This is a genomic window from Herbaspirillum sp. SJZ106 (assembly GCF_006715495.1).
Lineage (GTDB): Bacteria > Pseudomonadota > Gammaproteobacteria > Burkholderiales > Burkholderiaceae_D > Herbaspirillum.
Genome location: NZ_VFNI01000002.1, coordinates 111878 through 169548, shown reverse-complemented (window position 1 = coordinate 169548; position 57671 = coordinate 111878). Strand labels below are relative to the sequence as shown.

The 57671-nt window shown below is 66.6% G+C and carries 45 protein-coding genes and 4 pseudogenes (2 of these 49 running past the window's edge); 22 read left to right on the top strand and 27 right to left on the bottom strand.

The genetic code is table 11. The features are described 5' to 3' along the window. Positions 1-821, bottom strand: partial view of a CmcJ/NvfI family oxidoreductase gene (locus tag FB598_RS05965; RefSeq protein ID WP_183405692.1) — the 5' portion only. 43 nt of this gene lie to the left of the window's left edge; 821 of the gene's 864 nt are visible here — the first part of the coding sequence; the start codon lies at positions 819-821; its stop codon lies off the left edge, out of view. 384 nt (positions 822-1205) lie between these two features. On the opposite strand from FB598_RS05965, the gene FB598_RS05960 reads away from it, so the two are divergent. The 3 genes from FB598_RS05960 (at position 1206) to FB598_RS05950 (ending at position 3232) form a co-directional block, all read left to right on the top strand. Beyond that, positions 1206-1970 carry a TonB-dependent receptor plug domain-containing protein gene (locus tag FB598_RS05960; RefSeq protein WP_255463846.1) on the top strand — a complete coding sequence of 255 codons (765 nt, stop codon included), beginning with the start codon at positions 1206-1208 and terminating at the stop codon, positions 1968-1970. 183 nt (positions 1971-2153) lie between these two features. Further along, positions 2154-2744 (top strand): biliverdin-producing heme oxygenase, encoded by a 591-nt coding sequence (locus FB598_RS05955; RefSeq protein ID WP_141914038.1) that lies wholly within the window; start codon positions 2154-2156, stop codon positions 2742-2744. Between the two features lie 23 nt (positions 2745-2767). After that, positions 2768-3232, top strand: coding sequence for a YbaN family protein (locus tag FB598_RS05950; protein ID WP_255463845.1), 465 nt, complete (start codon positions 2768-2770; stop codon positions 3230-3232). A 114-nt stretch (positions 3233-3346) separates the two neighbouring features. On the opposite strand, the pseudogene mgrA reads toward FB598_RS05950, so the two are convergent. The 4 genes and pseudogenes from mgrA to FB598_RS05930 all read right to left on the bottom strand — a co-directional run bounded on the left by mgrA (position 3347) and on the right by FB598_RS05930 (position 8099). After that, positions 3347-4341, bottom strand: a pseudogene (mgrA, locus tag FB598_RS05945) (L-glyceraldehyde 3-phosphate reductase). 92 nt (positions 4342-4433) lie between these two features. Further along, entirely contained in the window at positions 4434-5834 is a 1401-nt protein-coding gene (locus FB598_RS05940; RefSeq protein WP_255463876.1) for an ATP-binding protein, read from the bottom strand. 145 nt (positions 5835-5979) lie between these two features. Next, positions 5980-6693, bottom strand: a complete 714-nt coding sequence (locus tag FB598_RS05935) for a response regulator (RefSeq protein ID WP_050467520.1) — start codon at positions 6691-6693, stop codon at positions 5980-5982. A gap of 53 nt (positions 6694-6746) precedes the next feature. Further along, a complete protein-coding gene (locus FB598_RS05930; protein WP_141914039.1) occupies positions 6747-8099 on the bottom strand; it encodes an ABC transporter substrate-binding protein in 1353 nt (450 codons plus the stop codon). 474 nt (positions 8100-8573) lie between these two features. On the opposite strand from FB598_RS05930, the gene FB598_RS05925 reads away from it, so the two are divergent. The 7 genes from FB598_RS05925 (at position 8574) to FB598_RS05895 (ending at position 16055) form a co-directional block, all read left to right on the top strand. Continuing rightward, positions 8574-9821 (top strand): ABC transporter substrate-binding protein, encoded by a 1248-nt coding sequence (locus FB598_RS05925; protein WP_141914231.1) that lies wholly within the window; start codon positions 8574-8576, stop codon positions 9819-9821. 130 nt (positions 9822-9951) lie between these two features. After that, positions 9952-10866, top strand: coding sequence for a carbohydrate ABC transporter permease (locus tag FB598_RS05920; protein WP_141914040.1), 915 nt, complete (start codon positions 9952-9954; stop codon positions 10864-10866). 88 nt (positions 10867-10954) lie between these two features. Beyond that, positions 10955-11791, top strand: a complete 837-nt coding sequence (locus FB598_RS05915) for a carbohydrate ABC transporter permease (RefSeq protein WP_255463874.1) — start codon at positions 10955-10957, stop codon at positions 11789-11791. Positions 11792-11810: 19 nt separating this feature from the next. Continuing rightward, positions 11811-12935 carry an ABC transporter ATP-binding protein gene (locus FB598_RS05910; protein ID WP_141914042.1) on the top strand — a complete coding sequence of 375 codons (1125 nt, stop codon included), beginning with the start codon at positions 11811-11813 and terminating at the stop codon, positions 12933-12935. Between the two features lie 16 nt (positions 12936-12951). Continuing rightward, positions 12952-13902 carry a BadF/BadG/BcrA/BcrD ATPase family protein gene (locus tag FB598_RS05905; RefSeq protein ID WP_141914043.1) on the top strand — a complete coding sequence of 317 codons (951 nt, stop codon included), beginning with the start codon at positions 12952-12954 and terminating at the stop codon, positions 13900-13902. Between the two features lie 4 nt (positions 13903-13906). Beyond that, a complete protein-coding gene (nagA, locus tag FB598_RS05900; protein WP_141914044.1) occupies positions 13907-15034 on the top strand; it encodes an N-acetylglucosamine-6-phosphate deacetylase in 1128 nt (375 codons plus the stop codon). Positions 15035-15044: 10 nt separating this feature from the next. Beyond that, the gene (locus FB598_RS05895) at positions 15045-16055 is read left to right on the top strand and encodes an SIS domain-containing protein (RefSeq protein WP_141914232.1); all 1011 of its coding nucleotides are present in this window, start codon (positions 15045-15047) and stop codon (positions 16053-16055) included. A 37-nt stretch (positions 16056-16092) separates the two neighbouring features. On the opposite strand, the gene FB598_RS05890 is transcribed toward FB598_RS05895, so the two are convergent. Beyond that, complete coding sequence (locus tag FB598_RS05890; protein ID WP_141914233.1) at positions 16093-16449, bottom strand: helix-turn-helix transcriptional regulator; 357 nt, start codon at positions 16447-16449, stop codon at positions 16093-16095. Positions 16450-16537: 88 nt separating this feature from the next. On the opposite strand from FB598_RS05890, the gene FB598_RS05885 reads away from it, so the two are divergent. Further along, positions 16538-17626, top strand: a complete 1089-nt coding sequence (locus FB598_RS05885; RefSeq protein WP_141914045.1) for an NADH:flavin oxidoreductase/NADH oxidase — start codon at positions 16538-16540, stop codon at positions 17624-17626. A gap of 219 nt (positions 17627-17845) precedes the next feature. Here FB598_RS05885 and FB598_RS05880 read toward each other — a convergent pair whose 3' ends face one another. Continuing rightward, the gene (locus tag FB598_RS05880) at positions 17846-18469 is read right to left on the bottom strand and encodes a glutathione S-transferase family protein (protein WP_141914046.1); all 624 of its coding nucleotides are present in this window, start codon (positions 18467-18469) and stop codon (positions 17846-17848) included. Positions 18470-18607: 138 nt separating this feature from the next. On the opposite strand from FB598_RS05880, the pseudogene FB598_RS20880 reads away from it, so the two are divergent. After that, a pseudogene (locus FB598_RS20880) lies at positions 18608-19009 on the top strand (EamA family transporter); the annotation flags it as partial. A gap of 73 nt (positions 19010-19082) precedes the next feature. Further along, positions 19083-19562, top strand: a complete 480-nt coding sequence (locus tag FB598_RS20875) for a DMT family transporter (RefSeq protein WP_255463844.1) — start codon at positions 19083-19085, stop codon at positions 19560-19562. A 76-nt stretch (positions 19563-19638) separates the two neighbouring features. Here the strand turns inward: FB598_RS20875 and FB598_RS05870 are convergent, their stop codons facing one another. The 3 genes from FB598_RS05870 to FB598_RS05860 form a co-directional block, all read right to left on the bottom strand. Continuing rightward, the gene (locus FB598_RS05870) at positions 19639-20559 is read right to left on the bottom strand and encodes an ornithine cyclodeaminase family protein (RefSeq protein ID WP_141914047.1); all 921 of its coding nucleotides are present in this window, start codon (positions 20557-20559) and stop codon (positions 19639-19641) included. Positions 20560-20622: 63 nt separating this feature from the next. Beyond that, positions 20623-21561 (bottom strand): LysR family transcriptional regulator, encoded by a 939-nt coding sequence (locus FB598_RS05865; protein ID WP_141914048.1) that lies wholly within the window; start codon positions 21559-21561, stop codon positions 20623-20625. A gap of 268 nt (positions 21562-21829) precedes the next feature. Then, positions 21830-22054, bottom strand: coding sequence for a hypothetical protein (locus tag FB598_RS05860; protein ID WP_141914049.1), 225 nt, complete (start codon positions 22052-22054; stop codon positions 21830-21832). Between the two features lie 303 nt (positions 22055-22357). Between FB598_RS05860 and FB598_RS05855 the strand changes: the two genes are divergently transcribed. Both FB598_RS05855 and FB598_RS05850 read left to right on the top strand, forming a co-directional pair. Next, positions 22358-23689, top strand: a complete 1332-nt coding sequence (locus tag FB598_RS05855; RefSeq protein ID WP_141914050.1) for an MFS transporter — start codon at positions 22358-22360, stop codon at positions 23687-23689. A 132-nt stretch (positions 23690-23821) separates the two neighbouring features. After that, a pseudogene (locus FB598_RS05850) lies at positions 23822-25229 on the top strand (MFS transporter). Positions 25230-25238: 9 nt separating this feature from the next. Here FB598_RS05850 and FB598_RS05845 read toward each other — a convergent pair. Then, positions 25239-27767, bottom strand: a complete 2529-nt coding sequence (locus FB598_RS05845) for a DEAD/DEAH box helicase (RefSeq protein WP_141914051.1) — start codon at positions 27765-27767, stop codon at positions 25239-25241. Positions 27768-27814: 47 nt separating this feature from the next. After that, positions 27815-28003: a metallothio multi-domain protein gene (locus FB598_RS05840; protein WP_141914052.1), complete on the bottom strand. Its 189-nt coding sequence runs from the start codon at positions 28001-28003 to the stop codon at positions 27815-27817. A gap of 220 nt (positions 28004-28223) precedes the next feature. Between FB598_RS05840 and FB598_RS05835 the strand changes: the two genes are divergently transcribed. After that, a complete protein-coding gene (locus FB598_RS05835) occupies positions 28224-29195 on the top strand; it encodes a sulfonate ABC transporter substrate-binding protein (RefSeq protein ID WP_141914053.1) in 972 nt (323 codons plus the stop codon). A gap of 12 nt (positions 29196-29207) precedes the next feature. After that, positions 29208-30506, top strand: a complete 1299-nt coding sequence (locus tag FB598_RS05830; protein WP_141914054.1) for an LLM class flavin-dependent oxidoreductase — start codon at positions 29208-29210, stop codon at positions 30504-30506. A gap of 137 nt (positions 30507-30643) precedes the next feature. Here the strand turns inward: FB598_RS05830 and FB598_RS05825 are convergent, their stop codons facing one another. After that, the gene (locus FB598_RS05825; protein ID WP_141914055.1) at positions 30644-31930 is read right to left on the bottom strand and encodes an FAD-binding oxidoreductase; all 1287 of its coding nucleotides are present in this window, start codon (positions 31928-31930) and stop codon (positions 30644-30646) included. 236 nt (positions 31931-32166) lie between these two features. Here FB598_RS05825 and FB598_RS05820 point away from each other — a divergent pair, with 236 nt between their 5' ends. Further along, positions 32167-32622, top strand: coding sequence for an SRPBCC family protein (locus tag FB598_RS05820; RefSeq protein ID WP_141914056.1), 456 nt, complete (start codon positions 32167-32169; stop codon positions 32620-32622). 42 nt (positions 32623-32664) lie between these two features. On the opposite strand, the gene FB598_RS05815 is transcribed toward FB598_RS05820, so the two are convergent. The 4 genes from FB598_RS05815 to FB598_RS05800 all read right to left on the bottom strand — a co-directional run bounded on the left by FB598_RS05815 (position 32665) and on the right by FB598_RS05800 (position 39267). Beyond that, complete coding sequence (locus tag FB598_RS05815) at positions 32665-33189, bottom strand: class IV adenylate cyclase (RefSeq protein ID WP_141914057.1); 525 nt, start codon at positions 33187-33189, stop codon at positions 32665-32667. Between the two features lie 133 nt (positions 33190-33322). Further along, positions 33323-34834 carry an efflux transporter outer membrane subunit gene (locus tag FB598_RS05810; RefSeq protein WP_141914058.1) on the bottom strand — a complete coding sequence of 504 codons (1512 nt, stop codon included), beginning with the start codon at positions 34832-34834 and terminating at the stop codon, positions 33323-33325. Further along, positions 34834-38001, bottom strand: coding sequence for an efflux RND transporter permease subunit (locus tag FB598_RS05805; protein WP_141914059.1), 3168 nt, complete (start codon positions 37999-38001; stop codon positions 34834-34836). The genes FB598_RS05810 and FB598_RS05805 overlap by 1 nt, the downstream gene beginning before the upstream one ends. A gap of 9 nt (positions 38002-38010) precedes the next feature. Further along, entirely contained in the window at positions 38011-39267 is a 1257-nt protein-coding gene (locus FB598_RS05800) for an efflux RND transporter periplasmic adaptor subunit (RefSeq protein WP_304599177.1), read from the bottom strand. A gap of 239 nt (positions 39268-39506) precedes the next feature. On the opposite strand from FB598_RS05800, the gene FB598_RS05795 reads away from it, so the two are divergent. Continuing rightward, positions 39507-40961 (top strand): ATP-binding protein, encoded by a 1455-nt coding sequence (locus tag FB598_RS05795; RefSeq protein ID WP_255515731.1) that lies wholly within the window; start codon positions 39507-39509, stop codon positions 40959-40961. Then, positions 40958-41689 (top strand): response regulator, encoded by a 732-nt coding sequence (locus tag FB598_RS05790; protein WP_141914060.1) that lies wholly within the window; start codon positions 40958-40960, stop codon positions 41687-41689. The genes FB598_RS05795 and FB598_RS05790 overlap by 4 nt, the downstream gene beginning before the upstream one ends. Positions 41690-41790: 101 nt before the next feature. On the opposite strand, the gene FB598_RS05785 is transcribed toward FB598_RS05790, so the two are convergent. The 4 genes from FB598_RS05785 to FB598_RS05770 all read right to left on the bottom strand — a co-directional run bounded on the left by FB598_RS05785 (position 41791) and on the right by FB598_RS05770 (position 49554). Next, on the bottom strand, positions 41791-43341 hold the full coding sequence (locus tag FB598_RS05785; protein ID WP_141914061.1) for a methyl-accepting chemotaxis protein: 1551 nt from the start codon (positions 43339-43341) through the stop codon (positions 41791-41793). Positions 43342-43648: 307 nt separating this feature from the next. Then, positions 43649-45121, bottom strand: coding sequence for an efflux transporter outer membrane subunit (locus FB598_RS05780; RefSeq protein ID WP_141914062.1), 1473 nt, complete (start codon positions 45119-45121; stop codon positions 43649-43651). Beyond that, on the bottom strand, positions 45118-46338 hold the full coding sequence (locus FB598_RS05775) for an efflux RND transporter periplasmic adaptor subunit (RefSeq protein ID WP_141914063.1): 1221 nt from the start codon (positions 46336-46338) through the stop codon (positions 45118-45120). The genes FB598_RS05780 and FB598_RS05775 overlap by 4 nt, the downstream gene beginning before the upstream one ends. Before the next feature lie 3 nt (positions 46339-46341). Beyond that, positions 46342-49554, bottom strand: coding sequence for an efflux RND transporter permease subunit (locus FB598_RS05770; RefSeq protein WP_141914064.1), 3213 nt, complete (start codon positions 49552-49554; stop codon positions 46342-46344). Positions 49555-50007: 453 nt separating this feature from the next. Between FB598_RS05770 and FB598_RS05765 the strand changes: the two genes are divergently transcribed. Further along, the gene (locus FB598_RS05765; protein ID WP_141914065.1) at positions 50008-50886 is read left to right on the top strand and encodes an oxygenase MpaB family protein; all 879 of its coding nucleotides are present in this window, start codon (positions 50008-50010) and stop codon (positions 50884-50886) included. Between the two features lie 136 nt (positions 50887-51022). On the opposite strand, the gene FB598_RS05760 is transcribed toward FB598_RS05765, so the two are convergent. The 3 genes from FB598_RS05760 to FB598_RS05750 all read right to left on the bottom strand — a co-directional run bounded on the left by FB598_RS05760 (position 51023) and on the right by FB598_RS05750 (position 54231). Further along, a complete protein-coding gene (locus tag FB598_RS05760; protein ID WP_141914066.1) occupies positions 51023-51424 on the bottom strand; it encodes a cytochrome c family protein in 402 nt (133 codons plus the stop codon). 100 nt (positions 51425-51524) lie between these two features. Beyond that, positions 51525-53132 carry a DHA2 family efflux MFS transporter permease subunit gene (locus FB598_RS05755; RefSeq protein WP_141914067.1) on the bottom strand — a complete coding sequence of 536 codons (1608 nt, stop codon included), beginning with the start codon at positions 53130-53132 and terminating at the stop codon, positions 51525-51527. A 1-nt stretch (position 53133) separates the two neighbouring features. Further along, a complete protein-coding gene (locus FB598_RS05750; RefSeq protein WP_141914068.1) occupies positions 53134-54231 on the bottom strand; it encodes an HlyD family secretion protein in 1098 nt (365 codons plus the stop codon). A 209-nt stretch (positions 54232-54440) separates the two neighbouring features. On the opposite strand from FB598_RS05750, the pseudogene FB598_RS05745 reads away from it, so the two are divergent. Beyond that, a pseudogene (locus FB598_RS05745) lies at positions 54441-55888 on the top strand (efflux transporter outer membrane subunit). A 58-nt stretch (positions 55889-55946) separates the two neighbouring features. Here the strand turns inward: FB598_RS05745 and panE are convergent. From panE to FB598_RS05730, 3 genes are all read right to left on the bottom strand, one after another. Then, the gene (panE, locus tag FB598_RS05740) at positions 55947-56879 is read right to left on the bottom strand and encodes a 2-dehydropantoate 2-reductase (RefSeq protein ID WP_141914069.1); all 933 of its coding nucleotides are present in this window, start codon (positions 56877-56879) and stop codon (positions 55947-55949) included. Positions 56880-56955: 76 nt separating this feature from the next. Beyond that, positions 56956-57393 (bottom strand): helix-turn-helix domain-containing protein, encoded by a 438-nt coding sequence (locus FB598_RS05735; protein WP_141914070.1) that lies wholly within the window; start codon positions 57391-57393, stop codon positions 56956-56958. After that, positions 57383-57671: the final stretch of an SDR family oxidoreductase gene (locus FB598_RS05730; protein WP_141914071.1), read on the bottom strand. 518 nt of this gene lie beyond the right edge of the window; only the last 289 of its 807 coding nucleotides appear in the window; its start codon lies off the right edge, out of view — the gene reads right to left on this strand; it ends in the stop codon at positions 57383-57385. Before FB598_RS05730 ends, FB598_RS05735 begins: the two co-directional genes overlap by 11 nt.

Sequence of the window (57671 nt, the reverse complement as noted above, 5' to 3'; positions counted from 1 at the left end):
AGGGGCGCATCGGCCGGGATATGCGGCAAGTCGAAGGCGGCATGCGGCGTGAAACGCGCCACGCCCTGCGTGCGCGAATCGTATTGCTTGAACAGCAGTGCTTCGTGCCGGTCCATGTGCGGAAAATAAGACCAGCGATGATGCGCCGCATGGCGCAACTGGTAGATCTCGCCGGTCCGCTTCGGATAACGCACCTCGCCGCGCACCAGTTCGGTGGGCTGCACGCTGCGCGCATCGCACACCGCCAGCGGCGTGTCCTGCACCGGCCCCTTGATGGAACGCCAGATATTGATGATGGAAAAATGCTGCACGCAAGGCAGCAGGTCCGATTCGCGCAGCACCAGCGCCAGGCGACGGCGCCCCGACTCTTCGGTGTAATCGTTATGAATGCGGCCATTGGCGGCAGCCCGACCTCGCACCGATGCGCGGCCAAAACCCAAGGCCGCGCGGTCGGCTTCGCGCCGGCGTACCAGATGGTCGAAGACATAGGCATGCGTGCCGCCGGTGGCCATCAGCGCCAGTTCCATCGCTTCGGCGTAATAGGTGGAAACGATCTCATCCTCGTCGCTGAAGTCGCGGACCGCGCTCGGGGCGTCGGCCAGAAGGAAACCGTTGCCGTCCAGCGCCAGCCCCTGTTGCCGGCGGGCGTCGGCGATGAAGCTTTGATACGCCTCATAGGCGGCGCTTTCCCACGGCGTTCCGGGCGGCGGCGTGTAGGTATAACTGACGGGATGGCAGGCATCGGCGGCGAGATAACTCAGCGGCGCGATGACGCCGGCCGCTTCAATGCCCGGGGATGAGAGATAGGGTTGCATATGCATGGCAGGCTCCTGGTCAATCGGCTGTTTCTCCCACCGCAAATGCAAGACGCCGGGAGACAGCTGCATTGGAGCACCCGCCTGTGACGCGATCAAACGAGATTTGCGCCGCTTCACATGCGTGGGGCACATGCGAATAGGCGCCGCGCATGGGAAAACGGTTCAAGATGCGCTCATGCCGGCCGGCTGCAATATGAAATGCGGCCGCGCACGACACCTCTTCCCCAATTGCAAATAGAAATCATTATTATTTGCGTGCTAAAATCCCTGCCACGTCAGCTTAGACATCAACAAGAAAAATAGCGCCTGCTCCGGCAAGAGTGCCGTGTTATTCCGTTGTGTTGCGCCAGCCTCATCCCTCTCCACTTATTGATAAGGCTTGCCCACATGGCTCAGCAACCATCGGGTGTCGGCGTCATGCGCCGGCGTCGACGTTCGTCCCTGCAACCGCTCACCCTCGCGCTGGCCATCAACGGCGCCCTGCTCTGCCTGGCCGCGCCCAACGCCGGCGCCCAGGAAAACGTTTCCGCCAGCCCGATGGCCGGCAAGGAGCGCCCCGGCAAGAAGCTGCCCGACATCGAAGTCAAAGAAGCACGCGAAGAACAGCACAAACCCGGCGCCTCGGTCAAAGTCACCAAGGAAGAGCTTGAGAAGCAAGGCGCCGGCAGCTTTGCCGATGTATTGAAATACCAGCCGCTGGTCTCGGTGCCCGGCGTCACCGCGGGCACCACCAACACCACCAGCGCCTACGACCATCCGGGCAGCACCAACTACAACATCCGCGGCGTCGAAGGCAACCGCGTCGGGGTGGATGTGGACGACGTCGAAATGCCGGAAGCGGTGGACCGCTCGGCCACTTCCGGCAGCGGCCGCGCTTCCATCGGCACCTTCGGCCAGGGGCGCGACTTCATCGATCCGGAAATGTATTCCGAAGTGCAGGTCGATTCCGGCACTACCACCTCGGCGCGCCCGGCCGGCGGCCACGGCCGCGAAGCCTTCATGGGCAGCTACGACGTCAACCGCGATAGCGTGGTCACGCGCGCCGAATACGACAGCGTGCGCCGCCAGCGCTTCGCAGCCGCCGACACCGACCATGACGGCCAGGTGGATGCCAACGATCCCTTGCCCAAGCCGCGCAACGCGGGCAGCTGAAGGAACCGGCCATGACCGCACGCCCATGCCGCAAGATGTCGAAAAAATCACGCAATGCGGCCGGCTTCATGCATAGCCTGAACCAAGCCTGTCCTTCCGCGATCTCAACAGGACTTGCGATTTATCGATAATGCGTCCGGGGTTGCCTCCCGGATACCGGACATCTCATCGACCTTCCTGCTTATGAACACCGTCATCGAACGCCCCGCCCTGCTCTCTTCCCGCCTCAAAATCGAGACTGCTGACCTGCACGAACTGATGCATGCCCTGATGGAACAGGGCCAGCCGTTCGCCAACCGCGACAATTACGCGCGCTTTGTCGCCGCCCAATACCACTTCCAGCGCGATATCGAGCACCTGTTCGCCGATCCCGCCATCCAGGCCGCCGTGCCCGACCTCGACGTGCGCGGCCGCGCAGCGGCATCGCTGGCCGACCTGGCCGACCTGGGTTTCGATGCCGTGCCGGAACCGGCCGCCAGCGCCGGCGTCGCCATGCCCGGTGCGCTGGGCTGGCTCTACGTGTCGGAAGGCTCGACCCTAGGCGCGGCCTTCCTGCTCAAGCAAGCCAAGGCCAGGCTGGGATTGAGCGAGACCTTCGGCGCCCGCAACCTGGCGGCGTATCCGGAAGGGCGCGCCATCGTATGGCGCCGCTTCGTCGGCTTCCTTGACCGGCCCGCGCTGCAAGAACAAGAGCACGATGCCGTCATCGCCGGCGCCGCCGCGGCCTACGCCCGCTTCGGCAGCCTGCTCAAGCGCCACTTCGGGCTGGCGTGAGCGGGAACGCCATACCGACCGCGATGAACGATCCGGCACAAGGGGACGGCATGCCGCCCGGCAGCGACGGCACTCCCGGCAAACTGGCGCCGGCCGGCACCCGCTGGCTGTGGCTGGCGCTGGCCTATGCCAGCCTGGGCATCGGCATCCTGGCGATCTTCATCCCCGGCATCCCCACCACCGAATTCATCCTGCTGTCCGCCTGGGCCGCCGGCAAGGGTTCGCCGCGGCTGCGACGCTGGCTGGAAAACCATCCGGCGTTCGGCCCGATGATCCATCACTGGCGCCACGGCAAGGTAGTCGCTCGGCGCGCCAAGCTGAGCGCCTCCATCATGATGAGCCTGTGCCTGGTGATCATGCTGCTGACGATCAAACAGCGCTGGATCATCGTCATCGCAGCCATCGGCATGACTGCGGGTGCGTTGTGGATGTGGTCGCGGCCGGAACAGGTCGCCGACCGCGGCGCCGATGAAGACGCGCCGAAGTAAGGCGATTTTCTCCCCCGCGCCCCAATGACAAAGGGCCTGCACCGTTACCGGCGCAGGCCCTTTCCTATTTTCCCTTTTCTCATTCCACTCCGGTCAGACTGACGCCGGAGATGCTCAGGTGATCGACGAAGACACGCGCCACAGGTCGACGCCGCCATCGATGGCATGCTGGTCGATCTGCGCCAGCTCGGCGGCGCTGAAGCCGAGGTTCTTCAACGCGTCCAGCGAACCGTCCAGCTGTTCGACATTGCGCGCGCCGATCAGCGCCGAGGTCACGCGGGCATCGCGCAGCACCCAGGCGATCGCCATCTGCGCCAGGGTCTGGCCGCGGCGCTGGGCGATCTCGTCCAGCGCGCGGATGCGTTCCAGATTTTCCGGCGACAGCATCCTCGGCGGCAGCGACGGCGCACGTGTGGCGCGCGCGCCTTCCGGCACCCGTTGAGGTACTTGGAAGTCAGCATGCCCTGCGCCAGCGGCGAGAAGCCGATGCAGCCCACGCCCAGTTCTTCCAGCGCCTGCAGCAAGCCGTTTTCGATGCTGCGGTTGAGCATCGAATAATTCGGCTGGTGGATCAGCAGCGGCACGCCTTCGCTCTTGAGGATCGCTGCCGCCTTGCGCGTGAGCTCGGGCGAATAGGACGAGATGCCGACATACAGCGCCTTGCCCTGGCGGTGCAGGTGCGCCAGCGCACCCATGGTTTCTTCCAGCGGCGTATCGGGGTCGACCCGGTGCGAATAGAAGATGTCGACATAATCGAGCCCCATGCGCCGCAGGCTCTGCTCGCAACTGGCGATCAGGTGCTTGCGCGCGCCGCTGGGGCCGCCATAGGGGCCGGGCCACATCTGCCACCCGGCCTTGCTGGAGATCACCAGTTCATCGCGGTAGGGTGCGAAGTCCTTGGCCAGCCAGCGGCCGAAATTCTCTTCCGCCGAACCGGCCGGCGGGCCGTAGTTGTTGGCCAGGTCGAAATGGGTGACGCCGCGGTCGAAGGCGCGCCGCAGCACTGCGCGGCCGGTCTCGAAATTGTCGGCGCCGCCGAAGTTCTGCCACAGACCCAGCGAGATGGCCGGCAGCAGCAAGCCGCTCTTGCCCACGCGCCGGTAAGGCATCTGGCCGTCGTAGCGGGAAGGGTTGGCGATATAAGTCATGGCTATCCTTATCGAGGGTTGAATGAAATGCCGCGCGCCATTTACTGCATTGCTTACCGCGCCGGCAAAATGATGGTGGCGATCAGGCCGCCTTCGGGATGGTTGCGCAACAGCAGCTCGCCGCCGTGGGCCTGCACGATGTTGCGCGAAATGCCCAGCCCCAGCCCCATGCCGCCGCTGTTCTGGGCGCGCCCGTGCTCCAGCCGCACATAGGGCTGGAACAGCGTGCCCATGGCGTCTTCCGGCACGCCGGGGCCGTGGTCGCGGATCTCGATCTCGACCAGGTCGCCGCCCGCGCCCTGCGAGGGGCGGATGGCGATCTCGACCTTCTGGCCGTAATACAGCGCATTGTCGAACAGGTTGCCGATGGCGCGCTTCAAGGCCAGCGGCTTGGCCATGACGTTGATGCCGGAGGGCGTGAAGGCGATCTCGTGGCCGGCCATCTTGGCGTCGCGGATCATGCGCATCACCAGCGCGTCCAGCCGCACCTCGGTGCGGTTCTCGTGGATGTCGCTGTCCTTCACCGACTGCAGCGCGCCCTTGACCATCATGTCGAGCTCGTCGAGGTCATCGTGGAATTCGGTGCGCATGTCGTCGTCGTCCATCAGTTCGGTGCGCAGTTTCAGGCGCGTGATGGGCGTGCGCAGGTCATGCGAGATGGAGACGAACAGCCGCTCGCGGTCTTCCAGGTAGCGCTTGATGCGCTCGCGCATGCCGGAGAAGGCATAGGCGGTCTTGACGTATTCGCGGCTGCCGGTGCCGGGCAACTCCGGCACCGTCTCGCCCTTGCCGAACGCTTCGGCGGCGTCGGCCAGCGCCGCCAGCGGACGGGTGGTCCAGCGCACCACGAGGATGGTCAGCAACAGGATCGCCGCCAGCGACAGGCCCTGCAGCACCAGCCGGTCCAGCCACAGCGGGTTGCCGCTGTCGAGGAAATACGGGTTGGGCATCAGCGCGGCGAGGTATAGCCACTTGCCGCTTTCGACCTGCATCTGTATCACCAGCACCGGCGCCGAGTTGGGCTTGGTCAGCAGGATATGCTGCACCCAGTTGTCGGGCAGGTCGCCCACCTTGAGGCCGTCGCTGGAGACCTGCAGGCCGTCCGGCCAGGCGAAGTCGAGCCGGGCTTCCGGCATGAACGGCAAGTCTTCGCGCAGGGTCTGGGCCGCGACGTCGATGGCGACGGCCGCCAGCTGGTTGGGGGCGATCGGCGTGACCGGCACGGCCGAGCTGTTGGCGTTGATGAAGAAGCGCGTACCGCCCATCTCGCGCAACTGCTGGATCATCAGCGGCCGGTAATTGGACGGCAGGCTCATGAAATAACGGATCGCCACCGAGGCGCTGTGCGCCAGGTGCTGCGCGGCGATGCGGGTCTCGGCTTCGGACTTGGTGCGCAATTGCGCGGCCCAGATCAGGCCGCCGGCCACCTGCGTGACCAGCACGCCGAAAATCATCACCACCGACAGGCGGCCCAGCAGGGAGTTGGGCAAGACCCAGTCCAGCACCGCCGCCAGCCGTGCGCGCAGCGAGCGCGGCCGGACCGCTTGCGCGGTCGCCTCCGCCGTCGCCGCAGGTGCGCTCTCGTTCACGGGATGGCGCTCACGCGGCGGCCGCGCTGACGTCGGCCGAGAACACGTAGCCGGCGCCGCGCACGGTCTTGATCAGGTGCGGCTGGCGGCCGCCGTCGTTGAGACGCAGGCGCAGCTTGCTGATCTGCACGTCCAGCGAACGGTCCAGCGGACCGGCGTCGCGCCCGCGCGTCTCTTCGCACAGGACATTGCGGTCGAGCACATCGCCCGGGTGTTCGACGAAATATTTCAGCAGCTGGTAATCCATGCCCGTCAGCGCCACCACCTGGCCGACGCTGTCGGTCAGGGTGCGCTCCACGGTGTCGAGCGTGAAGCCGACGAAGCGGTAATAGCGCGGCGCGGCCGTGCTGTCGATGCCGGTGCGGCGGTGGATGGCCTTGATGCGCGCCAGCAGTTCGCGCGGACTGTAGGGCTTGGCGATGTAGTCGTCGGCGCCCAGCTCCAGCCCGACCACGCGGTCGGTCTCGTCCGAGCTGGCGGTGAGCATGATGATGGGCACGTTGGACTTGCGCCGCACCGTCTTGCATAACGCGAAGCCGTCGGTGTCGGGCAGCATCACGTCCAGGATCACCAGCGCCAGCTCATCGGCGTAGCGCTGGAACTCGCCGAGAAAGGTGGCGCCGTCGTGCGCCAGCCGCACCTCGTACTGGTTCTTTTCCAGATAGGCCTTCAACAGGGTGCGGGTCTTCTGGTCGTCGTCGACGATCAATATCTTGCGTGTCATCGTTGGCCTTCGCTAATCAGGTTGTCTCGTCTCAATGCCTGGTTCCTTGCCCATCACTGGCCGCGCCCGCGCGAGAGTGCCCGCGCGATCGACACCAGCCTGCGCTGCGCCTGCTCCTCGCTGCCCTGGCGGTCGAAGAAGAAGCGCTGCACCTCGGCGATGATGGCGTCCTTGGTAGTTTCATCGGTGGCCATGCGGTGCACCAGGCTGGGCGCCTGGTAAGCCGGGCCCTTGCTGAACGCGCGCCAGGAATCGCGCGCGCAGCGGTCCATGTGCGGATCGGCGGTGCGCCAGACCGGGATGGAACCCTTGAATTTATTGTATTCCGACTGTACCGCCGGCGAGGTGACAATCTGCGCCAGCGTCTCCTGCGTGGCCTGGTGAGCATAGTCGCCGGCGAACATGGCCAGGGTGTCGGTGCTGTAGAGGTGATAATCGCCCGTTCCCGGCACCGGGACGCAGCCGAATTGCTGGTCCACCGCCAGGCCCCAGGCATTGAATTCGCCCTTGGCCCAGTCGCCCATGATGAACATGCCGGCTTCGCCGTCGGCCATGCTGCGCGCGACTTCCGTCCACGGCCGCTCGCGCACCGGCTGGTCCATCGCCTGGCCGAGCCGGCGCAGGCGCTTGAGGATGTGCAGCATGCGTCCATCGGCATAGGCCGCCGGATCCATCCCGACGAACAGGCGGCGATAGTAGGCCGGGCCGCTTTCGGCCAGCGCCAGGTTCTCGAACAGGGTGGCGATCTGCCAGGCTTCGCCGCTTTGCGCCAGCGGCGTGATGCCGGCGTCGCGCAAGGCCTGCGCTACGCGCTCGAAGTCATCCCAGGTCCTGGGCGGCGTCAGCCCCAGACGGTTGAAGATGGCGACGTTGTAGAACAGCATGTTGATGCGGTGGATGCCCAGCGGCGCGGCCACCACATGCCCGCGGTTGTTCAGCAGCGCCCAGACGGTGGGGAACATCTGCTTTTCCCAGTTGCCTTGCACGGCCACATTGTCCAGCTCCAGCAGCAGGCCAAGGTCGGCCCATTCGCCGAAGATCACGCCGTTCAGTTGCGTGACCTCGGGCGCATGCCCGGCCAGCACCATGCTCTTCAATACCTTGCCCGCGCCCATGCCGGCGCCGCCCGGGATGGGCACGTCGCGCCATTGGATGTTCTGCCTGGCCAACTGGTTCACCACCACGTTGAGGGCGCGGCGTTCGCCGGCCGACGTCCACCAGTGCAGCACCTGCAGCGAGGCCGGCGCCGCCGACGCCGCGGCCGCGCGCGCCTGCGCCGGCAGCGCTGCATATACCGCCAGCGCCGCCAGCATCAGCAGGGGAAGGGTCGCCCGCATCGCCGCCGTCGCGCAACGGTGCATGACCGATGCGAACGACGCGCGGACTGGGCGTCTCATTTTTATCATTATGTCCGTGTGTCTCCAAACCGGGAAAGACTATAGCCCGGCCACTGCCGCGCTGCAATTTGCAGCGGCTAGATGAAAACATTAATTCAATTCACCTCTTGTAAAGAAATGTAATGTTTTCTTTCCTTAGCTTGGCCGTCCCGCGCCGCGCCCGCATTCGCCTATCGGTTCGCATCGCGGGCAGGGACTGCCGCCGCCCTGGCGCGACCTGTAAGGATATGTAATCGGCGCGCTCGCGCCGTTTGCTGATTTTCCCATGTAAATCAGCATCTTACGCCATTGCCGGCGGTTGCCGCGCCAAGCTCGCATCACATGCGGCGCGGTGCTACTGTCGCGCCGCTGCCCACTGTCATCGCGCACCTCGTTGCCGGTTGCCGGGCCGCACATCCCGACAGGCAAGAGCGACCAACAGCCAATAACGCCAGGAGACAAACGATGCAAACCAAGCAACAGACCGACGCCGCCATTCCCTTCATGAAACGCGCCGCGGCCACGCTGGCTACGGCCGCCGCCTTGGCGCTGTCCATCGGCGGCCATGCGCAGGCCGGCACGCTGACCATCGAAAGCTGGCGCGTGGACGACCTGCAGTTGTGGGAAACCGTACTGATCCCCGCCTTCCAGAAACAGAACCCCGGCATCGCCGTGAAGTTCGCGCCGACCGCGCCCACCGAATACGACTCCAGCCTGGCCGCGCGCCTGGCCGGCGGCACCGCCGGCGACCTGGTGGCCTGCCGTCCGTTCGACGTGTCGCTCTCGCTGTACAACAAGGGCCACCTGGAAAAGCTGGACGGCAAGCCCGGCATGGAATTCTTCGCGCCGGCGGCCAAGACCGCCTGGCAGACCGACGACGGCAAAGACACCTTCTGCATGCCGATGGCGTCGGTGATCCACGGCTTCTTCTACAACACCCGGATCTTCAAGGAACTGAACCTGGAGCCGCCCAAGACCGAGGCCGAGTTCTTCAAGCTGCTCGACACCGTCAAGGCCAATGGCAAGTACACGCCGCTGGTGATGGGCACCTCCGAGCAATGGGAATCGCACCAGGTGCTGTTTACCGGTATCGGCCCCAATTACTGGAAGGGCGAGGAGGGCCGCAAGGCGCTCATCGCCGGCCGCGCGAAGTTCACCGACCCGCAGTTCGTGGCGGCCTGGGAGTATGAAGCCAAGCTCGGCAAGTACCTGCCCAAGGGCGCCTCGGCGCAGACCTACAGCGACAGCCAGAACATGTTCGCCCTGGGCCGCGGCGCAGTATATCCGGCCGGCTCCTGGGACATCGCCTACTTCAACGGCAAGCTGGACATGGGCGCCTTCCCGCCGCCGGTGCCCAAGGCCGGCGATGCCTGCTACATCTCCGACCACAACGACATCGGCATGGGCATCAACAAGAAATCGAAGAACAAGGAAGACGCCTACAAGTTCCTGGCCTGGCTGGGTTCGCAGGAGTTCGCCGACCTCTACACCAACAAGGTCACCGGCTTCTTCTCGCTGTCGAACCACCTGATCTCGGTGAAGGACCCGATCGCCAAGCAGATGATCGGCTGGCGCAAGGGTTGCGCCTCGACCATCCGGGTGAACTCGCAGATCCTCAACCGCGGCACGCCGAGCATGGAAAACGAGATGTGGAACGTCAACGCCCAGGTGCTCAACGGCAAGCTGGCGCCCAAGGATGCCGCCGCCAAGATCCAGGCCGGCTTCGCCAAGTGGTACAAGCCGCAACAATAAGCGGACGCCGTCAGGGCCATGCCGCATCCGATGGCGGCGGCATGGCCTGAAATAAAAAGAGGAGGCCGGATAGCGGCGCGCCAAGACGCCGGTCCGGTTCCATCCCGGGCCATCCCTCTCAGGAGACGCAGTGAAACAAGTCCGCGCCTGGCAGCTCGTGGTATTTCTCGCGCCTGCCGTCCTCATCTATTCCATGTTCAGCGCCCTGCCCCTGGCCGACACGCTGCGCCTGGGCTTCTACACCAGCAACGACGCCGGCGCGACCAGCTTCGTCGGCCTCGACAACTACCGCACCATCCTGTTCGACCCCGACTGGTCGGCCGCCTTCTGGAACGCGATGTGGAACAACATCAAGTTCTTCGGCATGCACATGGCGCTGCAAAACCCGATCGGCCTGCTGCTGGCGACGCTGTTCAGTCTGAAGGGCCTGCGCGGCGCGCGCACCTACCGCACGCTGATCTTCCTGCCCACGCTGCTGTCGGTGGTGATCATCGGCTTCATCTGGCAACTGATCCTCTCGCCGCTGTGGGGCGTGGGCGAAAAGCTGATGGGTTTCGTCGGCCTGGCCGACTGGTTCGGCCCCTGGCTGGGCCAGGAATCGACCGCGTTGGTGACGCTGTCGCTGATCTCGGTGTGGCAATACATCGGCATCCCCATGATGCTGATCTATGCGGCCTTGCTGGCGGTGCCGGAAGAAATACTGGAAGCCGCGCACGCCGAGGGCGCCTCCGCCATGCGCATCTTCTGGCAGATCAAGCTGCCGCTGATCTACCCGACGCTGGGCCTGGTGACCATCCTCACCTTCGTGGCCAACTTCAATGCCTTCGACCTGATCTATTCGGTCAAGGGCGCGCTGGCCGGGCCCAATTATTCGGCCGACCTGCTGGGCACCTATTTCTACCGCACCTTCTTCGGCTACCAGGCGCAGATCGGCAGCCCGACCATGGGCGCCGCGGTGGCCACGCTGATGTTCCTGGTGATCCTGGCCGGCGTGGGCACGTACTTCTATCTGGTGCAGCGCCGGCTGACCCGCTATGCGCTGTAAGCGCGAGGAGACCCCGATGCCCTCTTCCCCTTATTCCTCTGCGCCCTCTTCCTACGCCAGCTCCGCCGCGCCAGCCGGACCGACGCTGATGCGGCGCGGCTTCGGTTCCATCGGCCGCCTGTGGGTGCATCTGGTGCTGTGCATCTACGCGGTGATCGCGCTGTTTCCGATCGCGCTGATCCTGATCAATTCGGTCAAGACCCGCAGCGCCATCTTCGATGGCCCGATGGCGCTGCCCACCGCCGATACCCTGACCCTGGCCGGTTTCCAGAAGGTGCTCTCGGGCACCCACTTCCTGCTCTACTTCGGCAACAGCCTGGTGGTCACCCTGGGCTCGCTGGTGCTGATCGTGCTGTTGGGCGCCATGGCCGGCTGGGCGCTGTCGGAATACAAGTTTCCCGGCAACCGCTTCCTCAACTTTTTCCTGGCCATCGGCATCATGATCCCGATCCGGCTGGGCACGGTCTCCATCCTGCAACTGGTGGTGGCGCTGGAGCTGATCAATACGCGCACCGCGCTGATCCTGGTGTACACCGCGCAAGGCCTGCCGCTGGCGGTGATGATCCTGTCCGAGTTCATCCGCCAGATCCCGTCCGAACTGAAAGATGCGGCGCGCTGCGACGGCGTGGGCGAGATCGCCATCTTCTTCCAGGTGATCCTGCCGCTGCTGCGTCCGGCCATCGCCACCGTGGCGGTGTTCACCATGATCCCGGCCTGGAACGACCTGTGGTTCCCGCTGATCCTGGCGCCCGGCGAGGAAACCCGCACCGTCACGCTGGGCGTGCAGCAGTTCATCGGCCAGTACGCCACCGACTGGAATTCGGTGCTGGCGGCGCTGTCGATGGCGGTGATCCCGATCCTGCTGCTGTACGTCGCGTTCTCGCGCCAGCTGATCCGCGGCCTGACCGCCGGCGCCGTCAAATAAACTCATACTGGAATTGAAAATGGCCAACGTAAGCATAGAAAACCTGAGGAAATCCTACGACGGCCGCGCCGATGTGCTGGCCGACCTCAACCTCGACATCCGCGACGGCGAATTCTGCGTGCTGGTCGGCCCTTCCGGCTGCGGCAAGTCGACCCTGCTGCGCATGCTGTGCGGGCTGGAAGACATCAGCGGCGGCCAGCTGGCCATCGGCGGCAAGGTGGTCAACCACCTGCCGCCGGCCGAGCGCGGCATCGCCATGGTGTTCCAGAGCTATGCGCTGTATCCGCACATGACGGTGTACAAGAACATGGCCTTCGGCCTGAAGGTGGCCGGCAGCAGCCGTGCCGACATCGACGAGCGCATCCGCCACGCCGCCGGCATCCTCAAGATCGACCACCTGCTCGAGCGCCTGCCGCGCGAGTTGTCCGGCGGCCAGCGCCAGCGCGTGGCGATCGGGCGCGCCATCGTGCGCAAGCCGCGCCTGTTCCTGTTCGACGAACCGCTGTCCAACCTCGACGCCGCGCTGCGCGTGCAAACCCGGCTGGAGATCGCCAAGCTGCACAAGGAGCTGGCCGCCACCATCGTCTACGTCACCCATGACCAGGTCGAGGCGATGACGCTGGGCGACAAGATCGTGGTCATGCACGAAGGACGCATCCAGCAGGCCGGCTCGCCGCTGGAGCTGTACCAGCATCCGCAGAACCTGTTCGTGGCCGGCTTCATCGGCTCGCCCAGGATGAACCTGCTGCCTGGCACCGTAACGCATGTCGCCGCGGACGGCCTGGGGGTGGAAATCGCCGGCGGCGCGCAATTGCATGCCGACGTCGAGCCCGGCGCCGTCCGCCCGGGCGACAAGGTGACGCTGGGCCTGCGCGCCGAACAGATCCGCGAACACGCGCAGGGATCGGAACGCCTCGACGGCACGGTCAACCTGGTGGAGCACCTGGGGGAAGCCAACTTCATCTACCTGACGCTGGATGGCGGGCAAGACATCGTGGTGCGCGGCGACGGCAACCGCGACCTCGACCTCGGCTCCCGCCTGGCCTTGTCGGCCGACAGCCATGCGTTCCATGCGTTCGACGCGCAAGGCCAGGCACTGCGCCGCCTCAAACCCGGCAACCTGCAATCGTCGCGGCGCCATTGAGACGCCTGCTGCCGCCATGAACACATCCCTTTCCCCCGCTCCCTCCATCGCCTGGCTGGCCGGCGTGGATGGCGGCGGCACCAAGACCCTGGTGCGCATCGCCGCGGCCGATGGCCGCGTGCTAGCCGAAGCGGCCGGCCCCGGCTCAGCCTTGCGCAACGGCGCCGGGACGGCATGGCGCATCATCGTGCCGACCATCGAACAGGCCTTCATCCATGCCGGCCAGGCGATGCCGCCGCTGTCGCAACTGGCGGTTGGCGTCGGCATTGCCGGCTATAACGTGGCGCAATGGGCGGCCGACTTCCACGCCGCGGCGCCGGCCTTCGGCATGCTGCAAGCCGCCACCGACGGCATCACCACCCTGCTCGGCGCGCACCAGGGCAAGCCCGGCGCGGTGATCGCCGTGGGCACCGGCACCATCGGCATCGCCGCCGACATCGATGGCCGCCAGCGCATGGTCGACGGCTGGGGCTTTCCGTCCGGCGACGACGCCAGCGGCGCCTGGATGGGCATGCGCGCCATCCACCACACGCAGCACGCCATCGATGGCCGTGCCGCACGCGGCCCGCTGGCCGAGGCGGTGCTGGCCTTCTGCGCCGGCGAATTGCCCGCCGCGGCTGGCGGCGGCGAACGCGGCGAACGCGAGACGGTGCTGGCCTGGCTGTCGCAAGCCGACCAGGCCGCCTTCGCCCGCCTGGCGCGGCTGGTGGTGGCGCATGCCGGCGGCGACGATGCGGCTCGTGCCATCATGCAAGCGGCCGCCGATGAAATCGAACTGATGGCCGGCGCGCTCGATCCGCAGCAGCGCCTGCCGCTGGCGCTATGCGGCGGACTGGCCGGGGCCCTCAACGGCTATCTCTCTTCCGGGCTGCGCCAGCGCGTCGTCGCTGCTGCCGCCGATGCCGCCGACGGCGCCTTGTTGCTGGCCCGGCAAGCCTTGCATGGCACTAACACGCTCCAGGAGTGACACCATGAACACCATCAAGAATATCCATGGCAATGTGCTGACGCCCCAGGGCTGGGTCAGCGGAGAGATCGTCTTCGACGGGCGCATCCGCTCGATCGAAGGCCGGCCGCTGCGACACGAACCGCGCCTCATCGATGAAGGCGACTACATCCTGCCGGGCTTCATCGACCTGCATGTGCATGGCGGCGGCGGGCGCGATGTGATGGAAGGCGGCGATGCGGTAGCCGCCATCACCCGCCTGCATGCCCGGCACGGCACCACCAGCCTCTTGGCCACCACCATGACGGCGCCGCTGGATGAGCTGGAAAGCGCGCTCAAGGCCGTCGGCGCAGCCTGCGCGCAACGCGCGGCCGGCCGCGCGCGCATCCTCGGCGTGCACCTGGAAGGCCCCTACATCAACCCCGGCAAGCTGGGCGCGCAACCCGACTTCGCCATCGAGGCCTCGCTGGAGCAGGTCGATTACCTCAACAGCCTGGCGCCGTTGAAGCTGATCACCATCGCGCCCGAAGTCGACGGCCACCTGAAGCTGGTCTGCAAGCTGGCCAACCGCGGCCTGAAGGTGCAGATCGGCCACACGCTGGGCAGCTACGACGACGGCGTGGCCGCGCTGGCGCATGGCGCTTCCGGCTTCACCCACCTGTTCAACGCCATGAGCGGCTTCCACCACCGCGAGCCCGGCATGGCCGGCGCGGCGCTGGCGCACGCCAAATATGCCGAGCTGATTCCCGACCTGCTGCACGTGCATCCCGGCGCCATCCGCGCCGCGCTGCGCGCCATCCCGCGCCTGTATTGCGTGACCGATTCCACCGCCGCCGCCGGCATGCCCGACGGCGACTACACGCTGGGCCGCCAGGTGGTGCACAAATGCGCCGGCGGGGTGCGGCTGGCCGACGGCACCCTGGCCGGCAGCATCCTGACCATGGACCAGGCGCTGCGCAACCTGGTTTCGCTGGGGCTGGACGTGTCGGAAGCCTCGCTGCGCACCTCGACCTATCCGGCCGACTACCTCGGGCTGGATGACCGCGGCCGCCTCAGCGCCGGCTGCCATGCCGACATCGTGGTGCTGGATCGCCAGTTCGCCTTGAAGGCCGTTTATGTGGAAGGAGAAGAAATTGACCTCGCCGATGCCTGATACCTCCCAAATGCTCAAGGAGGCCCGCTCGGCCGCCGACCATGTGGCCGTGCAAGTCACGCGCGAGCGCGAACGCTACGCCGAACTCGGCCAGCGGCTGCGCGCGGCGCCGCCCTCGGGCATCGTCACCGTGGCGCGCGGCAGTTCCGACCATGCCGCCGGCTATTGCGCCTATCTCATCATGGCGCGGCTGGGGCATATCGTGGCCTCGCTGCCGATGTCGCTGGTGACCTTGAACCGTGCGCCGCTGATGACGCAGAACGCGCTGGCCATCGCCATCTCGCAGTCTGGCCAAAGCCCCGATGTGGTCGAACCGATCCGCTATTTCCGCGCCGGCGGCGCCACCACGCTGGCGCTGGTCAACGATGCCGCCTCGCCGCTGGCGGCGGCGGCCGAGTGGAGCATCCCCTTGCATGCCGGCGTGGAAACCAGCGTGGCCGCTACCAAGAGCTTCATTGCCAGCCTGGTGGCCGGCGCGCTGCTGGCGGGCCACTGGCAGGACGATGCGGCGTTTCTGCACGGCATCGACAGCCTGCCCGATGCGCTGCGCCGGGCCGCCGACAGCGACTGGTCGGCCGCCGTCGAGACGCTGGCCGCCAGCGACCGCATCATGGTGGTCGGCCGCGGCATCGGCTTTCCGCTGGCGCTGGAAGCGGCCCTGAAATGCAAGGAAACCTGCGCCATCCAGGCCGAAGCCTTCAGCGGCGCCGAGATCAAGCACGGGCCGATGGCGTTGATCGACGAGGGATATCCGCTGCTCATGTTCGCCACCCGCGGGCCGACCCAGGCCGGCATGGTGCAGTTGGCCGACGAGATGCGCCATCGCGGCGCCAGGGTGCTGCTGGCGGCGCCTGACGACATCCCCCAGCGCGACCTGACGCTGCCGGTGGCGGCCACGCCCGACCTCGATCCGATTGTCGCCATCCAGGCGTTCTATGTGATGGCCGCGCAATTGTCGGCGGCGCGGGGAATGGATGCGGACAAGCCCAGGCACCTGAACAAGGTGACCAAAACCAGCTAGGGCCTGGCGGTGAAACCGGCCTGGGCCGTACTGGCTGTTACCGGGCCTTCACCTCGCCCTGGCTCTTTTTGGCGGCGGCCTTGCCCGCCGTCGGTGCGCCCTGCGACAGGATCGCCGACAGCAAACCCGGGAACCGGGCTTCGATATCGGCGCGGCGCAGCGTATTCATCAGGGTGGTGCCGGTGCTCTCGGTCAGCACCAGGCCCGCTTCGCGCAGGACCTTGAAATGGTGCGAGACGGTGGATTTCGGACGGCCGCCGTCGAGCTCGCCGCAGGTCGCGCATTCCACGCGCGCCAGGTGACGCACGATGTCCAGGCGGATGGAATCGCTCAAGGCGTACAGCACGCGTTCGAGGAGCAGTTCGCTGGCGGCGGGGTGTTTGTAGGGGCGCATCTGCAACATGATACACCTTGGGTTATACTGTTTCCATAGTTCGAATATATTCGAACTACCGAATATGATCCCATCCCAAGAGGCCCCTATGTCCGCTCTGTTCCAACCGTTCAAGCTCAAAGACGTTACCCTGCGCAACCGCATCGCCGTGCCGCCGATGTGCCAATACATGGCCGTCGACGGCCGCGCCAACGACTGGCACCTGTCCCACTACGCCAGCATCGCGCGCGGCGGCGCCGGGCTGGTGATCGTCGAAGCCACCGCCGTCTCGCCCGAAGGTCGCATCACGCCGGCTTGCACCGGCATCTGGTCGGACGACCTGGCCCAGGCCTTCGTGCCGGTGGTACAGGCGATCAAGAAGGCCGGCGCGGTGCCGGGCATCCAGATCGGCCATGCCGGACGCAAGGCCAGCGCCAACCTCCCGTGGGAAGGCGACGACCATATCGCCGAAGGCGACCCCCGCGGCTGGCCGACCATCGCTCCCTCGGCCATCGCCTACGGCAAAGGCCTGCCCAAGGTACCCAAGGCCATGACCATCGACGACATCGCCCGCGTGCGCCAGGACTTCGTCGATGCCGCCATCCGCGCGCGCGACGTCGGTTTCGAATGGCTGGAACTGCACTTCGCCCACGGTTACCTGGCGCAGAGCTTCTTCTCCCCGCACGCCAACCAGCGCGACGACATCTATGGCGGCAGCGTGGAAAACCGCGCGCGCTTCCTGCTGGAAACCCTGCGCGCGGTACGCCAGGTGTGGCCGGAAAACCTGCCGCTGACGGTGCGTTTCGGCGTGCTCGAATATGACGGCCGCAACGAACAGACACTGCTGGAATCGATCGGCCTGGTGCGGGAATTCAAGGCCGCCGGCATGGACATGATCAGCGTCACCATCGGCTTCACTATTCCTGAAACCAATATCCCCTGGGGACCGGCCTTCCTCGGCCCGATCGCCGAACGCGTGCGCCGCGAAGCCGATGTGCCGGTATCCTCGGCCTGGGGCTTCGGCACGCCCGAGATCGCCGAACGCGTGGTCAAGGAGCAGCAGCTGGATGTGGTGATGGTCGGCCGCGCGCACCTGGCCAACCCGCACTGGCCTTATGCCGCCGCCAAGGAACTGGGCGTGGAGCGTCCCTCGTGGACATTGCCGGCGCCCTACGCGCACTGGCTGGAACGTTACTGATCCGCTCCGGGTTGCCGCGCTTGCGCTGTTGCTTCAATAAAACAGCAGCGTAATCAGCGGCACGCTCGACAGCAGCAGGCATCCCAGGAAGGCGGCGAGGAACAGCAGTTTTTTCTTTCGGTTCATGGACGGTTTGGCAAGAAGAAAAGGCGCGATAAAAAATGCGCGAGACCGAAGTGTACCTTCCCCGCCGCATGCAAACCCATCAGGGCCGCACACTCAGGCCAGGCCGTTGCGTCCAAACGCGCGAAAGCCCGGCCGCTGCGTCAGCAATTCATAGTAGGCCGCCACCGCCGGCAAGTCCGGATGCGCCAGCGGCGTGCCGAACCAGCGGTTGACCGACAGGCCGACCGGGATGTCTGCCAGCGAAAAGGCGGCGCCGGCGACATAGGCGCCGGTCCGTTGCAATTGCCGCTCCAGCACGCGCATGAAGCCGCCCCAGTTTTCGATGGCGGCGGCCAGCTGCTGCGTGTCGCCATGCTCCGGCGACTTGCGCACCAGCGCCATGAAGGCGTAGCTCCATGCACGGTTGAGGTCGCTGGCCTGCCAGTCGATCCACTGGTCGATGCGGGCCCGCTCGCGGGGCGCTGCCGGATAGAGCGCGCCGCCGCCGTATTGCCCGGCCAGGTAACGCAGGATGGAATTCGATTCCCACAGCACGAAGCCGTCGTCGTCGATCACCGGCACCATGGCGTTCGGGTTCATGTCGAGGAACGCCGGTTCCCGGGTCGAGCGAAAACCGATGCCCCAATCCTCGCGCTGGCATACGATGTCCAGCTCGGCACAGGCCCACAGCACCTTGCGCACGTTGATGGAATTGTCCCTGCCGTAGATCTTGAGCACATCCGTCTCCCTTTGCGTTGAGCATACGGAGATTAGCAGTTGCCCGGACCAGGCGACATGTACAGTTGAACAACAGCCGCACGCGACACTGTTACGGACGCGCAAGGTGGCCCGGTGGAAATCCGTGCAACTGTACCTATGCCGCAGGCGACGAGGCGCATTACACTCGGTGCTCCATCGCATCCGGTCGCCTCCATGTCTTCATCGAATATTGCCAGGCTGCTCCTGCTCGCCGCCATCTGGGGCACCAGCTTCATGCTCATGCGCATCGCCGCGCCGGTATTGGGCCCCATGCTCACCACGTTCGGCCGTACCTCGCTGGCCACGCTGGCGCTGCTGGCTTTCGCGCGCTCGCGCGGCGTGCCGCTGCAATGGCGGCGCAACTGGCTGCCGTACCTGGTCATCGGCATCGCCAATACGGCATTGCCGTTCAGCCTGTTCGCCTGGTCGGCGCTGTACATCCCGTCTTCCTACATGGCCACCATGAATTCGCTGGCGCCGGTATTCACCGCGCTGTTCGGCTTCCTGTTGCTGGGCGAACGGCTGACCGCGATACGTATGGCGTCTTTCGTGCTGGGCCTGTTCGGGGTTGGGGTGCTGGTGCATCGGTCCGATGCGGGTGGACGCGATGGTGATCCTGGCCGTGCTCGCCGGCATGGGCGCGGCGCTCAGTTATGGCTTCGCCGCCACCTTCACGCGCATGCGCGGCGGCGGCATCTCGCCCATCGCGATCGCCGCCGGCAGCCAGTTCGCCGCCTCGCTATGCCTGTTGCCCCTGGCCCTGCCCGGCCTGCCGCATGCGCTGCAGGCCGGCACGCTGGCATCGCTGCTGGCGGTGCTGGTGCTGGGCGTGGTCTGTACCGGCCTGGCCTACGCCCTGTTCTTCCAGTTGATCTCGACCGAAGGCGCCACCCGCGCGATCACGGTCACCTTCCTGATCCCGGTGTTCGCCTCGCTGTGGGCCTGGCTGCTGCTGGACGAGCCGGTCACCGTCGGCACCGTGGCCGGCATCGCCATCGTGCTGCTGGCCACGGCCACCGCGCTGCGCGCCAAGCCGGCGCCGCCGCGCGTGCCGGGCAAGACATCGGCCTGAGGCCAATCCGCGCCGCCCGAAGAAAAACGCCGCAGGCCCGAAGGCCATGCGGCGTTTTTTCATACAGCAGCGGCGCTTACCAGCCGTACTTGGCGCACGCCTTGCGGTAAGCCAGGCCGGCCAGCGCCACGTCTTCCAGGCCGATGCCGATGGCCTTGTAGATCACGATGTCATCGGCGCGGCGCTGGTAAGGCATGCTGCCGTCCACCGCCTGCGCCAGTTCCATCACATTGTTCCAGTCGAAGGTGCCGGGCGCGCATTGCAGCAGGTCGCCGGCTTCCTGTTGCGCCTGCGGCTTCCATTCGACGAACAGCGCGGCGGCGCGCGCGATGGCGGTGTCGTCCAGCTCGCGCACATTGGCCTTGGAAGCGCCGACTGCCGCCACGAAGACGCCCGGGCGCAGCAGCTTGCCGTCGAACAGCGGCGTGGCCGAACGGGTCACAGTCACCAGCACGTCGGCGGCAGCGGCCGCTTCATCGACCTCGACCACGCGCGCCGGCACGCCCAGCGTGCGGGTGATCTCCTCGGCCAGTTCCTGCTGGCCGCTGATACCGGCCACCAGCACTTCCTTGAACTTGCGCACCTGCAGCAAGGCCGGCACGTGCGAACGCGCCTGCACGCCGGTGCCGATCACCGACAGCACCTGCGCATCGGGACGCGCCAGCGCGTCGCAAGCCACCGCGGTGGCGGCGGCGGTGCGCAGGCCGGTCATGGTGTCGGCCTCGATGGTGGCCAGCGGCGCGCCGGTCTCGCTGGAGAACAGCACGATCACGAACTTGAACTGCCCCTTGATGGTGGTATAGACCTTGGCGCCCGCGATGCCCGCGCCGGGAATCACCGCGCCCATCATCGACAGCATCACGCCGTTGGAAGCGCTGGTGCGCACGCGCCCCTGGTGGGCGCCTTCACCGGCTGCCGCGAACGCTTCGCGCATGGCGCCAATGGCGTCTTCGGTGGTGAGCAGCTCGCTGATCTGCTGGTTGCTGAGCAATTTCATGGGGACTCCTTCAATCGGGTAAAAATGTTGAAACGGTTCGAATACAGGCCGGGCATGCGGGCATCATCCGCCCGCATGCTCGGCCTTCAGGTAATTCCAGATGCGGTCGATTTCCGGATTGGCGCCGTCCAGGCGGCGATAGACGCGGATATCCATTTCATCGCACCACAGCCCCTGCTCCAGGGCTTCGCTGTCGTTGGGGGCAATTGCCAGCGCCAGCTTGCCTTCGGCCACTTCGCGCGCGACCGCGCTGGCCGGCAGCCAGGCGATGCCGTGGCCTTCCACCGCCATGTTCTTCAGGCCTTCGGCCAGGTCGGTCTCGAACCGGCGGAACAGGTGCACGCGGCGCGGGCTGGTATGCAGCGCCTTCTCGACGATGCGCGAGAGCGACGAATATGGCGAATAACTGAGGAACGGCAAGGGATCGTTGGGCGTGCCCGGCAGCACGTATTTGGGCTTGCCGTTGGGCAGCGTCTTCACATAGGGGCGCAGCGGCTCCTTGCCCAGCGACAGCACGTCGTAGCGCTCGGTGTCGAGGGCGATGCCCTGCTGGCGGTGGTCGTAGCAGATCAGCAAGTCGCAGTTGCGTTCGACCAAGGCCATCACGGCATCGTGCACGTTGCCGGCCATGACCGTGGTGGCGATGGCGCCGACTTTCTTTTCGATCTCGGACAGCAGCTTGGGAAACACCGTCAGCAGCAGCGTGTGCGGCATGGCAAATCGAACCGCCGTTTGCGCGCCGGCCAGCTGGCCGCGCAAGACCAGCCGCGCCTGCATCGACTGGTTCAGCATTTCCCTGGCGATGGGCACGAAGGATTCGCCGGCCGGGGTCAGCGTGCAAGGGTAGGAAGAACGGTCGAACAGCTCGGCCCCCAGCCAGGTTTCGAGCGAGCGGATGCGGCGGCCGAAAGCCGGCTGCGTGACATTGCGCAGCTTGGCCGAGCGGCTGAAATTCAGCGTCTCCACCACCGAGAGGAAGTCCTCAACCCATTTGATTTCCATTGTTTCCCGTTCCATCTGACGCAGATGACGCGCCGCCCGACGATTGCCCGGCAGCCACTATACAAATGCAGGCCGCCGGTGTCCCATGCCATTTTGGCATAAGGCGCGCCAGATGCGGGATTGGCATCAAAAAGCACGTCCGGGAAGGCGATTTTCCGGACATCCATGGCGCTGCCGCCGCTACCCGCGCACCGGGTCCCAAAAAGCGAAAGCCCGATGCGAAATCATCCGCATCGGGCTGCTCTTGCCAGTTGTTCAAGAAAGCGGCTCAGGCGCAGCAATTGCCGCCGATATGCTCATCGGGCATCCTGCGCGAAGCGTCGCGACGGCGCCGCAGGCGTTGCGAGACCCGGTATACCGCCCGCTGGGTCAGCATCATGCCGAGCGTTCCCATGCTGAACTCGGCGGCGATCAGCAGGCCGACCAGGGCGGCGAACTGCATGTAGATCCGCGGATAGACGGACAAGCCGCGTGAGAACAGTTGGTGCAACATGATGGTTTCCTCTTTTCTTGTTTTACCTGATTCGACCAAGAGACATCTCATCGACAGGAGCGGGATGAGTCTTCAGTGTAGGGGTTCTCCGCGCGGAGAAAAACCTGGAAAACAAGAATGGAGTGTTCTGCAAAGCGGAATAATCGCCGGCAGCTATCGCCGGGATAGAAATAAGGCTATCGGCACAATGGCCGCCGCCGGAGGATGCAGTTGATGGCATGAAAAATGCTCCCGACAAGGCGACGCAAGCCCGGCCTGCGGCCGGGCGCGTTCCGCCGCCATCGTCCATTCCAGGGAGAGCCCATGTCCGTAGTCGAAACCGCGTCGCCGCTGCCCGCCTCCGCGGCGCTGAATGAACACGATGCCACCTTCCGCCGGGTGGTCTGGCGCATCGTCCCCTGCGTCACGCTGATCTGGTTCCTGGCCTGGATCGACCGCGTCAACGTCGGCTTTGCCAAGTTGACCATGATGAACGACCTGCAATGGTCGGATGCGGTCTACGGCGCCGGCGCCGGCATCTTCTTCATCGGCTACTTCCTGTTCGAGGTGCCGAGCAACATGCTGCTGCAAAAGATCGGCGCGCGCAAAACCATCATGCGCATCACCATCGGCTGGGGCGTGATATGCGTGGCGATGGCCTGGGTGCAGACGCCCGGCCAGTTCTACCTGTTGCGCTTCCTGATGGGCGCCTTCGAAGCCGGCCTGCAACCGGGCGTGATCCTCTACCTCACCTACTGGCTGCCGACGCACCGGCGCGGCAAGGCGCTGGGCCTGTTCGTCTCGGCCTCGGCGATCTCGCTGGTGGTGGGCAGCCCGCTGGCGGCCTACATCATGGAAATGAGCCAGGGCGCGTTCGGCATGCAAGGCTGGCAATGGCTGTTCATCGTCGAAGGCATCCCTTCGGTGATCATCGGCATCGTCGCCTTCTTCATCCTGACCGACCTGCCGTCCAAGGCCAAGTGGCTGTCCGCGCGCGAAAAGGAGCATATCGCCGCCGAGCTGGCCGACGAAGACCGCAAGCTGGGCCCGCGCGAGCACAGCTTTTTCGCCTCGCTCAGGGACGGCAAGATCTGGGTGCTGATCGCCGTGTTCTTCTGCATCATCGCCGGCAACGCGACGCTGGTGTATTACGGGCCCAGCCTGGTCAAGGAGGTCGGCTTCACCGACATCAAGACGCTGGGCTGGATCATGGGCGGCATCTATGCCTGCGGCTGGGGCGGAATGGTGCTCAACGGCTGGCTGTCCGACCGCCGCCAGGAAGCGCGCCTGCACACGGCGGCGGCCGCCGCCATCGGCGCGGCCGGTTTGCTGCTGGCGGCCTATTTCGTCGGCGAGAAGAATGCGGCCGGCCTGATCCTTTCACTGGCGCTGTCATCGGCCGGCACCATGGGCGCGATACCGATCTTCTGGCAATTGCCGGGGCAATACCTGTCGGGCAGCGCCATCGCCATCGGGCTGGCGGTGATCAATTCGGTGGCCAACCTCTCCGGCTACTTCTCGCCGCAACTGCTGGGCTACCTGAAGACCACCACCGGCCGCTACACCCAGGGCCTGGCCGGCATCGCGCTGGTCGAGTTGCTGGCGACGCTGCTGATCGTCGTCTTTATTGGTTCGCGCCGCGCCGACAGCGCCTGACACTGCCTGAAGAGCTCGGCCATACCGTCGCACATTTCCATCCCGGAAACGTCCCTCCTTGCGCGGCTTGGGGAACCGCGCGCGAATGCCGCCGGTCTGGTCTGGACAAGGTCAGCAAAACAGGAGGCAAGCATGACTGCGGCCAGCGACATCCCCTCCCGCCTCGACCGCCTGCCATGGTCGCGCTGGCATTGGCGCGTGGTGATCGCGTTGGGCGTGGCGTGGATACTGGATGGGCTTGAAGTCACGCTGGTCGGTTCCCTCGGCAGCGTGCTGGAGCGTCCCGACACGCTGGCGCTGGACGCCATCCAGGTCGGCTGGGCCGGTTCGCTCTACATCGGCGGCGCGGTGGCGGGCGCGCTGCTGTTCGGGCGCCTGACCGACAAGCTGGGCCGCAAGCGGCTCTTCATGATCACGCTGGCGGTCTACATGCTGGCCACGCTGGCGACGGCCTTCTCGTCCGGCTTCCTGTTCCTGGCGCTATGCCGCTTCGCCACCGGCCTGGGTATCGGCGGCGAGTACGCGGCGATCAATTCGGCCATTGACGAGCTGGTTCCGGCGCGCGTGCGCGGACGCGTGAACCTCATCATCAACGCCAGCTTCTGGATCGGCGCGGCGCTGGGCGCTGGCCTGTCGCTGGTCATCCTCGACGCGCGCATGCTGGGGCCGGTCAATGGCTGGCGCGCATGCTTCCTGCTGGGCGCGGTGCTGGCCGCCGCCATCATCCTGGTGCGCCGCCATGTGCCGGAAAGCCCGCGCTGGCTGCTGATGCATGGCCGGCGCGAACAGGCCGAACGCATCGTGGCAGGGATCGAAGCCGAGGTCGCCGCCGAGCATGGCGCGCTGCCCGTTCCCGAGCTTCCCCGGCATGGACGCCGGGCCGGCAGCGGCATGCTCAACCTGGGCGAGATCGCGCATGTGCTGCTGCGCCATTACCGCGCGCAGCCTGATGGTGGCGCTGATGATGGTGGCCCAGGCCTTCATCTACAACGCCATCTTCTTCACCTATTCATTGGTGCTCACGCGCTTCTACCAGGTGCCGGACAACCGCGTGGCGCTCTACATCTTCCCGTTCGCGCTGGGCAACGTGCTAGGGCCGCTCCTGCTGGGCCACCTGTTCGACAGCCTGGGCCGGCGCCGCATGATCGCCGCCACTTACCTGCTGTCGGGCATCGGCCTGGCCGCCACCGCCTGGGCCTTCGATGCCGGGCTGCTCGATGCGCTGACATTGGCGCTGTGCTGGAGCGCGGTGTTCTTCGTGGCCTCGGCGGCCGCCAGTGCGGCCTACCTCACCGCCAGCGAAGTGTTCCCATTGCAGATGCGGGCGATGGCGATCTCCATTTTCTACGCGATCGGCACCGGCACCGGCGGCTTCATCGCGCCGGCGCTGTTCGGCTGGCTGATCGCCGGCGGCGACCGGCATGCGGTGGCGGGGGGATACGCGCTGGGTGCGGCGCTGGCGATCGCGGCGGGATTATGCGCGCTGAAGTTTGCGGTGGATGCGGAGCGGAAAGGACTGGAGGAAGTGGCGGAGTTGTAGCGCCTGTGTTCAGGACACGCCGTCCCATACATCGGCCGTCAATGAGCGCGCGGGAATCTCCGCCACTTTCTCCCGTATGCCCATTCCCAGCGGCGCCAGCAAGGCCTGCAACTCCTCCTCGCCGAACTTGACCGCCTGCGCATCGTCGCGTCCCAGCACGCCTTCGGCCAGCGCCGACTTGCGCGCCTGCAGTTCCAGCAGCCGTTCCTCGATGCTGCCTTCGACCACCAGCTTGTAGACGAACACTTGCTGCGTCTGCCCCAGGCGGTGCGCGCGGGCGATGGCCTGCTCTTCCACCGCCGGGTTCCACCAGGGGTCGACCAGCACCACCGTGTCGGCCGCGGTCAGGTTCAGGCCGACGCCGCCGGCCTTGAGGCTGATCAGGAACAGCGGCGCCTGGCGCGCCTGGAATTGCGCGATCACGGCGCCGCGCGCGGCAGGTTCGGTGTCGCCGGTCAGCGAGAGCCAGGGCAGGCCGAGTTCGCGCAGCTCGGCTTCGATCAGCGCCAGCATCGCCGTGAATTGCGAGAACACCAGGATGCGCCGCCCTTCCGCCACCAGCGCCGGCAACATGTCGCGCAGCAGTTCTATCTTGGCGCGCTCGATGCCCCTGGGCATGCGACCGTCCTTGAGCAGGTACGGATCGCAGCAGACCTGGCGCAACTTCAGCAGCGCATCCATCACCGTGACCTGCGAACCGGTCAGGCCGCGCCGCTGCAATGCCCGCCTGACCTGCTTGTCGGCGGCGATGCGCACGCTTTCATACAGCTCGCGCTGGCGCCCTTGCAGTTGCAGGCGTTCGATGATTTCGGTGCGCGGCGGCAGTTCCTGCAGCACATCCTCCTTGCGCCGGCGCAGGATGAAGGGGCGCACGCGCTGCGCCAGCAGGCGCGCGCGCACGGTCTGGCCCTGCTCTTCGATGGGCTTGCGCCACAGGCGCGAGAAGCTGCGCGCGTCGCCGAGGAAGCCCGGCATCAGGAAATGGAATTGCGTCCACAACTCGCCCAGATGGTTTTCCAGCGGCGTGCCGGTCATGCAGATGCGGTGGCGCGCGTACAGCTTGCGCGCGGCGGTGGCGCTGCGCGAGGCGGCGTTCTTCACCGTTTGCGCTTCATCCAGCACCAGCAGGTGGAAACGCAATCGGGCCAGTTCGCCCAAGTCGCGCCATAACAAGGGATAGGTGGTCAGCACCAGGTCGGCCGCGCCGTTGCCGATGGCCTCGATATGCCGCGCGCGCCCTTCGCCATGCAGCGCCAGTACGCGCAAGGCCGGCGCGATGCGCTGCGCCTCTTGCTGCCAGTTGAACAGCAGCGAGGTCGGCACCACCACCAGCGCCGGCAGGTCGAGCCGGCCTGCCTGCTGTTCGATGAGCATGTGCGCCAGCACCTGCGCGGTCTTGCCCAGCCCCATGTCGTCGGCCAGGATGCCGGCCAGCCCTTGCTCGCGCAAATATTGCAGCCAGGCCACGCCTTGCAGCTGGTAGCCGCGCAGCGCGATGCCCAATCCCTGCGGCGCGTCAATGCTGCCAAGTCTTGGAACCGCGCCGGCCTCGCGCAAACGCCGCGCCAGTTGCAGCACGCCGGCTTCGCCGCTCATGTGCCAGGGCGTGCCGCCGTCCAGATCCAGCAGCGCGGCATGGATGGCATCCAGCCGGTGCGCGTCCCACGGCGTCAGTTTCAGCGGTCCGTCTTTGCGCTTGAGGTCGCCCAGCAAGTCGAGCAGCGCCAGCACCACGGCTTTCAGCGGCCCGGCCATGGCGTCGATGCGGCGCCCGCCCGGGGCGCGCAGCGAGATCACCGCGTGGTCGTCCATCTTCTCGACCTGCTGCGCATCGGCCCAGCGCGGGTCGCGCCGCAACAGGTCGGCCACCATCGGGCCGACGTCCATGGTCTCGCCGTCGACCTCGATGCCGATCGACAGCAGCCAGCGCCCGGACGGATCGAGGCCGTCGAACACCTCGCTCGAAAACGCACGCGGCTGCAGGGGCGCGGCCACTTCCTTGCCCAGCACTTCGCCGGTCTCGCTGCTGACGATGAAACGCCAGGCGGTGACCGGCACGCTCTCATGCGCGAAGCCGGGCCTGACCACCAGTTGCCAGCCGAGCTGCTGCAGGCGCGGCGCCTGGTCGGCCCAGAAGTCGCCGAATGCGGCTTCCTGCACCAGCGTCCACAACGGGCCGGCATCGTGCAGGGGATTGTGCGCGCGCCATTGCAAGGCGTCTTCGCGCAGCGGCAGGAAACCTAGTTCGCGGATCAGTTCGAGGGCGGCCGTTTCGGCCGCCACGTCGCGCACCACATGCGCCGGCGTGTAGCCGGCGCCGCCTTCGTCTTCGAAGCGCACCGGGGCCGGCATGCTCCAGCGGCCGGCGCCTTCGCCGTACACCCAGTCGATCTGCGCCACCGTCACCATGCCGCCGCGCGGGCCGAACAGGCCGTGCGCGCGCATGCCAAGCACGCCGTCGCCGCGTGTGAGCGTTTGCAGCGTCAGGCGCGGTTGGAAACGGACTGGAGAAGGGGAAGTGGCGGAGTGGGGGCGCATGCGGCCTCGTCAGCAAAACGAGCGCCCATTTTAACGGCTGACGACGTTTACTTCCCGGCGGCTGCCGGCGGCGTGATGCAGAAGTCGAACATGGCGAAAGGCGTCCGGCCCTCGCCGGTAGCCCATACCCAGACCGCCCAGCACAACAGGCCGCACACCAGCAGCAGGGCCAGCACGATGTGCCATCCTGAAGCCTTGCGCACGAATGCTTCCACGCGGTCGAACAATGCGGTCATGGGAAAAAGAAGGGATGCGATGAAGAAGCGTCATTTTAAAAACACCCAGGCCTTCCGGCAATGGGACAAATTGCCGCAGTGGCATAAAAGCAATGGGCCTGAAAGGTATTGCCGGGCTGGCTACAAATAATTTCGCATTTGCAACTGCGGAATTCTTCCTTCCCGCGCGCCCCGCCGTTGCCTACCCTGTTGCCTTTTGGATGACAAAAGGGGATCGGGCATGAACGGCGGACAACACAATCTCAAGCGGCGCCTGCTGCTGCAAGGCCTGGCGGCCAGTGCGCTGGCCGGCGGCGCGCCGCTGGTGCGGGCGGCGCAGGACAAGGTCTTGCGCATCGGTTACCAGAAGTTCAACACGCTCAATATCCTCAAGGGCACCGGCCAGCTGGAGCAGGCGCTGCAGCCGCGCGGCTGGTCGGTGAAATGGTTCGAGTTCGCGGCCGGCCCGCAACTGACCGAAGCGCTCAATGCCAGCGCCATCGATTTCGGCCATGCCGCCGATACGCCATCGGTGTTCGCCAACGCTTCGGGCGTGAACGCGGTCTACCTCGGCGCCGAGCAACCGTATCCCAAGGGCATCGCCATCTTCGTGGCCCAGGATTCGCCGATCCGCACGGTGAAGGACCTCAAGGGCAAGAAGGTCGCCACCGGGCGCGGCTGGAACGTGCAGTTCCTGCTGCTCAAGGCATTGGAAGAGGTGGGCCTGAGCTACAACGATATCGAACCGGTCTACGTCACCAACGCCGCCGACGTGCGCGCGGCCTTCCAGTCCGGCAACGTCGACGCCGCCACGCTGTGGGATCCCTTCCTCGCCGGCCAGGAGATCACGACCCGTCCGCGCATCCTGCGCGACGGCAGCGGACTGTCCAACAACCGCACCTTCCACCTGGCCGTGCCGAAGTTCGTCGACCAGAACAAGGACATCGTGCGCACGCTGTTCGCCGAACTGAAGAAGGCCAACGCCTGGACCCAGGCGCATCCGCAGGAAACCGCCGACCTGCTGGCGCCGCAACTGGGCGTCGATCCCAAGGTGCTGAAGCTGGCCACCGAGCGCCGCAACTACACCACGGTGGCGGTCGATGCCGGCATCGTCGCCGAACAGCAGCAGATCGCCGACGCCTTCCTCAAGCTCGGCCTGCTGAAAAGCGCGGTGCGGGTGCAGGACAATGTCTACCCCGAAGTGCTGGTCTAAAGAGTGTCTCTAATGCACCTGGCCGCCTTCCTGATCGCCGGCAATGCCGCCCACAGCCAGGCGCTGTGGCGGCATCCACAAAGCAACCCCGGCGGCTTCCTGCAGCTGGACTATTACCGCCACATCGCGCAGACGCTGGAGCGCGCCAATTTCGACCTGCTGTTCTTCGCCGACCGGCTGGCGGTGTCGACGCGCTACGGCGAAAGCCACCGCCACGGTATCGCCACCGGCGACCAGGACGCCACGCGGCTGGATCCGTTGCCCATCCTCGGCGCGCTGGCGGCGGTCACCGAACGCATCGGCCTGGGCGCCACGCGCTCCACCACCTATTCGCAGCCCTACAGCCTGGCGCGCGAATTCGCCACGCTGGATCACCTTTCCGGCGGACGCGCCGCCTGGAACGTGGTGACCTCGGTCAACCAGGGCGAGGCCGACAACTTCGGCCTGAAGGAAACGCTGCCGCATGACGTGCGCTACGACCGCGCCGACGAATTCCTCGACGTCGCCCACAAGCTGTGGCACAGCTGGCAACCCGACGCCTTGCAGTTTGGCGCCGACGGCCGCTATGCCGACGCCGGCAAGGTCGAGGCCATCGACCACGCCGGTACGCATTTCAATGTGCGCGGCCCGCTCAACATCCCGGCCTCGCCGCAACGCAGCCCGGTGATCATCCAGGCCGGTTCCTCCGATCGCGGCCAGGACTTCGCCGCGCGCTGGGCCGAAGTGGTGTTCAACATCCAGCCCGACCTGGCGCGCATGCAACGCTTCTACGACGACCTCAAGGGCCGCGCCGGCAAGTTCGGCCGCCGCCCGCAAGACATCAGGATCCTGTCCGCCGTCATGCCCTTCGTCGGCCAGTCGCGCGCGCATGCAGAGCAGTTGCGTGAAGAGGCCAACGCCCTGGCCGACCCGCTGGTCGGGCTGTCGACCTTGTCCAGCCACATGAACGTGGACTTCTCCGCCTATGCGCTGGAGGCGCCCATCGGCGATGTGCAGGTGGGCGGCATCCAGGGCCTGTTCAAACTGCTCAGGGAAATCTCGGCCGAGCGCCAGCTCACGCTGGCCGATGCCGGCCGCCTCTACGCGCAAGGGGTGCTGACGCCGCAAGTGGCCGGCACCGCGGCCGATATCGCCGACTGGCTGGAGCATATCGTCAAGCAGGGCGGCGCCGACGGCTTCGTCATCTCGCCCTCGCACCTGCCTTACGGCTTCGATGACTTCGCGGCCAAGGTGGTGCCGGAATTGCAGCGGCGGGGATTGTTCCGCAAGGAATATCGCGGCAGGCATTTGCGCGACCATCTGGCGCAATGAAGATCAGGGCCGGGACAGATGCGAATCCGTGACTATCTGTACGGATCCGCCCACACGTCCAACCTCGGCGCGTATGGCGTGCGCACGACCGTCAAGGCCGCGCAAGACATTTCATTCTGAAGTATCGGAACCATCTCTCAGAACCGCTGTGGACTGAACGGCGCCAGGTCGATCTCCGGTTCCTGTCCCGCCAGCAATTGCGCCACGATGCGCCCGGTGCGCGCCGAACATCCCAGGCCGATATGGCCATGGCCGTAGGCATGGACGATATCGCGGCTGGCGCTGGCATAGCCGATGCAGGGCATGCCGTCGGGCGTGCTGGGGCGGCGGCCCAGCCAGAATTTCACATCCGCTGCCGGCAGCTCGCGCGGCAATCCCGGGAACAGTTTCAACGCGATGTCGCGCATGATCTCGCCGCGCCGCCAATCGGGCGCGGCCTCGAACGAGGCGAACTCGACCTGGCCGGCAATGCGCAAGCCGCCGTCCATCTGGGTGGCGATGACCTTGAATTCGGACACCATCATCGGCGTGCGCGCAGTGGCTTGCTGCGCATGACCGGCGATGCTGGCGTGGTAGCCGCGTTCGCTCTCCAGCTGCACGCGGTCGCCGGCCGCGGCGGCCAGCTGCCCGGAACGCGCGCCGGCTGAAATCACGGCGGCGTCGCAGGCAAGTTCGCCATCCCCGGTCAGCACCGCCTTCAGGCGTCCCTCTTCGATGCGGAAACCGGTGGCGCGCCCCTGTACCCGGCGCGCGCCCCGTGCGCGCGCATAGGCCTCCAACGCCTGCATGTAGGCGCCGGGGTTGCGGCAATGACCGGCCTCATCCACATGCACGGCAAACCCGAACGCCGGATCGAGATCCGGCTCGCGCCGGCGCAGCGCCTCGCCTTCCAGTTCGGTCCACCGGATGCCAAGCTCATGGCGCACGCCCCAACCGAAGGCATCGGCCTCAAAGTGCCGGCGCGAGCGGTAGACATGCAGCACGCCCGAGGTATCGATCAGATGGCCGACGCCGGCGCGTTGCGCCACTTCCTGGTGCAGCAGCCGCGCATCGACCGCCAGCGAACGCAAGGCGCTGGCCGTGGCGCGGATGCGCTCACGCCGCGCGCTGGCCAGATTGCGCAGCAGCCACGGCATCAGCCGCGGCAGATAACGCCAGCGGATCGACAGCGGCCCCAGCGGATCGGCCAGGTAGCCCGGCACCTTTTTCCACATCCCCGGCTCCACCGGCGGAATCACCGAATGCGATGACAACCAGCCGGCGTTGCCGTAGCTCGATGCTTCTTCGCTGCCGGCCTCGTTGAAGTCCAGCAAGGTCACCTGCAGCCCCTGGTCGAGCGCATGGATGGCGCTCATCAGGCCGATGGCGCCGGCGCCGATGATGACGGCGTGGCGGGGGAAAGGGAATTCGTCGGAAGCAGGCATGGGCGGCAAAAGGTTCGCGCGGGAAAAAGGAAATGATAAGGGGAATGATATGTGAAGTCGGCGGCGCATGCGGCATGGATGTGCTTGCGGCGTATCGGCGCGTTTGCGCCGGCCACGCACAGGCATACTATATGGTCTGGCGACGAACCGAGGGCCACGATCCGTCCCGCGGCGTCAGCCCGACAGTAAGCGCACACACGGATCGCTTGCCATTTTCTTCAAGGAGGAAACACCCCATGAGCACTCCCAACACCGTCCGCCTGCACCGCGTCCTGCGCGCCAAGCCCGAGCGCGTCTATCGCGCCTTCCTCGATCCCGATGCGATGGTGAAATGGCTGCCGCCGCATGGCTTTACCGCCAAGGTGCATCACATGGATGCGCGCGTGGGCGGCTCGCACAAGATGTCGTTCACCAATTTCAGCACCGGCAGCTCGCACTCCTTCGGCGGCACCTATGTCGAGCTGGTGCCCGGTGAACGCATCGTCTACACCGACAAGTTCGACGATCCAAACCTGCCCGGCGAAATGAAGGTGACGGTAACGATCCGGCCGGTGCTGACCGGCAGCGAGCTCATCGTTGTGCAGGAAGGCATCCCGCCGGCGATCCCGCTGGAGTTCTGTTATGCCGGATGGCAGGAATCGCTGCAGTTGCTGGCGCAACTGACGGATCCGGAGATTCCCGACGGCGCCTGACGCCGGCCGATGCCTGGCGGCGACGGCAAGTGGATCCCTCCGTCAGGCGCCCGCGGGCGCCATGCCGAGCAGATCCACATAAGCCGATTCAATCAGTTGCGCAGGTTCAATGCCGAGCTTTTGCATGATGTCTTCCGCTTCGCGGATGCCGTCCTCGATGGCATCGCCGTCCGATAACACCACTTCAAGTTCGACGAATTCCCCCAGCCCCTGCACCCGGTCCAGATGGATACGGGTTCGCCCCGCATGGAACAGGGTGCGCTGCTTGATGACCCGGCCAGATTCGCCGTAAGCCAGTGACAGGGCCTCGCGCAGGACGGCCGGCTCGGCGGTGGCAGTGCGGACGAAAAAGGATTCCTTGGGGCCGGCCTGATTGGCGCGACGATAAAAAATCAGTTCGCCCCGGTCGGCGGAAAACTGGCGGAGCTTCAATCGCCCGGCGTCGCAGCGGAAAAAGGTGTCGTCCTGCGCAATCTCAATGGGGCCCTGGTCGGCAATGCCCTTCACCTTGTGCAGGATGGCTTGAATGCCCGGTATGCGGGCTTTGATTTCTACGTTACGGGACATCGGCAACATCATCCGGAGGGGAAATCCCGATCATCGCCGAAAAATGCGACGGGGCCAAGACGGCGAGGCGACGGCAAAACGCCCCGCAGGCCGGAGGCAATCCAGCCTGCGGGGCGTTTTCATGGCGCAGCCGTCAGGACGCGCTCTTGCCGTCCGCAACCGCCTGCGGCGGCTGGCTCTGTTCATTCCATCCCCCGCCCAGCACCTTATAGAGCGTGATGCGGTTGCTCTGCTCGGTCAGCCGCAGCGAGATCAGCGTCTGCTGCGCGCTGTACAGCGAGCGTTGCGACACCAGCGTCGTCAGGTAACTGTCGATGCCGTTGCGGTAACGCGCTTCCGACAGGCGATAGGATTTCTCGTTGGCCGCCGCCACCCTGGTTTGCGCCTGCATGCGCTGGTCCAGCGTGGCGCGCACCGCCAGCGCATCGGCCACTTCGCGGAACGCAGTCTGGACCGCTTTCTCGTAATTGGCCACATCGATATCGCGCGTGATCTTGGCCGAGTCGAGGCTTGCGCGCAGGCTGCCGGCATTGAAGATGGGCAGGTTGATCGACGGCACAAAGCTCCATGATGCGCTGCCCGGCTTGAACAGCCCGCCCAGCGTGCGGCTGGCGGTGCCGCCGTCGGCCGTCAGCGTGATGCTGGGGAAGAAGGCGGCGCGCGCGGCGCCGATGTCGGCATTGGCCGACTTCAGCGTGTGTTCGGCGGCCAGCACGTCGGGACGGCGCAGCAACACCTCCGACGGCAAGCCGGCCGGCGTCTCCAGCAGCACGCTGGCAGTCTGCGGCAAGCCTTGCGGCAGCAGGGCCTCGTCCAGGTCGGCGCCTGCCATCAGGCGCAGCGCGTTGATGTCTTGCGCCACCTGGGCGGTGTACTGGGCCACATCGGCGCGGGCCGACTCCACGGTCGCTTCCTGGCTGGCCAGGTCGACGCCGGAGACGGTGCCGATGTCATGGCTGCGCTGGCTCAGTTCATACGTGCGCGACTGGCTTTGCAGCGTGTCCTGCGCCAGTTTGAGCAACTCGCGGTCGGCGGCCAACGTCAGCCAGGCCGTGGCCACTTCGGCGACCAGGCTGATGTGCGTGCTGCGACGGGTCTCGACCTGGTACTGGTAGGTTTCCAGCGCCGCATCCGAGAGGTTCTTGAGGCGGCCGAAGAAGTCCAGCTCATACGCGCTGATGCCGACCGTGACGCTCTGCTGGTGCGACACGGTGGCGCGGCCGCTGGAGGAGAGCTGCGCCGGCGTGCGGCTGGCGGTGCTGCTGCCGGTGGCGGAAACGGCCGGATAGCGGTCGGCGTCGGTAATGCGGTACTGGGCGCGCGCCTTTTCGATATTGAGCGCGGCTACGCGCAAGTCGCGGTTGTTCTCCAGCGACATGGCGATGACCTGCTGCAGGCGCGGATCGAGGAAGAACTGGCGCCAGCCGATGCTGTCCGCATTCGCATTGTTCGTTGCCGCCTGGTCGCCGGTTGCGGCAACGATCTGCTTGCCATCCACCTTTTGCGACCAGTTGGCCGGCACCGGCGCGGCCGGTTGCGCATAGTCCGGCGCCAGGTTGGCGCAGCCGGCCAGCGCGGCGGCCAGGGCCAGCGCCATTGCCGAACGCTGCAGGAAAGTCTTGTTGTTGTCAGCGAGCGTTTGCATCACACGCCCTCCTTTTGCATGGATTGGTCGTCGCCGCGGCCCTCATCGGTCTTGGCCCCGGACTTGCCCTTGCGGTCCAGCCAGGAACCGATCACGAAGTAGAACAGCGGCACGAAGAACAGGCCGAGGATGGTGGCCGAAATCATGCCGCCCAAGACCCCGGTGCCGATCGCGCGGCGGCTGGCCGAGCCGGCGCCGGAGGCGATGGCCAGCGGCAGCACGCCCATCATGAAGGCCAGCGAGGTCATCAGGATCGGGCGCAGCCGCAGTTGCACCGCTTCCAGCGTGGCATCCCACAAGGACTTGCCGGACTCGTGCAATTGCTTGGCGAACTCCACGATCAGGATCGCGTTCTTGGCCGACAGCCCCACCGTGGTCAGCAAGCCGACCTGGAAGTAGACGTCGTTGCTCATGCCGAACAGACCGGTCAGCAGCACCGTGCCGACGATGCCCAGCGGCACCGCCAGGATCACCGCGAACGGCACCGACCAGCTCTCATACAGCGCGGCCAGGCACAGGAACACGAACAGGATCGAGATCGCATACAGCATCGGCGCCTGGTTGCCGGACAGGCGTTCCTGGTAGGAGGCGCCGGTCCATTCGAAGCCCACGCCGGCGGGCAGCTGGGCCACCAGGTTCTGGACTTCCGCCATGGCGTCGCCCGAGCTCACGCCGGCCGCCGGTTCGCCCACGATCTCGAACGAGGACACGCCGTTATAACGCTCCAGCAGCGACGGGCCGAAGGACCACTTGCTGCTCATGAAGGCCGAGAACGGCACCATCTGGTCGGCCGAATTGCGCACATACCAGCGATTCAGGTCTTCGGTCTGCATGCGGAAGGCGGAGTCGCCCTGCACATAGACCTTCTTGACGCGGCCGTTGGACAGGAAGTCGTTGACATAGGTGCCGCCCATGGCGGTGGCCATGGTGTCGTTGATGCTGGCGGTCGAGATCGACAGCGCGTCGGCCTTGCGGTCGTCGATGGTCACGCGCAGTTGCGGCGTGTCGTCCAGTCCGGTGGTGCGCACGTTGGCCAGGCGCGGATTCTGGCGCGCCAGCCGCAGGAACTGGTCGCGCGCCTGCACCAGCGCATCGTGGCCGACGCCGCCCACATCCTTGAGCTCAAGGTCGAAGCCGGAGCTCTGGCCCAGGCCGCGCACTGCCGGCGGATTCATCAGGAACACGCGGGCGCCGCGGATCTTGGACAGGTCGGCGTTGGCGCGGCGCACCAGTTCGGCGGCCGACTGGCCGGCGCCGGTGCGCGCGCTCCAGTCCTTCAGGCGGATGAAGGCGCGCGCGCCGTTCTGGCTGTTGCCGCCGACGCCGGCACCGACGATGGCCAGCACCGAGTCCACCACTTCCGGCTTGTTCATGAAGTATTCCTGCACCGTCTTGACCACCGTGCCGGTCTGCTCGGCGGTGGCGCCGGTGGGCAGCTGGATCTGCGCCATCAGCACTCCCTGGTCTTCCTCGGGCAGGAAGGAGGTCGGCAGGCGCATGAACATTACCGCCATCGCCGCCACGATCAGCCCATACATCAGGAGGCCGCGCTTGCCGCGCCTGAGCAGGCCGCCCACGCCGCCGCGATAGCGGCCCGCGTTGCGGTCGAAAGTGCGGTTGAACCAGCTGAAGAAACGACCCTGCTGCACATGGCCGCCGGCATGCGGCTTCAACAGCGTGGCGCACAGCGCCGGGGTCAGCGTCAACGCCACCATCACCGACAGCGCCATGGCCGAGACGATGGTGATCGAGAACTGGCGATAGATCACCCCGGTCGAGCCGCCGAAGAAGGCCATCGGGATGAACACCGCCGACAGCACCATGGCGATGCCGACCAGCGCGCCGGTGATCTCCTGCATGGACTTGCGCGTGGCTTCCTTGGGACTGAGCTTCTGCTCGTTCATCAGGCGCTCGACGTTTTCCACCACCACGATGGCGTCATCCACCAGCAAGCCGATGGCCAGCACCAGGCCGAACATGGTGAGCGTATTGATCGAGTAGCCGAACATGGCGAGGATGCCGAACGTGCCCAGCAGCACCACCGGCACCGTGATGGCCGGAATGAAGGTGGCGCGGATGTTCTGCAGGAACAGGTACATGATCAGCACCACCAGCACGATGGCTTCGATCAGGGTCTTGACCACCTCTTCCAGCGACACCCGCACGAACGGCGTGGTGTCATAGGCGATGTTGGTCTTCAGCTTCATCGAGGCCGGAAAGTAGGGCTCGAGTTCGGCCATCTTCTTCTTGACCGCGTCGGCCGTGGCCAGCGCGTTGGCGCCGGTGGCCAGCTGGATCGCCAGCGCCGAGGAAGGCTTGCCGTTCTGCTGCGAGGCGACCTGGTAGCTTTCGCCGCCCAGTTCCACGCGCGCCACGTCCGACAGCTTGACTACCGAACCGTCGCTGGAAGACTTGACGATGATCTGCCTGAACTCGTCGGCCGTGGTCAGCTTGCTGCGCGCGGTGATGGTGGCGTTGATCTGCTGGCCGGGCACCGCCGGCAGCGCGCCGATTTCGCCGGCCGAGACTTCGGTGTTCTGCGCCTCCAGCGCGCTGGTGATGTCGGATGGCATCAGCGCGTACTTCTGCAGCTTGGCCGGGTCGAGCCAGACGCGCATGGCGTAGTTGGTGCCGAAGGCGGTGACGTCGCCCACGCCTTCGACGCGGCTGATCTGGTCGGTCAGCGTGCTGCTGATGAAGTCGCCGATGTCGATGGCGGTGATGCGCGGGTCGTCCGAGGTCAGCGACATCACCATCAGGATATCGGTGGAGGCCTTGGTCACCGTCACGCCGTTGTTCTGCACCGCCTGCGGCAAGCGCGCGGTGACCTGCTGCAGCTTGTTCTGCACCTGCATCTGCGCCACGTCCGGATTGGTGCCGGCGGTGAAGGTCAGCGACACGGTGGCGCTGCCGGCCGAGCTGGAGCTGGCCGACATGTATTGCAGGTTGTCCAGGCCCTTCATCTGCTGCTCGATCACCTGGGTGACCGAGTCTTCCAGGGTCTTGGCCGAGGCGCCGGTGTAGGTCGCCTTGATGTTGACCTTGGGCGGGGCGATATCGGGATACTGCTCCAGCGACAGCGAGCGGATCGACATCAGGCCGCCCAGCATGATGATGATGGCGATGACCCACGCGAAGATGGGCCGGTCGATAAAGAAACGTGCCATGTGCGCCCCTTACTTCGCGCCGCCGGCGTCGCCGCCGAGGGACGGGTCGGCGGCCGCCGCGGCCGCTTCCCTGGCGAGATCCTTCTGCAGGGTGTCGGTGATGTCGATGGCGCGCGGCACGTCGCCGCTGCGCACTTTCTGCAGGCCGTCGACAATCACCTTGTCGCCGGGCTTGATGCCCTTGGTCACCCACCAGTTATTGCCCACCGCGCGGGCCACCGTCAGCAGGCGCTGCTCGACCTTGCCGCCCTCGCCGATCACCAGCGCGGTCGCGGCGCCGGTCTGGTCGCGGCTGACCGCCTTTTGCGGCACCAGCATGGCCTGCTCGTCCACGCCCTCTTCCAGCACCGCGCGCACATAGGCCCCCGGCAGCAGGATGCCATCCGGATTGGGCACCACCGCGCGCAGCGTGATCATGCCGGTGCCGGTGTCGACCGACAGGCCGGAGAATTCCAGCTTGCCCGGGCGCTCGTAGGTGGAACCGTCTTCCAGCACGATCTTGACCGGCGCCGAATTCTCGCCGCTCTTCTTGATCTGGCCGCTGGCCAGCTCGCGCCGCAGGCGCAGCAGTTCCACCGTCGATTGCGTCACGTCCACGTAGATCGGGTCGATCTGCTGCACCGTGGTCAGCGCGGTGGTCTGGCTGGCCGTCACCAGCGCGCCCGGCGTCACGCTCGACTTCTCGATGCGGCCGGAAATGGGCGACAGGATCCGGGTGTATTCGAGGTTGATGGCGGCGGTCTTGACGGCCGCCTTCTGCACTTCGACGTCGGCCTGGTTCTGGCGCAGCGTGCTTTGGGCGTCGTCGTTGTCCTGCTTGGCGACGGCGTCGATCTTGTCCAGTTCGGCGTAGCGCTGGGCCTTCAGGCGGGAGGAAGCCAGCGTGGCCTCGGCCTTGAGCAGCGAGGCCTTGGCGCTGTCATAGGCGGCCTGGTAGCTGGCAGCGTCGATCTGGTACAGCGGCTGTCCCTGCCTGACCGTCGCGCCTTCCTTGAACAGGCGCTTCTGGATGATGCCGCCCACCTGCGGGCGGATATCGGCCGTCAGGTAGGCAGTGGTGCGGCCGGGCAGTTCGGTGGTGAGCGCCTGGCGCTGGACCTTGACCACCACGTAGCCGACCTCGGACTGGGCCTGGGCCGGCGGCTGGTTGCCGGATCTGGAGCAGGCCGCCAGCGCGGCGGCCAGCATCAGGGCCGCGGCCAGGCGGGTCATCGCCGGCAGGCCGGGCAGGGAAACGAAACGGGATGAAATATTCTTGTCGGGCATCGTCGTTGGCTTTCTGCCCGTCCGTTTGCTTGAAATTCTGGCAAGGGCCGGGCGTAATGAACTGAATAAACTGCTTGGACCTTGCATCATAAAAACAAAATGTGGAGGAAAATTGAGTAAAACCGCATTTACAACATCCTCGCCCCCACGCCTCTTATCTTGCTAAGCTGGCGCCTGTTGCCGGCCATGCATGGCGCCCGCCGCCATCTTCACATCTTTTTACAAACCGATTTCCAGCCGTGTCCAGATTCCTCCCCCATCCGATAGCGGACCTGACCGACCGCTTCTTTTACCGCGCCAACATCCGCCTCAAGCTGTTCTACGCGATGCTGGCGCTGATCGTGGCGCTGATCGCCGCGATCAACGGCGCGGGACACTACATTTTCACGCGCGATTTCCTCGGTTATCTCAACGAGCAGGCGCAGCAACGCATGGAAGACCTGATCCCGCGCGTGGAACAGGCCTACCGCGCCAACGGCAACTGGGATTTCATCCGCAACAACCCGCGCACCTGGTTCGAACTGATGAAACCGGCCATCGTCGAGCACAGCGGCGCCGCCCCCGGCCCGACCTTCACGCCCTCCGACCTGACCGGCGCCACGCTGCGCTTCTCGCTGCTCGACGCCAACCGCAAGCTGGTCATCGGCTACCCCGACATCGGCCCCGACGCGCGCCTGCGCCCGCTCATGCAAGACGACGCCATTGTCGGCTGGATCGCGCAGACGCCGTTCGAAAACGTGATCGGCGCGGTCGACCTGCGCTTCCAGCAGAGCCAGTTCCTGGCGCAGATCATCATCGCCGCCGTCGCCATCATGCTGGCGGCCTTCATGGTGATACGCATCTCCGGGGTGCTGCTGCAGCCCCTCTCGCGCGTGGCGCGCGCCACCCACCGGCTGGCCGGCGGCGACTATGCGATCCGGGTGGAAGTCCAATCAGGCGACGAAATCGGCCGGCTGGCGCAGGACTTCAACCAACTGGCCACGACGCTGGAACGCAACGAGAAGCTGCGGCGCGAATTCATGGCCGACGTCTCGCACGAACTGCGCACGCCGCTGGGCATCCTCAACGGCCAGCTGGAAGCGCTGGAAGATGGCGTGCTGCAGCCCGATGAGCAAACCCTGCGCTCGCTCAAGAGCGAAGTCGACCATCTCAACAAGCTGGTGGACGATCTCTACGACCTGTCGCTGGCCGACGCCGGCGCGCTGGCCTACCGCAAAGCCGACATCGACCTGGCGCCGCTGCTGCGCGACACCGCCCGCAACTATGAAGAGGGCTTCCGCAAACGCGGACTGGATATCGTCCTGCGCCTGCCCGAATCGATACCGTTGCACGCCGACGGCGCGCGCCTGCAGCAACTGTTGAACAACCTGTTCGAGAACAGCCTGCGCTACACCGACCGGGGCGGCAGGCTGGAGCTGCGCTGCAGCCTGCAGCAGCAGCAATGGCAACTGGTCCTGGACGACAGCGCGCCGGGGGTGGAAGCGCCGGCACTGGCGCGCCTGTTCGAGCGCTTCTTCCGGGTCGAGGCTTCGCGCAACCGCGCCAGCGGCGGCGCCGGCCTGGGCCTGGCGATCTGCCGCCGCATCGTCGAGGCGCACCGTGGCGTCATCAGCGCCGAGGCCTCGCCCCTGGGCGGCCTGCGCGTGACTATCTTGCTGCCGGCGGGATTGCCGGCCCCGGAGGCAACGGCATGAGCGACAATTTCCAGTTCGAAGCGCCTGCCAGCGCCGAGATCCTGATCGTCGAAGACGAGCCCAAGCTGGCCGAGCTGCTGCAGAAATACCTGGCCGCCGCCGGCTACGGTTCGCGCCACGTGGCCCACGGCGACGACGCGGTGCCGGCGGTGCGCGCCAGGCTGCCCGACCTGGTGCTGCTGGACATCATGCTGCCCGGACGCACCGGCTGGGACATTTGCCGCGAGCTGCGCAGCTTCACCGACGTGCCGGTGCTGATGCTGACTGCGCGGGTGGAAGAGGAAGACCGCCTGCGCGGCCTGGAGCTGGGCGCCGACGATTACATCTGCAAGACCCCGTTCAGTCCGCGCGAGATCGTGGCGCGCGTCAAATCCATGCTCCGCCGCAACGGCCGCCTGCAGCGCACGCCCAACGCTGCGCCGGCAGCCTCGGCAGCGTCGCCGCTGGTCATCGACGACGCTCGCCTCCAGGCCAGCGTGCGCGGCGAGGCGCTGGCCCTCACGCCGCTCGAATTCCGCCTGCTCAAGGCCTTCGCCAGCGCGCCGGGGCAAGTGTTCTCGCGCGAGCAGCTGCTCAACCACCTGCACGACGAATACCGCTCGGTCACCGACCGCGCCATCGACACCCATATCAAGAACCTGCGGCGCAAACTGGAGCCGTTCTTCCCCGGCCACAACGCGATCCAGGCGGTGTATGGGGTCGGCTACAGCTTCGAACTGCCGGAGTAGCTCCAGGCCGGCCTGACGCAAGACCTCACGCTAGGCTTCACGCAAAAAAGCCCGCGCCATCCATGACGCGGGCTCTTGCAACTAGTCAAGCGGCGGCGCGCTCAGTGCCTGAGCTTGAACACCCCGACCACCTGTTGCAGGCGGCCGGCCTGATCCTGCAGCGACTGTGCGGCGGCGGCGGCTTCTTCGACCAGCGCGGCGTTTTGCTGGGTGACTTCGTCCATCTGCGTGATGGCGCGATTGATCTCCTCCAGGCCGGTGCTCTGCTCCTGCGTGGCGGCGGTAATCTCGCTGACCACGTCGGTCACGCGCTGCACGCTGCTGACGATCTCGCTCATGGTGGCGCCGGCCTGCTCGACCAGCGCGCTGCCGGCATCGACCTTGCCGACCGAGTCGTCGATCAGTTGCTTGATCTCCTTGGCGGCGGCGGCCGAACGTTGCGCCAGCGAGCGCACCTCCGACGCCACCACCGCGAAGCCGCGCCCCTGCTCGCCGGCGCGCGCGGCTTCCACCGCCGCGTTCAGCGCCAGGATGTTGGTCTGGAAGGCGATGCCGTCGATCACGCTGATGATGTCCACGATCTTCCTGGACGAGGCGTTGATCGAACCCATGGTCTCCACCACCTGGCCCACCACGCTGCCGCCCTGGCTGGCGATCTCGGAAGCGGATACCGCCAGCTGGTTGGCCTGGCGCGCGTTGTCGGCGTTCTGCTTGACGGTGGAAGTCAGCTGCTCCATCGCCGAAGCGGTCTCTTCCAGCGAGCCGGCCTGCTGCTCGGTGCGCGAGGACAGGTCGAGGTTGCCGCTGGCGATCTCGGACGAGGCCGTGCTGATGGTGTCGGTGCCGATGCGCACTTCGCCGACGATCTTTTGCAGGCTGTCGTTCATGGCCTTGAGCGACTGCATCAGTTGGCCGGTCTCGTCGGTGCCGGTGGCGCGGATGTCCACCGTCAGGTCGCCCTGCGCCACGCGCTGCGCGACCTCGACCGCGTCGCCCAGCGGCCGCGACACGATGCGCGCCACGCTCATGGCCAGGCCGAAGGCGATCACCACGATCGCCGCCAGCAGGCTGCCGATCCACAGCTTGGCTGCCTCGTACATGTCCGCGGCAGCCTGGTCCGAATGCAAGCTGCCTGCGTCGTTGATTTTGACGATGCCGTCAAGCTGCTCGTTCATCGTGCGAAACAGCTTGTTCGACTCGCCCTTGAACAGCGCCCGCGCCTCTTCTTCCTTGCCGTCAATGGCCAGGGCCTTGACCTGCTTGCTGACGTCGAGATACGTGGCGAAGGTCTTGGAAAACTGGCCGTAGAGGGCCTTCTCTTCCGCCTCCGATATCGTTGCCTCGTAGGCGGCGCGTTGCTTGGCGATGATGCCAAGGCGTGTATTGATGGCCTTTTCGGCATCCTCCCGGTCGCTTGGCTGGTTGGCCGTCACTATCTGCAATTCGGAGATGCGCATGCGCGGCATCGATGCCTGGATGGCTTGCGCGGCCTTGATGGCCGGCAACCAGTTGTGCGCAATCTCGGTGGAAGCCTGGTTCACCGCACTGAGCTGGCGTATGGCAAAGCCTCCCAGGATCACCGTCAGCAAGATCACCGCGGTGAAGGAAAGAATCAATTTTCTGGCTATTTTCAAGTTGTAGAACCAGTTCATGGCACCCTCGAATTGACGATTGATACAAAGTCCCCTTACTCATTCTATGCAGGGGGGGAATGTGCCATATCGGCAAGCAAAGATGGGTTTAGCCGGCAATTTTGCCCTTGGCGGACAGTTGCCCGTCAGCATGACAGACCACCGTCAGCAAGCTGTCAGCAGCGCCAGGCATGAAGCGGCGCGGCCTTGCCATTGAATCAAGGGATGGTCCATGGGAAATGCGGCGGTGGATTGCGGCGGCGCATCAAGGGCCAGCGTTTCTCCCATGGTGGAGATGGGTTGAGGGACAGATGCTGCGCCGGCGCAATTATTTGTCCGCCACCGGGCTGGCCGCCCGGGCTTGCGGCGGGAACGCCTCGTCATGCCGCGCAGGCCAGTCGCCCCCAAGCGCCTTGAACAGGAACACCGACACCAGCAGCCGCTGCCCCATCAATTGCGCCGCCTGCCGTTCGCTGTTGAGCAACGCCTGCTGCGCGGTGATGACGTCGAGGTAGGGCGTGACGCCGCCGTCGTAGCGGCTGTTGGCCAGTTCCAGCACCCGGCGCGCGCTGGCGATGGCCGCTTGCGACTGGCGGTAGGCGCGGTCCAGCGAGGCGATGCCGGTGATGCCGTCTTCCACTTCCTGCATGGCGGTGAGCACGGTGCGGCGGTAGGCGGCGACCGCGGCTTCGTATCCGGCCTGGGTGAAATCCACGCCGGCGCGCAGGCGCCCGGCATCGAACAGGCTTTGCGTGGCCGACACGCCGAGCGACCACAACATGCTGGGCGCGTTGAACAGTGCGCCCCAGTTGCGGCTGTCGACGCCGTAGGCAGGCTGCAGCATGAAGCTCGGATAAAACGCCGCGCTGGCCACGCCGATCTGTGCGTTGGCGGCAGCCATGGCGCGTTCGGCCGAGGCGATATCGGGACGCCGCTCCAGCAGGTCGGACGGCACGCCGAGCGGGATGTCGGGGAACGCGATGGCCGCGGTCGACGGCGCGATCGAGAAACCGGGCGCCGGGGCGCCGGTCAGCGTGGCGATGGCATGCTGGTACTGCGCGCGCTGCTTGCCCAGGATATCGACCTGGGTCAGCGTGCTGTCCAGCAATGCCTGCTGCTGGGCCACATCGAGGCCCGAGGTGGCGCCCAGGTCGTGGCGCGCAGTGGCCAGTTCCAGCGCGCGGCGTTGCAGCGCAATGGCGCGCACGACCACGTCGAGTTCGATATCCAGCGCGCGCAGGTTGAAATAATTGCTGGCCAGTTCGGCCGTGAGCAGCAGGCGGGTGTTTTCTAAATCGGCCGCCGACTGTTGCGCCGATGCCGCCGCGCCTTCCACCGAACGCTGCACGCGGCCGAACAGGTCGAGCTCATAGCTGACGTTGAGGCCCAGCGCGAAGTCGTTCTGCACCGTGGCATAGTTGGGCGAGTTGTAGTTGGTCAGCGGGCGGTTGGCGGAAATGCGCTGGCGCGCCGCGCGCGCATTGATGCCGACCTGCGGATACTGCCCGGCCGACGCCACATTCAGTTGCGCGCGCGCCTGCGACAGGCGCGCCGCGGCAATCGCCAGGGTCTGGTTGCCGGCCAGCGCCTGCGCTTGCAGCGCGTTCAGCTGGGCATCGCCGAAGCGCTCCCACCATGCGCCGCGCGCGGCGGCGTCCTGCGGCTGCATCGGGCGCCACGGCGCCTGCGGCGTCCAGGCGGCGGGCATGTCGACCTGCGGTTTCTTGTAATCCGGCCCGGCGGCGCAACCGGCCAGCGCCAGCGCGCAAGCCAGGGCGGTCAGCGTGCGGCGGACGGTCACGATGCGGCCTCTTTCTTGCCGCCTTCCTTCTGCTCCATGCTCGGCACGACCTGGTCGCCTTCGGCCAGCGAATCGGAAGGATTGAGAATCAGCTTTTCATTGCCGTCCAGGCCGTCCAGCACCTCGACCGTCAAGCCGAGGTTGCGCCCGACCTGCACCTTCTTCAGGCGCACCTTGTCGTGCCCATCCACCGCCGCCACCATCGCCCCGTCGCGCCGGAACATCAGGGTGTCCGCCGATACCAGCAAGGTACCGCTGGGCTTGAGCGGCAGCGAAACCTGGACGAAGGCGCCGGGCAGCAAGGCATTGTCGGCATTGGGCAGGCTGACCTCGATCTGCATCGCGCGGGTCGACGGGTCGATCGAGCCGGCGGTGCGGGCGACCTTGCCTTCAAACTTGCGGCCGCGCAGTTCGGCCTGGGTGACGACCACCTTCTGGCCCGGCTTGACCAGGTTGGCGTAAGACTGCGGCACGTTCACATACACCCGCAGCGGGTCGGTCTGCGACAGCACGAACAGCGCGCGCCCGGCGCCCGGATCGATCAGGTCGCCCACATCGACGTTGCGGCGCGTGATGATGCCGGAGAACGGCGCGACGATACGCTTGAAACCTTCTACCTGGCGCAGGCGCTCGACGTTGGCTTCGGCCGCGGCCAGGTTGGCGCTGGCCTGGGCGTAGGCACTGCGGCGCTCATCGACTTCCTGCTGCGACACCGCGTCCTTCTTGCGCAGCGCTTCCCAGCGCGCCATCGAGCTCTTGGCCAACTCCATGCTGGAAGCGGCCTGGCCGCGCGCGGCCACGGCCTGCGACAGCTGCTGGTCGATTTCCGGCGTATCCAGTTCGGCCAGCAGTTCGCCCTTCTTCACTTCGCTGCCGATGTCCTTGTACCAGCGCTTGAGGTAGCCGGAGGAACGCGCGGAAATGGGCGACTGCACGAAGCCCTGCAGCGTACCCGGCAACGCCAGGGTCTGGCCTTCGGCGCTGCTCCTGGCTTCGGTCACGCGCACGAATACCTTGGCGCGCTCGGCGGTGCCGGCCTGCAGTTCGCGCGCGTTGACCACGCGGCTGATGATGGTGCGCGCCGCGCCCGCGGCCAGCAAAATCAGCACCACCACCAGCACCAGCCTGGCGCGCCTGGTCATCTGCCGGCGCTTCAACAGCTCGCCCTCATCGGGCAGGGCGTGGATGCCCAGTTCGGAATGGCGTTCTTGCGACATGACTCAATTCTCCTGTACGTGCCCGGCCGGCGGCACAGGCGATCCGCGCCGCTCCGCCCGGCGGGCCAGTCTCTGATGCACGCCGGCGAATACCACCGGCACGAAAAACAATGTCGATACGGTGGCCAGCAGCAGGCCGCCGATCACCGCGCGCCCCAGCGGCGCATTCTGCTCGGCGCCCTCGCCCAGGCCCAACGCCATGGGGATCATGCCGATGATCATCGCCAGCGCCGTCATCAGCACCGGCCGGATGCGGGTCGCGCCCGACTCCAGCGCGGCGGCCAGCGGCGTGGCGCCTTCCTCCCTGCGCTGGCGCGCGAACGCCACGATCAGGATACTGTTGGCGGTGGCCACGCCCATGGTCATGATGGCCCCGGTCAGCGCCGGCACCGACAGCGTGGTGCCGGTAATGAACAGCATCCAGGCGATGCCGGCCAGCGCCGCCGGCAGTGCGGCGATGATGATGGCGGCATCGATCCACGACTGGAAATTGACCACCACCAGCAGGTAGACCAGCACGATGGCCATCGCCAGGCCCACGCCCAGGCCGATGAAGGAAGACTGCATGGTTTCCACCTGGCCGCGGATCGCCACCTGGCTGCCGCGCGGCAGTTTTGGCTTGACCTGCTCCACCAGCTTTTCCACCTTGCCGGCCACGCTGGCCAGGTCGGTGCCCTGCACGCTGACGAACACGTCGATGGCCGGCGAGATGTTGTAGCGCGAGGCGATCGCCATCTGGCGCCCGGCGCGCACATCGACCAGGTTGCCCAGCAATTGCGTGTTGGCGTTGGCGAGCGACGCATTGGACGCGGCGTTGGCGCCGGCGCCGACCGGGATGTTGAGCAGCGCATCCAGCGAATCGACCGTGTATTGCGGCGACTGCACCGCGATGCTGTAGACCACGCCGTTGTTGGGGTTGAGCCAGAACGCCGGCTGCGTCTGCGAGCTGCCCGACAGCGCGATCAGCAGGTTCTGGCCGACGTTGGAGGCCGACAGGCCGAACTGCTGCAAGCGCGTGCGGTCGATGCGCAGGTCCAGCGCCGGGCCGTCCAGGCGCTGGTGCACGTGGGCGTCGACGGCGCCGGGGATCTGCCGGATCTGCTTGGTCAGCTCGGCCGCCAGTTCGGCATTCTTCTCCATGTTGGCGCCGGTGAACTGCACGTCGATGGCGGCCGGCAAGCCGAAGTTGAGGATCTGGGTGACGATGTCGGCCGGCTGGAAGAAAAACTCCACGCCCGGGAAACGCTTGGGCAATTCCGCGCGCAGCAGCGCCATCAGCTCTTCGCTGGGACGGTGGCCTTCCTTGAGCGCCATCAGCATTTCGCCGTCCAGCGTGCCGATGGTGCCGGCGTTGCTGTAGGAAAGGTTGATGCCGGAGTTGGGCACGCCGAGGTTGTCGAGGATGGTTTCCAGTTCGCTCGGGGGAATCAGTTCGCGGATCACCTGCTCGACCTGGTCGGCCAGGCGCGCGGTCTCTTCGATGCGGGTGCCGGTGGGCGCGCGCATATGCAGGCGCAACTGGCCGGCATCGACGCTGGGGAAGAAGTCGCGCCCGAGGAACGGATACAGCAGGCAAGACAGCAGGCAGAAGCCGAGGAAGCCCAGCGCGAAGCGGCGCCGGTGCGACAGCAGCGAGGACAGCACCAGCGTATAGCCGCGCCGCACGCGCTCGAAACGGTTGTCGAAAGCCAGGTAGACGCGCTGCAGCAGGCTCTTCTTGGCGCTGTCGACCTGGCCGTGGCTGCCCATGAGCAGCATCACCAGCGTCGGCACCAGGGTGCGCGACAGGATATAGGAGGCAACCATCGCGAACACCACCGCCTCGGCCAGCGGCACGAACAAAAAGCGCGCCACGCCGGAGAGGAAGAACATCGGCACGAACACGATGCAGATGCACAGCGTGGAGACGAAGGCCGGCACGCCGATCTCGCCGGCGCCAACGATGATGGCGTCGTGCAGCGGCTTGCCCAGGTGCATGTGGCGCTCGATGTTCTCGATGGTGACGATGGCCTGGTCCACCAGGATGCCGACCGACAGCGCCAGGCCGCCCAGCGTCATCAGGTTGAGCGTCTCGCCCAGCGCCGCCAGCGCCAGGATGGCGGCCATGATCGACAGCGGGATGGTCAGGCCGATGATCAGCGTGCTGCGCCAGTTGCCCAGGAACAGCAGCACCATCGCCGCGGTCAGGCCGGCGGCGATCAGGGCTTCGCTGATCACGCCGGCCACGGCCGCTTTCACGAACAGCGACTGGTCGAACAGCGGCGTGATCTTGACGTCTTCCGGCAAGGTCTGCTGCGCCTGCGGCAGCATCTTGCGCAGGTTGGCGACGATGTCCAGCGTGGAGGCGCCGCCGTTCTTGAGGATCGACAGCAACACGCCGCGCGCGCCGTCCTGGCGCACCACGTTGGTCTGCGGCGAGAAACCGTCGCGTACGTTGGCCACGTCCTTCAGGTAGATGGTGGCGCCGTTGGCGGTGCGCACCGGCAGTTCGTTCAGGCCGGCCACCGCTTCCGGCGAGCCGTTCATCTTGACCGTGTATTCGGTGGCGCCGAACTTGGCGGTGCCCGAGGGCAGGATCAGGTTCTGCGTGTTGACCGCGTTGACCACGTCGATCGGCGCCAGCCCGCGCGCCTGCAGGGCTTGCGTATCGAGGTCCACCGAGATCAGGCGCGACTTGCCGCCGTAGGGATAGGGCACGGCCACGCCGGGGATGGTGATCAGTTGCGGGCGCAGCGTCTGCACCGCGGCGTCGAACACGGTCTGTTCCGGCAGGGTCGGCGACGACAGCGCCAGCTGCATCACCGGAATACTGGAGGCCGAGTACTTGATCACCAGCGGCGGCGTGATGCCCGGCGGCAGCTGGCGCACCTGCGACTGCACCGAGGCCACCACCTGCGCGATGGCCTGCTGGATGTTGGCCTTGGGCTGGAAGAACACCTTGATCACCGACACCCCGGCCAGCGATTGCGACTCGATGTGCTCGATATCGCTCACCACCGTGGTCAGCCCGCGCTCGTTCTGGGCAGCGATGCGCTGGCCCATTTCCTGGGCCGACAGGCCGTTGTAGTTCCAGATGATGCTGACCACCGGGATATTGATTTCCGGGAAGATGTCGGTGGCCATGTTGAGCAGGGTCAACGGCGTGGCGAGGACGATCAGCATCGCCATCACGATGAAGGTGTACGGGCGGCGCAAGGCCAGCGCAACCATGTTCATGGGGTGGAACTCATTTCATCAATAGGCGCGGGCCGGCGCGCGTCGATCGTCTCCGGCTATTGCCGGAGACGCCGCGGCGTGTCGTGAGCGCCCTCTTTTGCTTGTTTCTTGTCATGCGCGGCCGCGCGTATCCCCTGTGCGGCCCCGCTCCCTGATTTCCAGTCCTGATGCCTTGCCGGGCCGCCGTCCCTTCCGCGCGGCTTTCGCCTGTGCGGACCTGATGTCCTGGGACCTGTTCTTGTTCGTGAGCAGCCTGCAGCGCCGGTTATTGTAGCGGCGCACAACACGGCGTGCCGGCCGGCGGGCAGGAATTTTTTCTGACAGAAATGTCAGTTAGGCGCGCCCGCCGCGGCCACTGCTGAGAGACGCCGGCAGCGGCCGGCAGGCTGTGGCAAACTGCATGCCGGCCGCTGTCGAAAGCGGCCGCCTCCCATCACCCCCGATTCTCACCGTATGGAATTCCTGCGCAAGCGCATCGAGGCCAGCGTGCTGGCCATCAGCCGTCCGCCCGGCAGCGCCGACTTCCTCAACCCGCCCGGCGACCCCGGCCTGTTCGGCCCCGATTCGGCCGCCTGGCAGGTGCACAGCGACTTCACCGCCATGCTGGCCGGCGGCGTGGCGGCGCTGCTGCTGCAGATGCTGCATCCGCTGCCGCTGGCCGGCGTGTGGGACCATTCCAATTTCCAGGACGACATGCTGGGCCGCCTGCGCCGCACCGCGCAGTTCATCGCCGGCACCACCTTCGGCAGCTGCGCCGACGCCGAACGGCTGATCGCGCGCGTCAGGCATATCCACCTGCAAGTCAGCGGCACCGCCCCCGACGGCACGCCCTATGCCGCCAGCGACCCGGCATTGTTGAGCTGGGTGCACACGGCCGAGGTCAGCTGCTTCTTGCGCGCCTACCTGCGCTACCGCAACCCGGATTTCCCGCCCGCCAGGCAGGATCGCTACTTCGATGAGATGGCGCAGGTGGCCGAAGCGCTGGGCGCGCAGGATGTGCCGCGTTCGCGCGCGGCGGTCGATGCCTATATCGAAGGAATGCGCCCGCAACTGCGCTGCAACGACCGCACCCGCAAGACGCTGGAACTGGTGTTGAACGCGCCGGCGCCCAACGCGCTGGCCCTGCCGTGGACGCGGCTGATGATGCGCGCCGGGATCGACCTGTTGCCGGACTGGGCGCAGCAGATGCTGGGCGTGACGCAACGCTCGCCCGCGCGCAGCGCCATGCTGACCCGCTCGGTAGCGGTCGCCGCCGTGCCGGTGCGCTGGGCGGTGCGCAACGGCTCGATCCACCTGGCGCGCCGGCGCATGGGGCTGGCGCCGTTTGGCTGAGCCATCCGGCAATTCCCGTCGTCCCGGCGCAAGCCTGGACCCAGTGGCGTTTGTCATGCCTCGATGTCCGCCGGACGACGCTGGGTCCTGACTTTCGTCAGGACGACGGCAATAAGAAGAAGTTGATGTCCGCGATCTATTTGACGCTGCGCAGGTAAGCCAAAATGTCGTCGATCTGGCGGTCGCTGCCGATGCCCCAGAAACGCATCTTGTTGCCTGGCACCACATCGCCGGGCGCCTTCATGAACGCGCGCAGCTTGTCTTCGCTCCAGACGAAACCGGCGTTCGCCATCGCCGGCGAATATTTGTAGTCGGCGGTGGAACCGGCGCGGCGCCCGATCACCCGGTACAACTGCGGCCCGAAGCCGCCGCGCGCGGATGGCCCGACCTGATGGCAACTGGCGCACTTGGCGAAGGCGGCGCGGCCGGCCGTCGCATCGCCGGCGGCACAGGCCGGCGCTGACAGGAAGGCAAGCAGCGACGCCAGGGAGGCGGTGCGCCACAGGGAAACGGAACGGGCAAGACAGGCTGGCGGCATGGCATCGGGGTCGGAACATGAAGCGGCGCTCTCGATTCTATCCGCAAAGCGTTTTCACTCTGATGCCGGCCACCCGTTCAGGCTCGCTTGCCGCGCTCCATCAGTGCGCGTCCGGCGGCGGCGCCTTGGGTGGTTCCACCTTGCGCATCAGCGGCACCATCAGCGTGGCCGTCAGCAGGCATAGCATGATGACGAAGAAGGCGTCGGCCACGGCCTGGGTCTGCGCCTCGCGCATGGCCAGGCGCGCCAGGTTGCGCAGGGCGCCGACCTCGTTCGCGCCGGCGTCCACACCGGCAGCCAGCAGGTTGTGCGCGCCGTTGCGCAACATATCGGCCATCGCCTCGTTGCCGGCGTTGAGGTGTTCGGCCAGGCGCAGGAAGTGCAGGTTGGTGCGGTCGTTGAGGATGGTACCGCACACCGCGATGCCGATCGCGCCGCCCAGGTTGCGCATCAGGTTGAACAGCCCCGACGCCAGCTTCAGGCGTTCCGGCGCCAGCGAGCCCAGGGTCAGCGTCACCACCGGGGCGACGGCGAACTGCTGCGAGAAGCCGCGCAGCGCCTGCGGCAGCAGCAGCTCGTGCCAGCCCCAGTCGTGCGTGATGGGCGTAAAGTTCCACATCGACAGCGTGAAGCAGGCCAGCCCGAACATCATCAGCCAGCGCAGGTCGACCCTGCGCGCCACCATGGTGTAGAACGGGATGGCGAGGATCTGGAACAGGCCGGTGGAAAAGATCGCCAGCCCGATGTCGAGCGCCGAGAAGCCGCGCACGCGCGCCAGGAATACCGGCGTCAGGTAGATGGTGGCGAACAGGCCGATGCCGGTGACGAAGGAGAAGAAGCAGCCCAGCGCGAAGTTGCGCTGCTTGAGCGCGCGCAGGTCGACCACCGGATGCGCGTAGGTGAGGCTGCGCCAGACGAAGGCGATGCCGGAGATCGCCGCCACCCAGGCGGTGGCGCGGATCACGTCGTCGCCCATCCAGCCGTAGCGCGGCCCTTCTTCCAGCGTGTATTCCAGGCAGCCCAGCGCGAGCGCCAGCAACGCCATGCCCGGGTAGTCGGCGCCGCGCAGCAGCGACAGGTCGGGCTTGTCGATCTTCACCATCATCGGCACCACCACGGCCACGAAAATACCCGGCACCAGGTTGATGAAGAACAGCCAGTGCCACGAATAGTTGCTGGTGATCCAGCCGCCGATGGTCGGCCCCAGCGTGGGCGCCAGCGAGGCCAGGGCGCCCACGGTGGCGGCGGCCAGCACGCGCTGGTTGCCCTGGAAATAGACGAAGGCGGAGGTGAACACCAGCGGGATCATCGAGCCGCCGAGGAAGCCCTGCAGCGCGCGAAAGGCGATCATGCTGTTGATGTCCCAGGCCAGCCCGCACAGCAGGCTGGCGACGGTGAATCCCACCGCCGAGGCCGAAAACAGCCAGCGCGTAGACATCACGCGCGAGAGCCAGCCCGACAGCGGGATGACGATGATCTCGGCGATCAGGTAACTGGTCTGCACCCAGGCGGTCTCGTCGGCGCCCGCCGAGAGGCCTCCGCCGATGTCGGCCAGCGAGGCCGAGACGATCTGGATATCCAGCAGCGCGATGAACATGCCCACGCACATGGTGGCGAAGGCGAACACGCGCTGGCGGGTGGTGAGCGTGAGCCCCATGGCCGGAGCGGGGGCAGGCCGGGGTACGGCCGGCGCGGCGGCGGACGCCATGTCAGCTCCGGCCGGCGCGCTGGTCGACTTCGGCGGTCACCGACAGGCCGGGACGCAGCTTGCCCAGCCGCGCGCCCTCGCCGTCCAGCGCAATGCGCACCGGCACCCGCTGGACGATCTTGGTGAAGTTGCCGGTGGCGTTCTCCGCCGGCAGCACGCTGAACTGCGCGCCGGTAGCCGGCGCCAGGCTCAGCACATGGCCGCTGAAGGACTCGCCCGGCAACACGTCGGCCTTGATGGTGACGGCCTGGCCTTGCTTCATGCGGGCGATCTGGCTTTCCTTGAAATTGGCATCGACCCACAGGCCCTGCTCCGGCACCACCGACAGCAGCTGCGCGCCGATGGTGGCGTAAGCGCCGACCCGCGCGCGGCGGTTGCCGACCACGCCATCGACCGGTGCGCGCAGCTCGGTATAGGCCAGGTTCAGTTCGGCCAGGCGCTGCTCCGCCCGGGCCTGCTGCAACGCCGCCTGCACCCGCTGCTTCTGCGTGGCGATCACGTCCAGCTGGCGCTGCGCGGCGTTCAATGCCGCCTGCGCCTTCTGGCCGTTGGCCTGCGCTTGCTGGTAGTCGGCATCGGCCTTTTGCGCCGCCTGCAGCGACACCGCCGCCTTGGCCGAAAGGCTGCGGTAGCGCGCCTGGTCGTCGCGGGTGCGCGATGTCTCGGCCCCGGCCGCGGCCACGCCGGCACGGCCCTGGTCGATTACCGATTCCTGCAGGCGGCGCTCGGCGTCGAGATTGGCCAGCGCCGCTTCCTGCGCCGCCACCGCGGCGTTCGCCTTGGCCAGCGCGGCCTGGTAATCGCGGCCATCCAGTTTTACCAGCAGGTCGCCGGCATGCACGGCCTGGTTGTCCTTGACCAGCACCGCCTCGATGTTGCCGGCCACCTTGGGGGCGATGACGGTGATGTCGCCGCCGACGTAAGCGTCGTCGGTGCTCTCGATATAGCGCCCCACCGCCAGCCAGTGCGCCAGCCAGGCAACGGCCGCCACCGCGGCGATGGCCAGGAGCGCGTATGTCAGCAGGGTGGATTTCTTTCTGGGCGCCGGCATCGTTGCGGCAGGTTGCGCGGGGGCGCCGATGGTGCTCTGGGTGGTCATGGTGGCCTCGATGGCGATTGGATGTGGATGACGGCCTGCCCGTCGCCTTTTCCCATTGCGCGACAGGCCTCAAATAGAAGTTGCTTTCAAAACGATAGTGAGTTTAAACTTCAAGCTATCATTTTGCAAGTAACAATTCCAAACCTGATCGACCACTTCTTCCGTCGCCGTCCCCGGCATCGGAAACAGATGAAAAAAAGGCCAGAAGCATGAACCCCTTGTTTCCCTCGCGCGCCGGCCGCCTGCCGGCATTGGGCGCGCTAGCCGCTGCGCTGGCATTGAGCGCCTGCACGACCGGCCCGGACTACCGGCGCCCCGAATACCAGGACACCCCGCTGCGCAACGTCGCCCTGCTGCAACAGCGCTCCGCGCAAACGCCGGCGCCGGCGCTGGATCATTGGTGGGACGGGTTCGACGACCCGGTGCTGAGCGACATCATCCAGCGCGTGCTGGCGCAGAACCTGGATTTGTCGGCAGCGTTCGCGCGCGTCGAACAGGCCAGGCCAGCGCACGCATCGCCGGCGCCCGCCGCTTGCCGGAAGGCGAACTCAGCGGCCAGGCCGCGCGCGCCAGGCAATCGCTGCAAAGTCCGCTGGGCGAGATCGCCAGCGGCTTCCCCGGCTACCAGCGCACGCAGAACCTGTTCGAACTGGACGCCGGCGCCAGCTGGGAGCTGGACCTGGCCGGCGCCTTGAAGCGCGGCGCACAGGCGGCCGATGCCGAGCTGCAGGCGGCCCAGGCGCAGCAGCTCGGCGTGCGCATATCGGTGGCGGCGGAAGCGGCCGATGCCTACTTCCGCATCCGCGGCGCGCAGGCACGCATCGCGCTGGCCGAACACCAGGTCAAGGCCAGCGCCGAGCTCGGCGAAATCGTGCGGCTGCGCCTCAAGGATGGCCTGGCGAGCGTGGCCGAGATCGCCCAGGCCGATGCCCGCCTGGCGCAATCGCGTGCGGCGCTGCCGCCGCTGCGCATCGAACTGGAGCGCCAGACCAACCGCCTCGACGTGCTGATGGGCGCCGCGCCCGGGACTTACGCGCAACGACTTTCCGAAGGCGCCGACACCGGCCGCGTGCCAGCCATCGCGGTGTCGCAAAGCAGCGTGGAACTGATGCGCCGCCGGCCCGACGTGATCGCGGCCGAGCGCAGGCTGGCCGCGTCCAACGAACGCATCGGCCAGGCGATGGCGGCGTGGTATCCCGACCTGTCGCTGTCGGCGCTGCTGGGCTTCCAGAGCCTGGGGGCGGCCGGCTTCCTGACGGCCGACAGCCTGCAGGCCCAAGGCGGGCTCGGCTTGCGCTGGCGCCTGTTCGACTTCGGCCGCATCGATGCCGAGATCGCGCGCGCCGAAGGCGCCCATGCGGAAGCCTTGGCGCTGTACCGCAAGAGCATGCTGACGGCGGTAGAGGATGTGGCAAACGCCATCATGGCGCTGGTGCAACTGGAACAGCAGTCGCGCGAACTGGCGGCGCAGGTCGATGCCCAGCAACGCGCGCGCGGCAACGCCGAGCAAGCCTACCAGGGCGGCGTGCTGAGCCTGGCCGAGGTGCTGACCGAAGACCGCTTGCTGCTGGCGGCGCAGGACCAGATGGCGCAGGTGCATGCCGACAACGCGCGGGCGGCGGTGTCGGTGTTCCGGGCGCTGGGGGGTGGCTGGTAATGAAGCGGGAGATGCCCGGGATGCCCGGGACGCCCAAGGCGGCCCAGGCATCCCGATCTCAGGACGACACGCGCGCCTGATGCGCCTCGTAGGTCTTCAGGTGCAGATAGGCCAGCTGCAGCAGCGTGGTCTTGGCGCCCTTGGCGTCGCCGCGGCGGATCAGGTCGCCGACGATGTGGTCGGCCTCGATCCGGTTGCCGTTGCCGATGTCGCGGAACATCGATGCCGTCAGCGATGAACCATGCTCGGTCAGCATGCCGCGCGTGCGGTTGTAGAAGCTCTCGCCCGGCTGGTAGCCCTGCAGCCCGGCGATGCCGGCGCATTCGGCCAGCATGCCTTCGATAAAGGCCTGGCCGCCCGGCCCTTGCAGGATGTCTCCCACCGAGGCGCGCATCAGCGAGGTGGCGCTGGCCAGCGTGGCCAGCATGATCCATTTTTCCCACATCGATTGCAGGATGTTCTCGCTCAGCTTGACGTCGAATCCGGCGCCGGAGAGGGCATCGCAGATCGCCTGCGCGCGCGCGGTGATGCCGCCGCCGCGTTCGCCGAAGGTCAGGCCGGCGACACTGTTCAGGTGCACGATGGCGCCGTCGGCGTCGAGCGTGCCGGCGACCACGCACTGGCCGCCCAGCACGGCGGCGGCGCCGAAACGCTGCTCCAGGATGTCGAGGTGCTGCATGCCGTTGAGCAGCGGCAGGATTGCCGTCTGCGCACCCATCGCCGGCGCCAGCGATTCGATCGCGCTCTCCAGGTCGTAGGCCTTGCAACTCAACACCACCAGGTCGTAATGCGGAACCAGTTCGGTCGTATCGAGCAGGCGGGCATCGCGCAGCGTCAGGTCGCCCATCGGGCTTTTCACGCGCAGGCCGCGTTCACGCAGCAGCGCCGCGCGCTGCGGGCGCACCAGGAAGCCGACGTCGCGGCCGGCCGCATGCAGGCGCGCGCCGAAATAGCCGCCGACGGCGCCGGCGCCTACGATCAATGTCTTCATCTTTTCTCCTTGTGGTCTGTGCCCGCATCGCTGCTGGCGGCAAGCTGGTTCTCAAGCCTTGCCATTGTGGCCGCTTTCAGCTTTCCTTGCTGGCGCCAGCGCGCCGCGCAAGGTACAGGCGGCCCCAGCCGCGCAGGGCGGCGATCACCGGCTGCAGCGCGCGGCCGGCTTCGGTCAGCACGTATTCGTCGCGCGGCGGATGCTCGCGGTAGCGGCGTCGTTGCATCAGGCCGGCGTCGACCATCGCCTGCAGGCGGCGCGAGAGGATGGCGGGGGAAATGTCGAGATTGCGGCGGAATTGCTCGAAGCGCGTCATGCCGCGCAGGGCATCGCGCACGATCAGTACGGTCCACCATTCCCCGATCAGTTGCAGCGAGCCGGCCACCGGGCAGGGCTGGCCCTGCCGCGTCAACTGGCGCGCCGCCTGCGCCGCCCGCACCTGCTGGCGCGAGCCGGGCAAGCCGGCTGGATGGTCCGGCTGGGCGGCCGTGCGCGGGCGGGACTTAGCCGGCATGGTCCAGATAGCGCGCGGCGGGCCGGTTGCGCGAGAGGTTGGGGCCCAGCGCATGGCGCGCGGAGGTGAGCGCGTTCCAGTCGGCAACGTCCGGCAGCGAAGGGATGGTGACGGCTTCGCCCTGGTCGAATCCGGCCAGGGCGGCATCCACCATGTCGCCGACTTCCATCAACATTTCCGCCGGCAGCTGATCGATGCTGCCGCCGGAGCGTTGCCAGATCTCGGTGCGCGTGGCGCCGGGCAGCACCGCCTGCACCTGCACGCCCAGCGGGCCGAGT

Bases quoted from the DNA above. Each gene is read 5' to 3' on its own strand.
- FB598_RS05960 (WP_255463846.1), top strand. From the start codon at position 1,206: ATGGCTCAGCAACCATCGGGTGTCGGCGTCATGCGCCGGCGTCGACGT.
- FB598_RS05955 (WP_141914038.1), top strand. From the start codon at position 2,154: ATGAACACCGTCATCGAACGCCCCGCCCTGCTCTCTTCCCGCCTCAAA.
- FB598_RS05950 (WP_255463845.1), top strand. From the start codon at position 2,768: ATGAACGATCCGGCACAAGGGGACGGCATGCCGCCCGGCAGCGACGGC.
- FB598_RS05940 (WP_255463876.1), bottom strand. From the start codon at position 5,834: ATGATTTTCGGCGTGCTGGTCACGCAGGTGGCCGGCGGCCTGATCTGG.
- FB598_RS05935 (WP_050467520.1), bottom strand. From the start codon at position 6,693: ATGACACGCAAGATATTGATCGTCGACGACGACCAGAAGACCCGCACC.
- FB598_RS05930 (WP_141914039.1), bottom strand. From the start codon at position 8,099: ATGATAAAAATGAGACGCCCAGTCCGCGCGTCGTTCGCATCGGTCATG.
- FB598_RS05925 (WP_141914231.1), top strand. From the start codon at position 8,574: ATGAAACGCGCCGCGGCCACGCTGGCTACGGCCGCCGCCTTGGCGCTG.
- FB598_RS05915 (WP_255463874.1), top strand. From the start codon at position 10,955: ATGCGGCGCGGCTTCGGTTCCATCGGCCGCCTGTGGGTGCATCTGGTG.
- FB598_RS05910 (WP_141914042.1), top strand. From the start codon at position 11,811: ATGGCCAACGTAAGCATAGAAAACCTGAGGAAATCCTACGACGGCCGC.
- FB598_RS05905 (WP_141914043.1), top strand. From the start codon at position 12,952: ATGAACACATCCCTTTCCCCCGCTCCCTCCATCGCCTGGCTGGCCGGC.
- nagA (WP_141914044.1), top strand. From the start codon at position 13,907: ATGAACACCATCAAGAATATCCATGGCAATGTGCTGACGCCCCAGGGC.
- FB598_RS05895 (WP_141914232.1), top strand. From the start codon at position 15,045: ATGCTCAAGGAGGCCCGCTCGGCCGCCGACCATGTGGCCGTGCAAGTC.
- FB598_RS05890 (WP_141914233.1), bottom strand. From the start codon at position 16,449: ATGCGCCCCTACAAACACCCCGCCGCCAGCGAACTGCTCCTCGAACGC.
- FB598_RS05885 (WP_141914045.1), top strand. From the start codon at position 16,538: ATGTCCGCTCTGTTCCAACCGTTCAAGCTCAAAGACGTTACCCTGCGC.
- FB598_RS20875 (WP_255463844.1), top strand. From the start codon at position 19,083: ATGCGGGTGGACGCGATGGTGATCCTGGCCGTGCTCGCCGGCATGGGC.
- FB598_RS05870 (WP_141914047.1), bottom strand. From the start codon at position 20,559: ATGAAATTGCTCAGCAACCAGCAGATCAGCGAGCTGCTCACCACCGAA.
- FB598_RS05865 (WP_141914048.1), bottom strand. From the start codon at position 21,561: ATGGAAATCAAATGGGTTGAGGACTTCCTCTCGGTGGTGGAGACGCTG.
- FB598_RS05860 (WP_141914049.1), bottom strand. From the start codon at position 22,054: ATGTTGCACCAACTGTTCTCACGCGGCTTGTCCGTCTATCCGCGGATC.
- FB598_RS05855 (WP_141914050.1), top strand. From the start codon at position 22,358: ATGTCCGTAGTCGAAACCGCGTCGCCGCTGCCCGCCTCCGCGGCGCTG.
- FB598_RS05845 (WP_141914051.1), bottom strand. From the start codon at position 27,767: ATGCGCCCCCACTCCGCCACTTCCCCTTCTCCAGTCCGTTTCCAACCG.
- FB598_RS05840 (WP_141914052.1), bottom strand. From the start codon at position 28,003: ATGACCGCATTGTTCGACCGCGTGGAAGCATTCGTGCGCAAGGCTTCA.
- FB598_RS05835 (WP_141914053.1), top strand. From the start codon at position 28,224: ATGAACGGCGGACAACACAATCTCAAGCGGCGCCTGCTGCTGCAAGGC.
- FB598_RS05830 (WP_141914054.1), top strand. From the start codon at position 29,208: ATGCACCTGGCCGCCTTCCTGATCGCCGGCAATGCCGCCCACAGCCAG.
- FB598_RS05825 (WP_141914055.1), bottom strand. From the start codon at position 31,930: ATGCCTGCTTCCGACGAATTCCCTTTCCCCCGCCACGCCGTCATCATC.
- FB598_RS05820 (WP_141914056.1), top strand. From the start codon at position 32,167: ATGAGCACTCCCAACACCGTCCGCCTGCACCGCGTCCTGCGCGCCAAG.
- FB598_RS05815 (WP_141914057.1), bottom strand. From the start codon at position 33,189: ATGTCCCGTAACGTAGAAATCAAAGCCCGCATACCGGGCATTCAAGCC.
- FB598_RS05810 (WP_141914058.1), bottom strand. From the start codon at position 34,834: ATGCAAACGCTCGCTGACAACAACAAGACTTTCCTGCAGCGTTCGGCA.
- FB598_RS05805 (WP_141914059.1), bottom strand. From the start codon at position 38,001: ATGGCACGTTTCTTTATCGACCGGCCCATCTTCGCGTGGGTCATCGCC.
- FB598_RS05800 (WP_304599177.1), bottom strand. From the start codon at position 39,267: ATGCCCGACAAGAATATTTCATCCCGTTTCGTTTCCCTGCCCGGCCTG.
- FB598_RS05790 (WP_141914060.1), top strand. From the start codon at position 40,958: ATGAGCGACAATTTCCAGTTCGAAGCGCCTGCCAGCGCCGAGATCCTG.
- FB598_RS05785 (WP_141914061.1), bottom strand. From the start codon at position 43,341: ATGAACTGGTTCTACAACTTGAAAATAGCCAGAAAATTGATTCTTTCC.
- FB598_RS05775 (WP_141914063.1), bottom strand. From the start codon at position 46,338: ATGTCGCAAGAACGCCATTCCGAACTGGGCATCCACGCCCTGCCCGAT.
- FB598_RS05770 (WP_141914064.1), bottom strand. From the start codon at position 49,554: ATGAACATGGTTGCGCTGGCCTTGCGCCGCCCGTACACCTTCATCGTG.
- FB598_RS05765 (WP_141914065.1), top strand. From the start codon at position 50,008: ATGGAATTCCTGCGCAAGCGCATCGAGGCCAGCGTGCTGGCCATCAGC.
- FB598_RS05760 (WP_141914066.1), bottom strand. From the start codon at position 51,424: ATGCCGCCAGCCTGTCTTGCCCGTTCCGTTTCCCTGTGGCGCACCGCC.
- FB598_RS05755 (WP_141914067.1), bottom strand. From the start codon at position 53,132: ATGGCGTCCGCCGCCGCGCCGGCCGTACCCCGGCCTGCCCCCGCTCCG.
- FB598_RS05750 (WP_141914068.1), bottom strand. From the start codon at position 54,231: ATGACCACCCAGAGCACCATCGGCGCCCCCGCGCAACCTGCCGCAACG.
- panE (WP_141914069.1), bottom strand. From the start codon at position 56,879: ATGAAGACATTGATCGTAGGCGCCGGCGCCGTCGGCGGCTATTTCGGC.
- FB598_RS05735 (WP_141914070.1), bottom strand. From the start codon at position 57,393: ATGCCGGCTAAGTCCCGCCCGCGCACGGCCGCCCAGCCGGACCATCCA.